Annotated in this window: 42 protein-coding genes (1 of these 42 only partly in view); 19 read left to right on the forward strand and 23 right to left on the reverse strand. The window is 43.0% G+C overall.

Going from position 1 to position 57,671, the window contains the following annotated elements; genetic code table 11:
* Positions 1–75: 75 nt before the first annotated feature.
* The 6 genes from EGN73_RS06235 to EGN73_RS06260 all read left to right on the forward strand — a co-directional run bounded on the left by EGN73_RS06235 (position 76) and on the right by EGN73_RS06260 (position 6,030).
* Positions 76–447 carry a four helix bundle protein gene (locus EGN73_RS06235; RefSeq protein WP_219287684.1) on the forward strand — a complete coding sequence of 124 codons (372 nt, stop codon included), beginning with the start codon at positions 76–78 and terminating at the stop codon, positions 445–447.
* Between the two features lie 117 nt (positions 448–564).
* Complete coding sequence (locus tag EGN73_RS06240; RefSeq protein WP_219287685.1) at positions 565–1,740, forward strand: acetyl-CoA C-acyltransferase; 1,176 nt, start codon at positions 565–567, stop codon at positions 1,738–1,740.
* Positions 1,741–1,876: 136 nt separating this feature from the next.
* A complete protein-coding gene (locus EGN73_RS06245; protein ID WP_219287686.1) occupies positions 1,877–2,233 on the forward strand; it encodes a four helix bundle protein in 357 nt (118 codons plus the stop codon).
* A 62-nt stretch (positions 2,234–2,295) separates the two neighbouring features.
* Positions 2,296–4,095 carry an acyl-CoA dehydrogenase family protein gene (locus EGN73_RS06250; protein WP_219287687.1) on the forward strand — a complete coding sequence of 600 codons (1,800 nt, stop codon included), beginning with the start codon at positions 2,296–2,298 and terminating at the stop codon, positions 4,093–4,095.
* 230 nt (positions 4,096–4,325) lie between these two features.
* Positions 4,326–4,928, forward strand: a complete 603-nt coding sequence (locus EGN73_RS06255; RefSeq protein WP_219287688.1) for a hypothetical protein — start codon at positions 4,326–4,328, stop codon at positions 4,926–4,928.
* 157 nt (positions 4,929–5,085) lie between these two features.
* Positions 5,086–6,030 (forward strand): histidine phosphatase family protein, encoded by a 945-nt coding sequence (locus EGN73_RS06260; protein ID WP_219287689.1) that lies wholly within the window; start codon positions 5,086–5,088, stop codon positions 6,028–6,030.
* Between the two features lie 60 nt (positions 6,031–6,090).
* On the opposite strand, the gene EGN73_RS06265 is transcribed toward EGN73_RS06260, so the two are convergent.
* A complete protein-coding gene (locus tag EGN73_RS06265) occupies positions 6,091–6,579 on the reverse strand; it encodes a DUF6702 family protein (RefSeq protein ID WP_219287690.1) in 489 nt (162 codons plus the stop codon).
* 87 nt (positions 6,580–6,666) lie between these two features.
* On the opposite strand from EGN73_RS06265, the gene EGN73_RS06270 reads away from it, so the two are divergent.
* Both EGN73_RS06270 and EGN73_RS06275 read left to right on the forward strand, forming a co-directional pair.
* Positions 6,667–7,248 carry a HupE/UreJ family protein gene (locus EGN73_RS06270; RefSeq protein ID WP_219287691.1) on the forward strand — a complete coding sequence of 194 codons (582 nt, stop codon included), beginning with the start codon at positions 6,667–6,669 and terminating at the stop codon, positions 7,246–7,248.
* 65 nt (positions 7,249–7,313) lie between these two features.
* A complete protein-coding gene (locus tag EGN73_RS06275) occupies positions 7,314–9,647 on the forward strand; it encodes a M1 family metallopeptidase (protein WP_219287692.1) in 2,334 nt (777 codons plus the stop codon).
* Positions 9,648–9,952: 305 nt separating this feature from the next.
* Here EGN73_RS06275 and EGN73_RS06280 read toward each other — a convergent pair whose 3' ends face one another.
* The 10 genes from EGN73_RS06280 to EGN73_RS06325 all read right to left on the reverse strand — a co-directional run bounded on the left by EGN73_RS06280 (position 9,953) and on the right by EGN73_RS06325 (position 26,017).
* Positions 9,953–11,017 carry a carboxypeptidase-like regulatory domain-containing protein gene (locus EGN73_RS06280; protein WP_219287693.1) on the reverse strand — a complete coding sequence of 355 codons (1,065 nt, stop codon included), beginning with the start codon at positions 11,015–11,017 and terminating at the stop codon, positions 9,953–9,955.
* Positions 11,014–13,485, reverse strand: coding sequence for a TonB-dependent receptor (locus tag EGN73_RS06285; protein WP_219287694.1), 2,472 nt, complete (start codon positions 13,483–13,485; stop codon positions 11,014–11,016). The genes EGN73_RS06280 and EGN73_RS06285 overlap by 4 nt, the downstream gene beginning before the upstream one ends.
* A gap of 279 nt (positions 13,486–13,764) precedes the next feature.
* A complete protein-coding gene (locus tag EGN73_RS06290; RefSeq protein WP_219287695.1) occupies positions 13,765–16,245 on the reverse strand; it encodes a Plug domain-containing protein in 2,481 nt (826 codons plus the stop codon).
* Positions 16,246–16,258: 13 nt separating this feature from the next.
* On the reverse strand, positions 16,259–17,506 hold the full coding sequence (locus tag EGN73_RS06295; RefSeq protein ID WP_219287696.1) for a carboxypeptidase-like regulatory domain-containing protein: 1,248 nt from the start codon (positions 17,504–17,506) through the stop codon (positions 16,259–16,261).
* A gap of 62 nt (positions 17,507–17,568) precedes the next feature.
* Complete coding sequence (locus tag EGN73_RS06300; protein ID WP_219287697.1) at positions 17,569–17,823, reverse strand: hypothetical protein; 255 nt, start codon at positions 17,821–17,823, stop codon at positions 17,569–17,571.
* A gap of 215 nt (positions 17,824–18,038) precedes the next feature.
* Positions 18,039–20,537 carry a Plug domain-containing protein gene (locus EGN73_RS06305; protein WP_219287698.1) on the reverse strand — a complete coding sequence of 833 codons (2,499 nt, stop codon included), beginning with the start codon at positions 20,535–20,537 and terminating at the stop codon, positions 18,039–18,041.
* A 394-nt stretch (positions 20,538–20,931) separates the two neighbouring features.
* Positions 20,932–22,410 carry an IMP dehydrogenase gene (gene guaB, locus EGN73_RS06310; RefSeq protein ID WP_219287699.1) on the reverse strand — a complete coding sequence of 493 codons (1,479 nt, stop codon included), beginning with the start codon at positions 22,408–22,410 and terminating at the stop codon, positions 20,932–20,934.
* 140 nt (positions 22,411–22,550) lie between these two features.
* Positions 22,551–23,291: a hypothetical protein gene (locus EGN73_RS06315; RefSeq protein WP_219287700.1), complete on the reverse strand. Its 741-nt coding sequence runs from the start codon at positions 23,289–23,291 to the stop codon at positions 22,551–22,553.
* Between the two features lie 2 nt (positions 23,292–23,293).
* A complete protein-coding gene (locus EGN73_RS06320) occupies positions 23,294–23,728 on the reverse strand; it encodes an ABA4-like family protein (RefSeq protein WP_219287701.1) in 435 nt (144 codons plus the stop codon).
* A 1,098-nt stretch (positions 23,729–24,826) separates the two neighbouring features.
* Entirely contained in the window at positions 24,827–26,017 is a 1,191-nt protein-coding gene (locus EGN73_RS06325) for an RsmB/NOP family class I SAM-dependent RNA methyltransferase (protein ID WP_219287702.1), read from the reverse strand.
* Between the two features lie 82 nt (positions 26,018–26,099).
* Between EGN73_RS06325 and EGN73_RS06330 the strand changes: the two genes are divergently transcribed.
* From EGN73_RS06330 to prmC, 3 genes are read left to right on the forward strand one after another with little or no spacing between them, the layout of a single operon-like run.
* Positions 26,100–26,384 carry a hypothetical protein gene (locus EGN73_RS06330; protein ID WP_219287703.1) on the forward strand — a complete coding sequence of 95 codons (285 nt, stop codon included), beginning with the start codon at positions 26,100–26,102 and terminating at the stop codon, positions 26,382–26,384.
* Entirely contained in the window at positions 26,384–26,740 is a 357-nt protein-coding gene (locus EGN73_RS06335) for a magnesium citrate secondary transporter (RefSeq protein ID WP_219287704.1), read from the forward strand. Before EGN73_RS06330 ends, EGN73_RS06335 begins: the two co-directional genes overlap by 1 nt.
* 21 nt (positions 26,741–26,761) lie before the next feature.
* On the forward strand, positions 26,762–27,595 hold the full coding sequence (prmC, locus tag EGN73_RS06340; RefSeq protein WP_219287705.1) for a peptide chain release factor N(5)-glutamine methyltransferase: 834 nt from the start codon (positions 26,762–26,764) through the stop codon (positions 27,593–27,595).
* A 26-nt stretch (positions 27,596–27,621) separates the two neighbouring features.
* Here the strand turns inward: prmC and EGN73_RS06345 are convergent, their stop codons facing one another.
* Both EGN73_RS06345 and EGN73_RS06350 read right to left on the reverse strand, forming a co-directional pair.
* Positions 27,622–28,239: a thiamine pyrophosphokinase gene (locus EGN73_RS06345; RefSeq protein WP_219287706.1), complete on the reverse strand. Its 618-nt coding sequence runs from the start codon at positions 28,237–28,239 to the stop codon at positions 27,622–27,624.
* 15 nt (positions 28,240–28,254) lie between these two features.
* Positions 28,255–29,244, reverse strand: coding sequence for a dipeptidase (locus EGN73_RS06350; RefSeq protein ID WP_219287707.1), 990 nt, complete (start codon positions 29,242–29,244; stop codon positions 28,255–28,257).
* Positions 29,245–29,339: 95 nt separating this feature from the next.
* On the opposite strand from EGN73_RS06350, the gene EGN73_RS06355 reads away from it, so the two are divergent.
* The gene (locus EGN73_RS06355) at positions 29,340–29,852 is read left to right on the forward strand and encodes a 3-hydroxyanthranilate 3,4-dioxygenase (RefSeq protein WP_219287708.1); all 513 of its coding nucleotides are present in this window, start codon (positions 29,340–29,342) and stop codon (positions 29,850–29,852) included.
* 567 nt (positions 29,853–30,419) lie between these two features.
* Here EGN73_RS06355 and EGN73_RS06360 read toward each other — a convergent pair.
* Positions 30,420–31,553: a metallophosphoesterase gene (locus tag EGN73_RS06360; protein ID WP_219287709.1), complete on the reverse strand. Its 1,134-nt coding sequence runs from the start codon at positions 31,551–31,553 to the stop codon at positions 30,420–30,422.
* 187 nt (positions 31,554–31,740) lie between these two features.
* On the opposite strand from EGN73_RS06360, the gene EGN73_RS06365 reads away from it, so the two are divergent.
* The 3 genes from EGN73_RS06365 to EGN73_RS06375 all read left to right on the forward strand — a co-directional run bounded on the left by EGN73_RS06365 (position 31,741) and on the right by EGN73_RS06375 (position 37,661).
* Positions 31,741–32,613 (forward strand): carbon-nitrogen hydrolase, encoded by an 873-nt coding sequence (locus tag EGN73_RS06365; protein ID WP_219287710.1) that lies wholly within the window; start codon positions 31,741–31,743, stop codon positions 32,611–32,613.
* Positions 32,603–33,652, forward strand: coding sequence for an agmatine deiminase family protein (locus EGN73_RS06370; protein ID WP_219287711.1), 1,050 nt, complete (start codon positions 32,603–32,605; stop codon positions 33,650–33,652). Before EGN73_RS06365 ends, EGN73_RS06370 begins: the two co-directional genes overlap by 11 nt.
* Positions 33,653–33,920: 268 nt before the next feature.
* On the forward strand, positions 33,921–37,661 hold the full coding sequence (locus tag EGN73_RS06375; protein ID WP_219287712.1) for a DEAD/DEAH box helicase: 3,741 nt from the start codon (positions 33,921–33,923) through the stop codon (positions 37,659–37,661).
* Positions 37,662–38,044: 383 nt separating this feature from the next.
* On the opposite strand, the gene EGN73_RS06380 is transcribed toward EGN73_RS06375, so the two are convergent.
* Complete coding sequence (locus EGN73_RS06380) at positions 38,045–42,886, reverse strand: RecQ family ATP-dependent DNA helicase (protein ID WP_219287713.1); 4,842 nt, start codon at positions 42,884–42,886, stop codon at positions 38,045–38,047.
* Positions 42,887–42,974: 88 nt separating this feature from the next.
* Between EGN73_RS06380 and EGN73_RS06385 the strand changes: the two genes are divergently transcribed.
* Positions 42,975–43,979: an SMP-30/gluconolactonase/LRE family protein gene (locus EGN73_RS06385; protein WP_219287714.1), complete on the forward strand. Its 1,005-nt coding sequence runs from the start codon at positions 42,975–42,977 to the stop codon at positions 43,977–43,979.
* On the opposite strand, the gene EGN73_RS06390 is transcribed toward EGN73_RS06385, so the two are convergent.
* Both EGN73_RS06390 and EGN73_RS06395 read right to left on the reverse strand, forming a co-directional pair.
* A complete protein-coding gene (locus EGN73_RS06390) occupies positions 43,974–45,677 on the reverse strand; it encodes a GMC family oxidoreductase (protein ID WP_219287715.1) in 1,704 nt (567 codons plus the stop codon). The genes EGN73_RS06385 and EGN73_RS06390 overlap by 6 nt on opposite strands.
* The gene (locus EGN73_RS06395) at positions 45,670–46,224 is read right to left on the reverse strand and encodes a gluconate 2-dehydrogenase subunit 3 family protein (RefSeq protein WP_219287716.1); all 555 of its coding nucleotides are present in this window, start codon (positions 46,222–46,224) and stop codon (positions 45,670–45,672) included. The genes EGN73_RS06390 and EGN73_RS06395 overlap by 8 nt, the downstream gene beginning before the upstream one ends.
* 414 nt (positions 46,225–46,638) lie before the next feature.
* Between EGN73_RS06395 and EGN73_RS06400 the strand changes: the two genes are divergently transcribed.
* Positions 46,639–48,039 carry a phage tail sheath family protein gene (locus EGN73_RS06400; RefSeq protein WP_219287717.1) on the forward strand — a complete coding sequence of 467 codons (1,401 nt, stop codon included), beginning with the start codon at positions 46,639–46,641 and terminating at the stop codon, positions 48,037–48,039.
* A gap of 788 nt (positions 48,040–48,827) precedes the next feature.
* Here the strand turns inward: EGN73_RS06400 and EGN73_RS06405 are convergent.
* From EGN73_RS06405 to EGN73_RS06430, 6 genes are all read right to left on the reverse strand, one after another.
* A complete protein-coding gene (locus EGN73_RS06405) occupies positions 48,828–49,250 on the reverse strand; it encodes an Ohr family peroxiredoxin (protein WP_219287718.1) in 423 nt (140 codons plus the stop codon).
* Positions 49,251–49,254: 4 nt separating this feature from the next.
* Positions 49,255–49,680, reverse strand: coding sequence for a MarR family winged helix-turn-helix transcriptional regulator (locus tag EGN73_RS06410; protein ID WP_219287719.1), 426 nt, complete (start codon positions 49,678–49,680; stop codon positions 49,255–49,257).
* Positions 49,681–50,136: 456 nt separating this feature from the next.
* Complete coding sequence (locus EGN73_RS06415) at positions 50,137–51,330, reverse strand: redoxin domain-containing protein (protein WP_219287720.1); 1,194 nt, start codon at positions 51,328–51,330, stop codon at positions 50,137–50,139.
* 13 nt (positions 51,331–51,343) lie between these two features.
* A complete protein-coding gene (locus tag EGN73_RS06420; RefSeq protein WP_219287721.1) occupies positions 51,344–53,713 on the reverse strand; it encodes an alpha-L-rhamnosidase-related protein in 2,370 nt (789 codons plus the stop codon).
* A 5-nt stretch (positions 53,714–53,718) separates the two neighbouring features.
* Positions 53,719–54,579 (reverse strand): sugar phosphate isomerase/epimerase family protein, encoded by an 861-nt coding sequence (locus EGN73_RS06425; RefSeq protein WP_219287722.1) that lies wholly within the window; start codon positions 54,577–54,579, stop codon positions 53,719–53,721.
* 11 nt (positions 54,580–54,590) lie between these two features.
* Positions 54,591–55,898 (reverse strand): Gfo/Idh/MocA family protein, encoded by a 1,308-nt coding sequence (locus EGN73_RS06430; RefSeq protein ID WP_219287723.1) that lies wholly within the window; start codon positions 55,896–55,898, stop codon positions 54,591–54,593.
* Positions 55,899–56,089: 191 nt separating this feature from the next.
* Between EGN73_RS06430 and rbsK the strand changes: the two genes are divergently transcribed.
* Positions 56,090–56,995, forward strand: a complete 906-nt coding sequence (rbsK, locus tag EGN73_RS06435) for a ribokinase (RefSeq protein ID WP_219287724.1) — start codon at positions 56,090–56,092, stop codon at positions 56,993–56,995.
* Between the two features lie 35 nt (positions 56,996–57,030).
* Positions 57,031–57,671: the 5' portion of a nucleoside hydrolase-like domain-containing protein gene (locus tag EGN73_RS06440; protein ID WP_219287725.1), read on the forward strand. 862 nt of this gene lie beyond the right edge of the window; 641 of the gene's 1,503 nt are visible here — the first part of the coding sequence; the start codon lies at positions 57,031–57,033; the stop codon falls past the right edge of the window.

Consider the following 57,671-nt stretch of genomic DNA (forward strand, 5'->3'; position numbering starts at 1 on the left):
GAACCAAGAATCAAGAATCAAGAATCAAGAAGAAAAGGGAGGAAGAATAGATTGAAAACCATAGTTTGAAAGAGTATGAAAAGTAAACATAACTTCAAAAATCTCAAAGTTTGGCAAAAGTCAGTTGATTTAGCAGTAAAGGTTTACCACTTGACAAATGAATTTCCTTCTGATGAAAAGTTTGGTATGACTTCGCAAATGAGGAGGGCAAGCGTTTCAATCCCTTCAAATATTGCAGAAGGTTCTGCCAAAAGTACTTCGAAAGCTTTCCTAAACTCTCTTGACATAAGCATTGGAGAAAGTTATGAACTGGAAACGCAAGCAATCATAGCAAATAAGGTAGGCTTGTTAGAAACTGAAAAATTTAGTCAGTTAAATTCAGATATTAGTGAAGTACAAAAAATGATAAATGGGTTCAAATCGAAATTGGATACCAATCCTTTTTGAATTTCAATGATGAAGTCTGAATTTCTGCTAGTCTTGTTTCTTGGCTCTTGTTTCTAGACTCATAAACTTAAATAATCATTAGTTAATCAATAAACCTCAATTTAGAAACAATCAAATATGGAAGCATACATAGTAAACGGATATAGATCGGCGGTAGGAAAGGCCAAAAAAGGTGGCTTTAGGTTTTACCGTCCCGATGACCTCGCATCTGATGTCATCAAGCACCTGGTGTCCAACACCCCTGGATTGGAAAATAAAATGGTCGATGACCTGATAGTCGGCAATGCTATTCCTGAAGCAGAGCAGGGAATGCAGATGGGTAGGATGATTTCCCTATTGGCTTTAGGGGTGGATAATCCAGGCTTTATCATCAATAGATATTGCGGATCTGGACTAGAAGCCATTGCATTGGCAGTAGGAAAGATTAAAGCTGGAATGGCCGATTGCATTATCGCAGGTGGTACAGAATCCATGTCTCTATTGCCTATGATGGGTTATAAGACTGCCCTTAATTGGAACATTGCATCCAAGACTCCTGATTACTATCTAAGTATGGGCCTCACAGCAGAAGAGCTCGCCAAGGAATACGATATCACTAGGGAAGATTCAGATGAATTTTCCGTTCGCTCCCATGACCGTGCTTTGGCAGCTTTGGAGCAGGGCAAATTCAAGGATGAAATCGTACCGGTAGAAGTAGAAGAAACCTATCTGGACGAAAAAGGAAAAAGAAAAACCAGAAAATATACTGTAGATACGGACGAAGGACCTAGAAAAGGGACTTCTATGGAAGGACTTTCCAACCTGAGAGCAGCATTTAAGCAAGGTGGACAAGTAACTGCAGGTAATTCTTCACAGACATCTGATGGGGCTGCATTCGTAGTGGTCATGTCAGAAAGGTTGGTAAAAGAACTCAACTTAGAGCCAGTAGCCAGAATGATGTCTTATTCAGTCGCCGGGGTAGAGCCAAGGATTATGGGAATTGGTCCTAAAGAAGCCGTTCCAAAAGCACTCAAGCAGGCAGGATTGACTTTGGATAAAATCGATTTGGTAGAACTCAATGAAGCTTTTGCTGCACAGGCACTTGCTGTTATCAAATCATTGGACATGGATATTGACAAAGTAAATGTCAATGGTGGAGCGGTGGCATTGGGTCACCCACTTGGATGTACAGGAGCCAAGCTATCCGTACAACTGTTCAATGAGCTTCGTCGACAGAACAAGAAATATGGCATGGTTACCGCCTGTGTAGGTGGTGGACAGGGAGTAGCGGGAGTTTTTGAGCTGCTTAAATAGACTTAAGACTTTAGACCCAAGACACAAGACTGGATTTATTTCTGAGCCTTCTTTTTGGGGAAATGTTACCAGTAAGATAATAGGTATATCAATAAGCAAACTTTGATTCTTTTTGTAAAATCTGAAATTTCACACTGTGCACAATTATAAAGAGCTAAATGTTTGGAAAAGGGGAATAAAGCTTACTACGGAAATTTATAAAGTTTCCGAGCTTTTTCCTTCTGAAGAGAGGTTTGGACTTACTTCACAAATTAGAAGGAGTGCAGTTTCCGTTCCATCAAATATTGCTGAAGGTGCTGGTCGAAGAACAGATGGTGAATTTATAAATTTCTTAGGAATTGCTCATGGATCAATTTGTGAATTGGAAACCCAATTGTATGTGGCATATGAATTAGGTTTTATTGATGACAAGAGATTCAATATTGTAACTTCAGAAGTAAGCGATATACAAAGGATGCTTTATTCATTGATTTTAAAATTCGAAAAAATATAGTGGCATAGGCGTAAGATGCTGCTTGTCTTATGTCTTACGTCTTATGTCTAACGTCTACTAATATGAAAACAATAACAAAACAATCAATCAACGGCGGAGAGTTTCTGATCAAAGAAACTGAAGCCCAGGATATCTTCATATTTGAAGAATTTTCCGAAGAACAGAAAATGATGGCGCAAGCCTGTCAGGATTTTATCGATACCGAAATCCATCCGAAAATAGAGGAAATCGATAGCATGAAAAACCCTGACTTGGTACCTTCTATCTTCAAGAAAGCAGGTGAATTGGGTCTTTTGGGTATTTCCGTACCTGAAAATTACGGAGGAATGGGCATGAGTTTCAACACTTCTATGCTTATTGCTGACATCATCGGTGGTGCAGGATCTTTTTCCACCACTTATGGAGCACATACAGGAATAGGTACTTTGCCGATCCTGTATTATGGCAATGAAGAACAAAAGGCCAAGTACTTACCAAAACTTGCTACCGGTGAATGGGCAGCTTGTTACTGCCTCACCGAACCGGATGCAGGTTCCGATGCCAACAGCGGAAAGACCAAAGCAGTGCTTACAGAGGATGGAAAACACTACGTTATCAATGGTCAGAAGATGTGGATTTCCAATGCTGGATTCGCTGATATTTTTATTGTTTTTGCCAAAATTGAGGATGATAAAAACCTGACAGCCTTTATCGTTGAAAAGGACTTTGGTGGAATCACCATGAATGAAGAGGAGAAAAAGATGGGTATCAAAGGATCTTCCACCCGTCAGGTTTTCTTCAATGACTGTAAAGTCCCTGTAGAAAACATGCTCTCTGAGCGTCAAAACGGATTTAAGATTGCTGTAAATATCCTCAATATCGGTAGAATCAAACTGGGTGCAGGAGTATTGGGAGGCTGTAGGACCGTGGCCTCTTATGCCATCAAGTATTCCAGCGAAAGAAAACAATTTGGTGTTTCGATAAGCACATTTGGAGCCATCAAGCAAAAATTGGCTGAGATGGCTGTGAGGACTTATGCTTGCGAATCCCTTTGCTATAGAGCAGGTCAGGATATCGAAGACAGAATGGCTGCATTGGCTGCCGAAGGATTGGAGGATACAGAAGCCAAGTTGAAAGCCCTAGAGCAATTTGCCATAGAAGCCGCAATAGCTAAAGTTCACGGATCTGAAGTGTTGGATTATGTAGTGGATCAAGGTGTGCAGGTATATGGTGGAATGGGATATTCGGCTGATGCACCTATGGAAAGAGCCTACCGAGACGCCAGGATATCCAGAATTTATGAAGGTACCAATGAGATCAACAGGATGCTTATGGTAGGTATGCTATTGAAAAGGGCCATGAAAGGTGAAATCAACCTTTTTGAACCTGCAATGGCAGTAGGTAACGAGCTTACCTCAGTACCAAGTTTTGACAGCATAGATACTTCAGAGCTTTTTGCTGCCGAAAAAGAAGTCATCAAAAAGCTGAAAAAGGTGTTTCTCATGGTCGGAGGCAAAGCTGCTATGGCACTGCAGGACAAAATCGAATCTGAGCAAGAAGTCATGATGAACCTTGCAGATGTGATGATTGAAATCTATGCGGCTGAATCTGCAGTTTTGAGGACAGAAAAGCTGGTTTCCATTCAAGGAGAAGAAGCTTGCAAGCAGCAGATCGCCATGACTCAAGTGTATTTGTTTGAGGCCGTGGAAAAAATCCAGACAGCAGCCAAAGAAGCCATCGCGGCTTTTGCTAAAGGTGACGAGCAAAAGGTGATGTTGATGGGTCTTAAAAGGTGGACCAAGGCAGACTTGGTCAATACTAAGGAGCTTAGAAGGCAGATTGCTGATTTTATGATTGAAAAAGGCAAATACCCTTTTTCCTGATACAATAATTTGAAAAAGGAAAACCTGTATTTCATTTGTATTGAAAAATAGGAAATCACTTAAAAAAGACCCTTGAATTATCAGGGGTCTTTTATTTTTTAGAGAGGGGAAAAAGGAAGAAAAAGCTCAAGCTTATGAATGCCAAATGATTGTAGATTTTTTATGAAAATTTCAATGTTAAGTTTTATTTTTCAAACAACTTTAAAGGCCGTTTTGGAGTACACTATAGTATGAAAAACACCCTATCTGCACTGTTAGTAATGGTTTTGGCCTCTTGTGCCTCTGTCAATTTCAATTCGCAAAAATTGATCAATCAGGAGAAAACTTACAATTCTCTGTTTGTTCTATTGACCCATTCGGATGATACATTTTATGAATGGGACGAAGACAATTATCAGTATTTATTTTTTGGTAAGTTCAATGACCTTGACCATGACAGTGACAGAAGGATGCTTTCCAACAGTCTCAAAAGATACCTGAATTCTGTTAACTTAACTTTTGCCAATCAACATTTTCCTATACACAAGCCTGTGCCTTATTCAGAGTTTATGGAAAAAATCGGAGAACTGGATTTTGATGGAATGTTGATCGTGCATACCAGAGAAAAATGGGTAGATGAAGAATATACGGATTCCGGAAGAGTAACCCGGCCTAATTCAGGCTACCACCTTTTTCTTCTGGACAAAGAAGACCTCGAAATAGCATGGTTGGCAAGAACAAACGTAGCAGGTACGGCAATGCATAACTTTCAGGAAATCTATAATTCATTTTCCCGAGAACTTGCCAAAGAAATGCACGAAAAGGGGCTGATTCGTAGACCTTATACTTATTGAAAAAATAAAAATCAATTGATATTCAAATAGGTTTAAAGTTTATTTTGATATTTTTTTCTATAAGATTTCATATTTTTAAAATGATTATTGAGACAGAATAATATTTTTATGCGTCAAGGTTGAGTTCATTTATTTTCATTAAAAAAACTAAACGCTCATGAAAAAATTGAAATTAAACTTTTGGATTTTCTCTGTATTGTTAAATGTTCTGTTTTTTACAGCATGTGACCCTAATGATAAGGAAGGTCCGGTGGATTTTAGGATTACCTCTCAGGAATTTGAAGATGGTATCATGATTGTCCGAATTTCTGAAGATGGCACAACAAGTTTTACTATTGAGACCAACCTTCCTGCTGAATTTTCCATACAGTTTCCGGCAGATGAATATGAAATTTCGCCATCCGGTGAGTTTAGCTTTTCCGGATCAAATACGCATATCAATGTTTTTTTTGTTGAAGTGAAAAGAGAAGGATCGGACATTGACAAAAAAATTCTTCCTGTGATACTGACAAACCGGCCCCAAGAGTACAGAAAAGTGGTCAATTCATTGGTCAATTTTCAGAATCAGAATAAAGAACTGGCATTGGTATTAAGACACATGGAAGCGGATGTGGGATCGGATAGGGAGGATTCAGGCCTTGATGAATGGTGGACATCCTGTGACCCTGATGTAGCAAGACAGCTAAGTCAAAGCGGGAAAAATATGTCTTTACTCATTGGAAATACCATTAAAAAATTAGATATTCCGGTAGGACAAGGTATCAGCAGCCAAATGTGTAGGGCTTCACAATCTTTGGAGTCCATGGAACTTGGACTTTCCATCTTGAGGCTGAAGGAGCTCAATCCACTGGCCGAATTTGATCCTGAAAATGCATTTTCAAGAGCATCTGACTTTTTACCTGACTACATGAGTCAAGAAGAAATGCTTCTGGTCGGCGGTCACTTTAATTTAATATTGGGAAACCCTTTCTATGAACAATTTGCTTTTTTCAGGATGGGTGATGGCTTTTTGCTGGAGAAAGGTTCACAGGGTCAATTGGAATTGGTGGGAGGAGTTCCCAACGAAATCTGGAGGGCCATGCTGTATTCTGATTTTTATTGATCAATCTTGCCAGGTTTTTTTTAAACCTGGCAAGATTTTTTCCCATCGGATCATTCAAGGCTAAAACTCCAAGATACCTTTTTCCTTACCCTTATACAAAATCAGGCTTTTGGGTTTTTTGTCCACATAAAAGTTGATGATGTTTTGCTGACCATCAAAATGTGCCAACAATACATCAATTCTGATATTGACCTTTTGGGGACGGGGAACATTTTTTATCTCTAAATAAAACCAAGCGGCTTCTTCCTCTATTTCATATCCTAAATATTCCGGTTGAATGACCTTTCCGTTGACAGTAATTTCATTTTTTGACAACAAGTAAGATTTGACCATCTCTTCAAGTTTATCCTTATCCTCTGGATTTAAGAAGTCAACTTTTGTATTGTGGATATCTCCCAAAGCTACTTCAAGGTCATCCCAGAATATTTTTTGGGCTATCTCCAGACTTTTCTCTTGTGGGTTGTACCTCACTTCCGTAAGGCTGATATAGAAGGGGTGAAAAAACACCTTCCATCCCAAAAAGAGCATCAATATGTAATTCAATTGCATTTGGATCGCCTAATTTTATTTTCTTTGCAAATTAGACAAATTAACGGTACTCCTGAAAATACTTCAGGGAAATAGGTTTAGCAATTTATGGGACAGTTTCAACTGTATTTTCAATTAGGTATTCAGCACATATTAGACCTGGCGGGGTTTGATCATATTTTGTTTGTGGTAGCGCTCTGCGCACTTTATGTGCTTAGAGATTGGAAAAAAATCATCATCTTGGTAACCGCCTTTACCATTGGCCATTCTATCACCCTTGCTTTGGCTACACTCAATGTACTAAAGGTGGATTCTGACCTGATAGAGTTCTTGATTCCAGTCACCATAGTCATTACCGCACTCAGTAATATATTCAAACCTAAGCCGAGTACCGGCAAAGGCATTCAGATCAATTACTTCTTTGCACTCTTCTTTGGTCTTATTCATGGCTTGGGATTTTCCAATTACCTAAGGTCTCTTTTGGGTAAAGAAGCCTCATTGTTTCAGCCTCTTTTGGCATTCAATCTAGGATTGGAAGTTGGACAGTTGGTAATTGTGGCTATATTTATGACTGCCTCAAGTATCTTGATTGGCATAGCAGGGATCAATAGGAAGGATTGGACCTTGGTGATTTCCTCCATTGTCCTGGGAATGGCCTTTATGATGATGCTAGAAGCTAAGTATTGGTAAAAAATAAACAGAGCCCAGCAACGGTTAAAAATAGCCGCAACTGGATAAACTTTGAATACATATCTATGAAACACTTATTTACCCTCACAGCAATTGTAATGGGATTGCTTTTTAGCTTTCCTGTGGCGGCACAGTGGACCGAACAAAATCATGCCGAAAGGTTTGAGCAGCTAGGGACCATGTTGCGCTCCCCGAATGTATACAGAACCGCATCGGGTGCACCGGGCCACATGTACTGGCAGCAGAAAGCGGACCATGAAATTGAAGTTGAACTCAACGACGAAAATCAGTCTATCAAAGGCTGGCAAAAAATCACCTACTACAATAACTCGCCGGACCCATTAAAGTACTTATGGATCCAATTGGACCAAAACGAGAGGGCGGCAGATTCCAATACCCCCAAAATCGCTGAAAGTAGCATCAACCCAAGGATGAACCTCAGACAACTTGAAAATATCCTTTGGCATGATCAGGATCTAGGCTTCAAGATCCTTTCCGTCAAAGACCTTTCAGGAACAGACATCCCCGTTACCATCGTCAAAACCATGATGAGAGTGGACCTTCCTCAAGCCCTTCAACCAGGTGAGCAGACAGAGTTCACCATCGACTGGACTTTCAACATCCACGACAGAATGAGTTTCATCGGAGGACGTCCGGGATATGAGTATTTTGAAAAGGATGGAAACTACCTGTACACCATGGCAGAGTGGTTTCCTAGAATGGCAGTTTATTCGGACTTTGAAGGTTGGCAGCACAAGGAATTTGTTGGCAGAGGAGAGTTTGCATTGACTTTTGGAGATTATAAAGTAAAAATTACCGTTCCAGCAGACCACATGGTAGGATCTACTGGTGTCTTGCAAAACCCTGAGGAAGTATTGAGCGCTACAGAATTGGATAGATGGAACCGTGCCAAAACCAGCTTTGACAACCCAGTTATCATCCGTACTCAAGCAGAGGCCGAAAGGTTGGAAAAGCAAAAGGCAAGAGACAAGAAAACCTGGGTTTTCCACGCTGAAAACGTAAGGGATTTTGCATGGACTTCTTCCAGAAAATTCATCTGGGATGCGATGGCAGTGAAGCAGGGAGGAAATGACGTAATGGCCATGTCCTATTATGCCAAAGAAGCCAACCCCCTTTGGGAGCAGTATTCTACAAGGGTGGTAGCACACACTTTAAAGTCATACGCAGCCAGAACATTTGATTATCCGTATCCTGTAGCCATTTCAGTTGAGGCTACCAACGGAATGGAATACCCAATGATCTGTTTCAACTACGGCAGACCTGATGCTGACGGTACCTATTCTGATGCCATCAAGTACGGGATGATTTCAGTGATTATCCATGAAGTAGGACACAACTTTTTCCCGATGATCGTCAATTCTGACGAAAGACAATGGTCTTGGATGGATGAAGGGTTGAATACCTTCCTCCAATACCTAGCTGAGCAGGAATGGGACAGAGATTATCCTTCCAGAAGAGGGCCTGCGCACAAAATCGCTCCCTATATGGCCAGTGAAAGACACTTGCTGGAGCCAATCATGACCAATTCCGAAAATATCATTCAATTTGGACCAAATGCTTACGCCAAACCGGCTACTGCATTGAATATTCTCAGGGAGACTGTTATGGGAAGAGAATTGTTTGACTTTGCCTTCAAAGAGTACTCTGAAAGATGGATGTTCAAACACCCAACACCAGAAGATTTCTTCAGGACTATGGAGGATGCATCAGGAGTGGATTTGGATTGGTTCTGGAGAGGTTGGTTCTTTGGAACAGACCCAGTGGATATTTCTTTGGAAAATGTAAACTGGTACAAATTGGATAACAGAACACCGGCACAGAAAAAAGCGGACCTGCAGAAGGAAGCCGAAAGAGAAGCAGCTCATATCGGGCAAGAGCGAAATATCAAGGATATTCCACAGTCTGTGGTAGAAGCAGATCCAGCTACCAGGGATTTTTACAATACCTACAATCCATTCTCTGTTACTCCTGAAGATGAAAAAGAATACAAAGAGTTTATGGACAGGCTGTCCCAAAAAGAGAGAGACCTCCTGAATGCAGGCCTTAACTTCTATGAACTGACTTTCCGTAACTTGGGGGGATTGGTCATGCCATTGATCATCCAATTCAATTATACAGATGGAACTTCTGAGGTAGAAAGGATACCTGCTGAAATCTGGAGACTAAATGAGTGGGAAGTAACCAAAGTATTTGCCAAGAAGAAAGAGGTAAAAAACATTGTCTTGGATCCTTACAGAGAAACAGCCGACATTGATGAATCCAATAACTACTGGCCACGTCAGTTTACCCCTAGCAGGTTTGAACTGTTTAAAAGTGCCGGAGGTGTAAGAGGTGCTTCCATGGGTGACAATCCTATGAAAAGAGCAAGAAGAAGGTGATTTCCTGATGTGAATTTATGGAAATGGACCAGTAGAATGTTTAATAGCTGCTGATTGGTAAACTTGATACTAATATATATTAGACAATGACCAATTAAACGAAGTAGGACATTTTATCAACCCCTATCTATCTGGAATAGATGGGGGTTTTTTTATTTGATCATTCCGCCCCAAATCATTTCAGGAAATGGGTCGAAAATGTACCTACTTACTATTTTTCCCTCATTTATTTGGTGTGTGGTGCAATTGCGGGTATGCATATATCCTGATTTCCCAAAACTCAAAACCATGGAGAAAAAGCTTTTTCAATAATCAATTGGCATCAGGTCAGCTACTTTTTCCCAAGCCATATATCCTTCGATATAAAGATCTCTTGGATTGTAAAAGCCACCATTGGGATAAAGCATTAGAGAACGACCTTTGAGATGAAGTCTTGAAAACTGATAGTCCCTTGCCCGCCTACCTGATACGGCCTGAAAGCCCGCTTCTTCCCTTTCATTATCATAGAATACAATAACCGGTTTTCGGTAAGTAAAGACTACCTGATTTAATCTTACCAATAGAGAGTCTGCCTCAAACTTTGAGGAGCCCAATTGTTCTTCAAAAGTATTGTCGGGGAGTTGTTTCCAAGCAGCTGGATAGATAACAAAACCACTTTCCTCAAGCTCATTCTGGTAAAGAGTTTTCATCAAATGGTTAATGCTACCATTAAATGCCCTTTCTCTGTTTCTGTTTATCCTTACCATTTGCCGGGCAGGAAGTTCCATTTCTTCAAAATAGGGATAACCAAAGTAGGACAGCGTGTTTTCTTTTTCCTGATACTCAAAATTCACTAAAACGAAGGTCAGGTTATAGCCAAGGTTGGGATTTACGATTTTTAGCGGTTCAATGGCTTTGGCAATCAAAGTACCTGGCTTGCTTATGTCATCCAATATCAGGACTTCAGGATTCAAGATGGAGGCTTTTCTGGCATTAATGCTGCTGCCTAGAAAAAATTTCTCGAAAATTTTGAGGTTTTTGTACCATTGAGGGTCTCTTTGTGCCTCGACCATCCTTTCTTCCAGCTCTAGATCAGAAGAATACAATTCGATGGATAAAAATTGCTCACCCTCCCCGGAATCTATTTTTACGACCTTGGAAGAATATCCCATAAAGCTGACCACCAAGTCAAACTGTCCTGCTGGAATGGACAGCTCAAATTGGCCTTCCATATCCGTTATGGTTCCTATTGAAGTGTTGCTTACAAAAACCGTCGCAAATTCCACAGGCTCATTGCTCGTACCATCAGTGACCTTTCCACGGATGGGAAACTGGGCAAAGACTGACGAACTAATACCCAACAAGACCATTATGATCAATGCTGACCTCATTCCTGACTGCTTACTTTAAAGCTACCGAAGATAGGCTCACCGGTTTTACTCATTCCTTCCACTATTACCAGAAAATCTGAACTGGCATCTGAAAGGGTAAAGTTCAGTTCTCCCCTTCCCTCTTCATCGGTCTCCAAATATGGATTCCAGTATATCGTGGATTTCAGGTTGTTTTTAAACGGATCCTTGACCGGCACTCCTTCCGAGATTTCCCTGAAATTGTTTGCTTGGTGAAAACCTTGGAGTTGAAAGGCCTCTTCCGGTTCAGGTGGGTTAAACCGGGCATATCCCAATTTGGTGATCACGTTGATGACACCGGATGCACCCCTGGCTCCATAGGCATTTGCACTTGCGACATTATTGAGTATATCCAATCTATGGACTTGACCCATCGGAATAGCAGCAATCAATGCCTTGTCTATGACTACCCCGTTCAATAAAAATAAAGCTCCTTGAGCATTTTGTATTCCACCCCCAAAACTGTAATTGTGAACTCCCATTCTAAAAAACACCCTTGGCGGATTTCCAAAATCATTTGGGTCTCCTAACATTATCATTCCAGGAACCCTTCCTCTCATGTACAAGAACACATTCATGTGGTCATATCCACGATCAGGTATCTCCATGGTTATATCTGCATTTACTCCATATAAATTGGCCTTGTCAGGAATATCTATTCTTTGACGATTGTTTTCTATCTCTACAGTGTCCAGCAGAATTTCCTTTGCGTTGGCTTCCACTAGCATTCTGTATCGCATTACATCATTGAGGTAGGGATTTTGGGTTTCTTTGGTGCTTTCAAACTGACTTTGCGCAAAGGTCGGAGGGAGCTGCTCATCCAATACCCTAATGTACCCGGGCTTGACAGGCATTTTTTCTTTTTTACCTTTTTTGTTTTCTATAACCTCCTGAATGACAAGGCTGGCAGTATTTTGAAAGTAGAGACCTTTAAGGGTGAAGATTCCTTTTGCATCAGTGCTCACATCCACTGCTTCGGGAACCCCATTTTGCGGATACACCAAAACTTCCAAGGTTTTGGGCTCAGTTATGGGTTTTCCACCTTCACCTAATATCTGCAATGTCTTTTGGAATCCTGTTGGCAACATCAGCGCTTCATCGGAAGCAGATTGCAATGCTAAAGTGTTGGCCAGAGAGTTTCTGAGGGGAAAAGCCATGAGCAACATGTCCAGTTTCTGGGCCAATTTCTCATCAGATTGGTCTAAAACCGGTAAAAAGGCGGTGGAGCCACCATCTAAATAGCTATGTAGCAAAAAGTGGCTGCTCAGGTTGCTCGAAGGAATAGTGCCGCTTTGCTTGAGGTCAATCACTGAAATAGATAAATCTGCCTCCAGTCCGGCATCAAACTCATCCAAAACTTCCAGGTCAATACTTACTTTTTGACGTGGGCTTGGTTGTAAGGTATTATTTTCAAAGGTCACTTTCGCCAATGCCTGAGGGTGAAGAAAAACATTCCTTTCTCCCAAAACCTGCCCTGACTCGTCTAGAATTGAAATGTTGAATACCCCGGGCAAAAACTTGTCCTTATCCAAAGCCATGGATTGCCGGGCTTCATTCATGTCAAATATCGCTTCATATACCGCTTGCCCTGCTGACATGGCAACCATTTGAAACTTTTGATCACGTATCTCCTCGGATTTGAAGAGAGATATCAGGAGTTTTTCAGGATGGGAACTCCAGTCGGTCTGAATCAGTACTCCTTTTTGAAAAAAGTCAGGAAGCTCGTGTTTTTTCCAATTGCCATCAGGTCCGCTGCCCAGAATAAAGAAAGTTTCCCCCGCAGTGGGCTCAAATTCCACCATGCACATACCTTTTTGGTCCATTTGCAGTGGGCAAATTGTATCTGACTTGTTGTTCATCAAATAACCCTTAAATGTATCCAATGGACTTCCGTTTTCATCTTTGACCAATGCCACGGCTTTATTTTTAATACCGGGAATCAGCAATCCGGATTCCGGATGGAGAGATACCAAAATCTGTTCAGGATTTTTTTGCTTCATGGCCAGGTTTCCAGGATCTTGGACCACCAGTGGCTTGGTGAAAATGTAATCCTCAGACCAAATTCGCATTAAGTCTGTATAGGCACTTAGGATATAATCCCCAGATTCCAGATCTGAAATCAGAAGGTTGGCCGTACCACTGCCATTCTCCATTCTTACAAGTGCCTTTTTCAGAATTTTATCCTCTCCGCTTTTTCTCAAAGAAACATAAAGCGCGTCGGAATGGAAGTTAGGAGCATCAAAATCAGAAGGAACTGTCCTCGCGTAACCCTTTAGCCAAATTGTGTCGTTGGGAAAATAATGGGATTTGTCTGTATGAAGATATACTTTTTCAAAAGGTATATTGATCTCTGCCTCTTCAATTTCTACCTCTATGTCCTTTTCAGGTATTTGCGCTAGCACAGATGAAGTCAAAAAATAGAGAAGGAGATATTGAATTACGGCTTTCATGGGCATTTCATTTATTTCAATATAAGAAAAACTACACTAATTCTGAAAATTGGACTCTTTCATACAGTTTATATCACGGAGTGAAGAAGATTTAGTTGGCCTAATCGCCTGATTTTTTGTGGGGTTTTTATAAAAAGGTTCGGAAGCTTCTTTCAGCGCTTGATTGTCAATAAGCAGAAACCCTATTAAGAGAAGTATTCAAGTATATTTACCCTATAGCTTTTCCGCTTAAGTGCAAAAAGAGAAGAACCTTTGAAACCGAGTTTGGATTGTGCTATATCACCTTTTGATAGAGAAAGTCCCATAGATAGGCTCCATTTCACTGGATAAGCCTTCCAAAATGACCTCAAAGGAATCACTTCCCTCGTTTAGCGGAAATGAAATATTAATTTTGCCATCTTCCTGCGTACTGAGGTTAGGGTTCCAGTACAAAGTAGACCTGAAGTCTTGGGCAAATGGAGTTCCTTCTTCAAACTTTCCTGAAGGAACATAAAACTCCCTCTTTGTTACATATCCTTTGGTAAATAGCAGATCATTTCCCTGTCCCAGCCTCGGGTCTTCCTGTAGTTCAGCTCCTGGATTGCCCGTTTTAGTAAGGATATTGATATATGCACTGCCGCTCATCATAGCCCTATTTCCTAAGTTTGTGATTACATCTATCCTTTCCACATCTATCATATTTAGACTCATAGCCATCAAAACATCGGTTGGTTGGCCATCTATCAAAATTGGATGACTTTGATTTTGAGGCCTTCCGCTGGCATTTCCTGTAATTATTCCCCCTCTTATAAGTACTCTAGGCGGATCTTGAAAACTAAACACATCTCCTACAACCTGTACTGAAGGTACCCTATTTCTAAGGAAATGAATGGCATTGGCATATACAAAATCTTCTCTGGTTACAGGGAGGCTAAAGTCTGGCTTGCCTTTGTATAGAATTGTGCGGGCATCATTTGGTTTTGTCAGGTTACTGGCTTCCACAGTAATTTCCTGTAGCAAAACCTCCTGTCCCAGAACAAACTGTTCCATCATATTTCTGGCTTCGCCGACCTTGACCACATATTCAAAGTCCAGATCTTCCAAATGCCCCACAGGAATCCCGGAAATCACTTTCTCCGGCCTTCCTTTCAAAACCTTATCATCCAATTTTATCAGGTTATTTTTCTTGGGGGATTTGTTGATGCCATCAGCTTGCAAATAGGCCTGTACAAACACGGATACTGAATCATAAAAATCTAACTCCGAAAATAAAAACCGGCCTTCCTTATCTGTTTCCCCCTCGATTACTTGAGGAAAATCATAAGAACTATTTACCATCATGGTTATCTGATGCGGCTCTTCAATCGGATTGCCTCCAAGTTGCTCGACCTGACCGCTGAGTTTAAGCCCTTTTTCAAACTCAAAGGGTTTTGCACTTTCATCTGCCAGCCTTTCCCAGCTGAATTTTCTCCAGCCTTGCGTCAGCAGCAGGTCGTCTAGGTGCGTTTCAGCCGCTTCATTTTCCACATCAAAATAATAGTATGGGTTTTCAACCAACCCTTTCAATTCGGCACCCAGTCTGAAGTGTGAAAAAATATTTGTGGCATGTGGATCTGAAGCAACCTGCTTGGCATCTGTAATGGAAACCGAGAAATCTCCGGCTATTGGTGCCCCAAATTCATCCATCACAGTTATGTCCATGTTCACCATGTCTTTTGGGCTATAGGAGACCTTATCGGTAGCGAATTCCAACAGTGCCTGTGCGTAAGGATGAAGGTAAACCAAGCGTTCTGCTACAGGAAGGCCAGTTTCTTCCATCAGGGTAATCTGTGTAATTCCTGGGGGGAAATCGTCTTTTTCGAAGCGGACTGTTGCCGATCCATCCTCAAGTTTGAAGCTTTCACTCCAGAAAAACTCCCCTCCGGAAATTCCCACCAGCAACATATTTTTGTCCGTTGATGAGTTACTTTTTACTTCAATAATGCCCTTCCCCTCATCTGAAAGTATATCCAGATGCAAAACCTCGCCTTTAGCCTTTGCCCTAGGTAGCAGCACAGGTTTCCATTTGCTTTGAAGCGATTTGACATAAGCGCTGTATTGAGCTTCCTTTTCAGGGATAAACTCGAACGAACCCATTCCCAGAGGGTTGGATGCAAACCTCAATAGCGTGTCTTTTTCATTTTGGAGCAGATAACCATAAAACTCTTCTCCGAGTCCTTTGTCCCCTGTTGCCTTGAACCCAACTTTACTTTTTATTCCTTCCACTAATTCGCCTCCTTCAGGGAAGAAACTTACATTCAGGGTTCCGTCCAACTCTGTCCTTGGAATAAAGGCATCTTTTAAGTCTCCTATCCAAATGTCTTTGGCAAAGAGATACTGTTCCCCTGCTGACTCACTTCTCGATGAAAATGCGATCAGGCTGTAATTTCCAGGGTTGAGTTCTCTTGGCAGGACAAGGTCTCCCCAACCCATTCCTTCCTCCAACTTGATCGTCTCTTGGACCACAGGCTCTTTATTCAAGTTGCTGTAAAGGTTTATGTACAAAGGAACAGTGGGGGTAGCTTGAGGAATTTCCATTCCCATTTCCACAGTCCCATAAGCCTTGATCCAGATGGTATCGTTGAGAAGGTAATGGGATTTATCCGTATGCAGGTAGACTTTCTCAAATGGATTGGACTGTATATGTTGGGTTAATTTTTCCTGTAGTCTTTCAGGAAAATCCTGTGACTTCAATGTGATTGACACTAGCAGAAAAGTGAATGAAAGCAGATAACGCAGCATATCAATTTATTTTTTACGGTTTCAAAGAATAATTAAAAGGCATCAGATCGCCTACCTTTTCCCAAGCCATGTACCCTTCGATCATAAGGTCATAGGGATGGAAGTAGCTTCCGTTCTCGAATAGCTGAACAGCATTTCCCAACATCCTGATGGAGGATCTTTGGGCGCTGGTGGATACATCGGTTTCCACTGCCACCCCACTGGTAAACATTTGAGCATCTTTGTCTATTGAGCTTTTTATGAAGGCCACTTCTTCCACCTCCTCTTTGTAAATCAAGTAAAAAGGCTTGTCATAAGTAAGAAATGTCAGGCCGTTCCTGGAAACTTCTACCAGATCCTTCCCATACAGCCTCGTTTCTGTGACCTGCTCGATTTCCCGGGTCAGATCTTTTCTGCGGATAATATTTTTCAGACTGTCCCTGACCAAAGGATTGGGGCTTTTTCTAAGTTCCTGCTGAGCCATGTCGGCCATTTCCTCACTTGTCAGCTCCGGATTTGGAATGCGCTCAATGGCATAAAGTTCATAACCTTCTTCTTCCACTTTTCCCAAGTATAATGACCTGATAAAATGGGCAATGCTACCGTTGAATGCCCTTTCCCGGTTTTTTTGTAAACTTCTCTGTCTCCTGCGGGGCACATCCTCTTCAATAAAATATGGGTATCCGGCAAACCGTGCTATTCCACTTTCCAAATCCAGCTCAAAGCCTTCGAGAACATATTGAATGGTATAGCCTAGGTTTGGATTTTCAATAAGTACCGTTTCCCGGGCCCTTGCCTTAAGCTTGCCTTTTTCTGATTCCGCATCCAAGACCAAAACCTCCGGATTGAGGATTTTACATCGCTCAGCATTGATACTCTGTCCCAGGAAATGCACTTTGAATACATCCAGATTTCTGTACCAGGTACGGTCTCTTTTGATGCTGACTTCAGTCTCTTCCAGATCAATGGGTTCGGGCAATATCCTGAACTCGTAGCTTTGCATGAGGTTTTGGGTACTGAAATCATACTTGAATGTCTGATAGCCCATAAAGCTAATTACCAGTTCATGATTTCCGGGGGGAATATTGATTGAAAAATGCCCCTCGCTGTCCGATACATCTCCAAATGTGGAGTTGTTGATAAAAACTGTTGCAAACTCCACAGGCTCCAAAGTTTCGGCATCAAGCACTTTTCCCTGAATCACATATTGAGAAAAGACCTTTGTAGGAGGCAATAAAAACACGAGCAGTAAAAAAAAATATATGGGTTTGAATTTTTGCATGAATTAAGGTTGAGAATTATTTTATTTTTAGTTATTTATTCCGAGTATTTACAATTTGGTATTTACAGAAAGGAAATGACAGTCGGGCCTCCGTCATTCTGACGAAGGAAGAATCTCCTACCTTTTTTATCAAGAGACTCCCCGCAATACTGCGGGACAGGCTTTCGCTTCACTACCATTGACATCGATCGGGGCGACACGTCACTCTGACGAAGGAAGAGTCTCCCAAAATAGAGGAGATCTCCCGCAATGCTGCGGGACAGGCTTTCATCTCCGCAAGCTCCGATTACCAATGACAGATATGGAGGGATCGTCATTCTGAACGCAGTGAAGAATCTCCTACCATGTGGGAGATGCTTCGACTCCGCAAGCTCCGCTCAGCATGACGCGTAATTTTGTCATTACCCTTTCTGAACATTCCCTAAATGTTAAAATCTCAGGATGACGTACACTAACTGTCATTTCCTTACCGTAAATGTCAATTTTAAAATCTCAGAGTGACGTGCCGCCCCGATTTATGTCAATGGTACTCTCAATCAACCTGAATGGTATACCTACCAAATACAGGCTCTTTATTTTCACTTAAACCTTCCAAAATGACCTCAAAGTTTTTGTTGCCCTCGGAAAGGGGGAAGCTGACCTTGATTTTTCCATCCAAACCGCTTTCCAGTAAAGGGTTCCAATAGACCGTCGGCCGGTAATCGGTGTAATAGGGCTCACCTTCTATATTTTCATCAGGGACATAGAAATCCCGGTGTAACATATAGCCCTTGGTAAATAAAAGCTCATTTCCCATACCTAGCCTGGGATCTTCATCCAATCTGGGGTTGGGATTTCCGGTTCTTGTCAGAATGTTCACTGTAGGTCCTCCCAATATAGTCGATCTTGCCAAAGACTTGATTATATCTACTCTTTCAATATCCACCATGTTCAGCAACATGGCTGTAACTCTATCAACAGGATGTCCATCTATCCAGATTTGGGCACCGCCCATCTGTTCTCTTCCACTGGCATTTCCGGTAACTGTACCCCCTCTTATTTGTACAGAAGGCGGTCTCGAGTAATCATTTACATCCCCAACCACATTCACCCCTGAAAAGCGCCCCCGAATCAACTGATAGACATTTTGGAACATATAGTGTTCTGGCGTGACCGTAACACTTTGTTCGGCAACATTGCCGTAGAGAATAGCTCTTTGATCCGGCTTTTCCATGAGCCTTCTTGTCTGGATTACCACTTCCGCTAACTCGACTTCCCGTCCCAAAACAAACTGCTCCATCATTTTTTGCGCTTCACCGACCCTGACCAGATAGGTATCATCAAGCTCCCCATTTCTAAGCCCATCAATACCTGTAATCAGTTTTTCAGGCCTGGGCATTTGAACTTTGTTTTCCAGACTGATTTCATTGGCTTTGTTTATTTTTGATTCAGCGGCCTTCCGTGTTTTTTCAGTATAGGCTTGCATAAAAACCGCTACAGAATCAAAATAATCAAGATTTTCAAATTTGAAATAGCCTTCATCATCCGTGGTTCCCTGCAATACCTCCGGCATAAAGTAAAGTGAGTTAATCATCATGGTGATTTCCCTTGGTTCTTTTACTTCCTTTCCCCCTATTATCTTGACATTTCCGGAAATGCTCAGTCCAGACTCAAACCTGGCTTCCGGCCTTGCCCCGTTTTCCAAAACTTCTTTCCAGGAAAACCTCCTCCAGCCCTGGGTAAGCATCAGGTTGTCCAAGGAACTGAAAGCATCTTCATTTTCGGGATCAAAGTAGTAGTACGGGTTTTCTATGGCTCCCTTGATTTCGGAACTCAATTTGTAATGTGAAAAAATATTTTCGGCATGTTTCGGGTGAATCACCTGTCCTGCATCGCTTACTGAAATGGAAAAGTCACCTTTGATGGGCACTCCAAACTCATCCTGAATCAGTAGGTCAAGTTCTACGATTTCCTTTGGCCTGAAGGATTCTTTTTGGGTGTTGAAGGCAACGGTCGACTGTGCAAAAGGATGCAAAAAAACGAGCCTTTCGGCAAGAGGAAGAAGTTGATTGTCAAAAAGTGAAAATTGTATGATTCCGGTAGGGAACTCATCTTTTTCCAGCACAAGGCGTGCTTTACCTTGTTCTACGCGGAGCTCAGTTTCATAGATGAGTTTCCCTTCAGACACTCCAAAAAGCCAAAACTGCTCCGCATCAATGCCTTGTTTTTCAATATTGATTTCAAATTCTTCTTTATCCTCCTCCAACAGTACAGAGAGTACGGCTCCGCTTTCCTTTGCAGGGGGAATGGGAAATGCTTTCCACTCCGTATCGGCAGTTTTGACAAAGGCCTGGTATTTCCGGTCTTTCTCTGGCAAGAACTTCAGTCTGCCCATGCCCATCATATCTGATTCAAACCTGTCTACAGTATCCCTGGCATCATTGACCAGAAACCCGTGAAAGGGAATTCCCAGGCCTTTATCTCCCAGGGCTTTTATACCCACTGTGGACAATAATCCTTCTACCAGGTCACCGCCTTCAGGAAAGAATTTCACCTCCAGGTTTCCTTCCAGGGCAACTCTTGGGACAAATGCATCACGGACATCTCCTATCCAAATATCCTTGGCAAACAAGTACTCCAGCCCTTTTTCAACACTGTAGGCTGTATGCGCGGTAAGTAGGTAATTACCGGGACTCAACTCTCTTGGAAGCACAATGTCACCTACTCCCTGGCCATTTTCCAGCCGTAAGACTTCTTCTACAATAGGTGCTGTTCGGGTATTTTGATAAAGGTTGATATAAAGGGGTACAGAAGCTGTTGGTTCCGGAGTTGCCCCACCCTTTTCCATTGTCCCATAAGCCTTGATCCAGATGGTGTCGTTAAGAAGGTAATGGGATTTATCCGTATGCAGGTAGACCTTTTCATAAGGCAATTGCTTTTGGAATTCCTGAAGCGAGGATTGAAGTTCTGATGGTGGGCTTTGCGCAAAGGAAGCTGGCAGAGACAAAAAAACCGATACAAGTGAAAATAGGGAAAGAAGGGTTTTCTTCATGTTTTACTTGGGTATATGAACAGATACGGAGTAAAATTTTTATAGTTGAACAAAATATAGAATAAAATTTTATTCAAAAAAAATCAGACTTTGCGCTGATAAAAAATATACCTGTATTTACAGAAGCAAACAGCATAAAAAAAAGAGTGCCTTTCGACACCCTTTTAATCCACTATTATTGATTCTTGACACTGACAAAGAGATTTACGAAGTACGAGGCCTTTTCCATACTCCAATCCATCTTGGTTCTTCGTATTTGGTACCTTTTTCATATCTCGTATCTCACGTCTCGTATCTTTTATTTACGAAGTACGATTTACGAATTACGAGGCCCATTACTCACTTCAACCCTTCTTTTGTCTAGCGTCTTTAGTCTCGTATCTCAAACCTCAAATCACATTTTTGCCGAATAATTAGGCGCTTCCCTTGTGATGCTGACATCGTGAGGATGTGATTCTTTGACACCTGCTGCGGTTATTTTTACAAATTTTCCGTCTTTTTGAAGATCTTCCACAGTTTTGGTGCCACAGTAACCCATACCTGCCTGAAGACCGCCGACCAATTGGTATAGTACTTCTGATACCAGACCCTTATAAGCTACACGTCCCACAATTCCTTCCGGTACCAATTTTTTGATGTTGTCTTCGGCATCTTGGAAATAGCGGTCTTTGGATCCTGATTCCATGGCTTCCAATGAGCCCATACCTCTATAGGTCTTGAATTTCCTTCCTTCGTAGATGATCATTTCGCCTGGTGCTTCTTCGGTACCGGCCAAAAGTGATCCGATCATGATCGAACTTCCCCCTGCTGCAATGGCTTTTACCAAATCGCCTGAATACCGGATGCCTCCATCTGCTATCACAGGCACATTTCTACCTTTGAGTGCATGGGCACATTCATATACCGCAGACAGCTGAGGTACCCCTACCCCTGCTATAACCCTTGTAGTACAGATTGATCCTGGACCTACACCTACTTTGACTGCATCCGCCCCTGCATCTGCCAAGGCCAAAGCTGCTTCAGGGGTAGCTATGTTGCCTACTATCACGTCAAGATCAGGAAAAGCTTCTTTGATTTTTTTACAGGCATCTATAACTCCTTTGGAGTGTCCATGCGCCGTATCAATGGATATCACATCTACTCCGGCATTTTTGAGCGCTTCAACCCGCTCTACAAGATCCGCCGTAACACCTACAGCTGCCCCTACCCTCAGTCTTCCATATTCGTCTTTACATGCATTTGGCTTATCCCTTCTCTTAAGGATATCCTTGTAAGTGATCAGACCTGTCAATTTATTGTCTTCGTCTACTATAGGAAGCTTTTCGATTTTATATTCCTGCAAAACTTCTTCGGCCTGCTCCAAGGTAATCCCCGCTTTGGCGGTGATCAAGTTGTCCTTGGTCATGATTTCTTTTATGTCCCTGTTAAGATCTTTTACAAATCTTAGGTCTCTATTGGTGATAATACCTTTAAGGGTCCTGTCCTCATCTACCACAGGTATACCACCGATATGGTATTCGCTCATGATTTTTTCGGCATCCTTTACTTTTGCATCTATATGCAAAGTGATGGGATCAAGGATCATCCCTGATTGGGAACGCTTTACTTTGCGGACTTGCGCAGCCTGCTTTTCTACAGGCATGTTTTTGTGGATAAAACCTAAGCCTCCCTCCAATGCCATAGCAATGGCGAGTTCTGCTTCTGTCACAGTATCCATAGCTGCCGAAACGAGCGGGATATTCAGGCGGATGTTTTTGGTAAGTTGGGAAGAAGTGTCGGTGTCGCGCGGAAGGACTTCTGAGTATCCTGGGACAAGAAGCACGTCATCATAAGTGAGCGCTTCAAAAAGAAATTTATCTGAGTTTCTGTTCATGGCAAATATTGGTTTGGTAACCCTATTTGCCCGTCAAAGATACTACTAAAATCGTATGCCAATCAACATGGATAAAAAATTATTTTAAGTTTTTGCCAAAAACCTGCTGAAAATTAGAATTTTATTCGGCTGAGAAGTAGCTATAGGTAGGCAAACCAATATGCCCCTACCGAAAACATAAAATAGACCATGGCAAATATCCAGACCAAAAGTTTTTTTTGTGGAGCAAAGTACCATGCAAAAAGCGGAATCAGCTGTAAAGCATGCAATCCAAGAAAATGGGCGATCCTCAGGTCGCCGTACTTTTTGGCCCAATTGAGAAAGAAGATTCCCTCCTGACCATCCGGAGCTCCTACCGTGTGGCTCATTTGGGCCACCATCACGAAGCCCTGAAAGCTGGCAATTACAAAAATCAACATGCCGAGTTGTATGCCCAACTTATATCCTTCTGTCAGTGTATTCACTTTTCTGAAAAGAAGGAATGCCCAAAAAACCATTAACGTATTGATGACTATTGCAGCCCCCATTGTATTGAACAGGGTAATGTTCAACGCGGAAGTAATATTGAAGTGGGAGGTTTCTCCTCTGAGAGATTGACCCGCAATGATGAGTATTTCAAGGGACATTGCCACCACAATTACCCATGAGATGGTTTTTACTTTTCTAAGCTGCGGCATATAGCCAGTAAACCAAGCCATAGTCCAAGAAAATATCCCTATTGATATGGCAAATTTCATTGGCTTGATCCAGAGGTTGATACCCAAAAGCTCCCGGCTATCTACCAGGGAAAAGAGCAGAAAAAGAAGCAAAAGAGCGAAGTTTACGAGCCCAAACCAAGCTAATAATCTGTTGCGCCGGAAAATCTTGTGTAATGCCGTCATGGCTAGATTGAAGTCTGTATGACCGTTTGGGTTTTGATTCCTCTGATGATAAAATAAGTCAGCAGACCTACAGGGCCAAGCATAAATGTCAAAAGCAAACAGGGAAGTAACATCCACCTATTTAGGTCTGTTTTCCAAGCATCCCGTGCAATCCACATCCCTACAAACAGGTCAAATGCCAAATAATGTATCCATCCTGCCAACAAGGCTTCATCGGACCCAAATAGAGACCTGACTTCTGCCAAACTTCCAAAGCCACCCTCCTCAGCACCGCTAATGCCTTGTATTATAAAATAAAGATAGGTAAGGGCAAGGATGACAAGTACACCTGAAAAAAGGAGGGTGTATACCCATTTTCCTGAATAAAAAATAAAGAGCAATATCCATGAAATCAAGGCCAAGCTGCTGACTATGCTAAAGACAGTTTCCAATTCCATAAGCTTCAGGTTGAGTTTATGAAATTTACTGAATTTATTTGAATAATAGAGAAAGTAATGATGCCACAGATGTTCTTTTCATGCAAAGAGGATAGGGGGAGTGGTACACAGACCACTGTCTCAACTGTACCGAGGCCTGTCTCAAATCTCACATCTCATATCTTTTATTTACGAAGTACGATTTACGATTGACGAGGCCTTTTCCATACTCCAACCTTATTTCTGGCGCCTTTGCGTCTTGGCGTGAACCCGTTTTTAATAGCCACGAAGGAACTAAGACACCAAGATGACTTATCCTTGTCATTTTGAGCGAAGTGAAAAATCTATGTTTGCCTATCATGAACAGACCCCTCCTTCGTCGGGGTGACAAGGTGAAGCCTTTTACATACTCCAACCCATCTTATGTCTTTTGTCTAGCGTCTTAAGTCTTAAAATGATTTACGAAGTACGATTTACGATTTACGAGGCCTAATTCATACTCCAGCCTTATTTCTAGCGCCTCTGCGCCTTGGCGTGAACCCATTATTAATAGCCATGAAGGAACTAAGACACCAAGATGACTTATCCTTGTCATTTTGAACGAAGTGAAAAATCTATGTTTTATTCTGATAGACAGACCCCTCCTTCGTAGCATTGACATAAATTTAGGGATCGTCACTCTGACGAAGGAAGAGTCTCCCAAAATAGGGGAGATCTCCTGCAATGCTGCGGGACAGGCTTTCATCTCCGCAAACTCCGGTTACCAATGACAGATATGGGGAGATCGTCATTCTGAACGCAGTGAAGAATCTCCTACCATGAGGGAGATGCTTCGACTCCGCAAGCTCCGCTACCATTGACAGAAACGTACGTCACTCTGACGAAGGAAGAGTCTCCCAAAAATATTGGAGATCCTTCATCTCCGCAAGCTCCGATTCAGGATGACGTACACCAACTGTCATTCCATTTCTGTAAATGCCAATTTTAAAATCTCGGGGTGACAAGGTGAAGCCTTTTACATACTCCAACCCTTCTTGGTACTTGGTACCTTTCTCAAATCTTATATCTTTTGTCCAGCATCTTTGCTTGAACCTTACCCCAGCCAAACACCTTTTATCCTTAGCCCTTTCTTTTGAGCTTGGCAATGTAAAACCCGTCAAACCCACTTTCTTGGGCCAACACTTTGTGATCTTCCATCAATTCAAAATCCTGACCTTTTTCCGAAGCAAGAAATCGCTCCACCTGATGCTGATTTTCTGTAGGCAGTATGCTACAGGTAGCGTAGACCAAAATTCCTCCGGGCTTTACCATATAACAATAATCCTGTATGATTTCCTGTTGCAAGACCTGTACTTTGGCGATGGTTTCCGGGCTAAGTTTCCATTTGGTGTCAGGGTTTCTTTTAAGTACCCCCAACCCTGAACAAGGCACGTCTAAGAGCACCCTGTCTGCAGAATCCTTAAGTCTCTTTATGGTCTTGTTCCCCTCGATCAAGCGGGTTTCGATGATACTCACCCCATTTCTCCTTGCCCGAAGTTTAGTATTGGTAAGTTTCCAGTCTTCCACATCCATTGACAGGATGCGCCCTTTGTTTTCCATAAGGGCTGCTAGATGAAGGGATTTTCCTCCAGCACCTGCGCAGGCATCTATCACCCGCATGCCCGGCTCCACGTCCAAGGAAGCTGCGACAAGTTGGGATGAAGCATCCTGAATCTCATACATTCCTTCCTTGAAGGCAGGATTTTTAAAAATATTTTGCCTTTTAGCCAGTACCAAGGCGTCTTTGTAGCCCTTTGGAGCATAGGTTTCTACACCATCCTCAGCCAGCCTGTTCATCAATTGCTCTCTGGTAGTTTTCAAAGTATTGACCCTCAATACTACCTGGGCCTGTTGGTTGAGGGTATCTATTTCCTGATCCCAGCTTTCCCCTAAAAGTTCTTCCCCCATTTGGTCCAGCCAATCGGGGATGGACTGCAACACAGCCCTTTGGGATATGCGGCTCATTTTGGCTTTTACCTCATCAGGTTTAAGGCTCTTGAATTCCCTCCAGTCAGGCAATTTGTGGCCCTGGAGTATCCAATACGTGCCAAATTTATGGTAAAGGTCTTTGCTGGGGCTCACCGCCTCTATCAGTCTCCACCACCTTACCATTTCATACACGGACTCAGCGACAAAACCCCTATCCCTTGCTCCCCATTTGGGATTGGACCTTAGGGTTTTTTCTATCACCTTATCGGCGTATTTGTTGTTGTTGAATATTTCATCTATGGCCGACACGACCCCTCTTACTGTATTTGGAAAAAGCTTCATGGCACAAAGATAGGGAATACTTTGGGCAACTTTTCCTTAGCGAAGCAGGTTCATACATATGTAAACTTTTATATTTTTGGATATGGGACAAAAGAAATGCCCCCACTGTGGGGAGTGGTCGAGTTGGACCACCGACATCAACGACAAATGTGATCATTGTGGCAAGCCGCTGGGTGGCAGGGATTTGGAGTATCACGAGAGAAGACAGGAAGACATCAAAGCCAACAAAGAACAATGGATTTTTCATATCAAGGAGACTGATGGGCCTTTTATGATAGGATTGAAAAAAGTGGGAAATGTTTTTTATACCATTTATATGGCCATCCTCACCTTTTTGGCCTGGCTGATTGCAGTGCTTCCGGGCTGATGACGGTCTTCAAAAACCCTTATTTTCTTCTCGCCTTCCTGATTTTCTGGATCAATCAGTTTGTGGAAAGGATCCTTGGCATTTTTATTCCTTGGGTACATGCATACCTCGATGACCTGATGGCCATGCCGGTGGTATTGGGCATTACCTTGCAGGTTTTCAGGTGGATTCACCCTCAGAAAGACAGGTTTGTTTTTACCAAAATGCAGATTGCGGTAGCCTGGGCATATTACGCGTTTCTTTTTGAGTACTTGCTTCCCAAATGGTCCGAATCCTATACCGCCGATATCTGGGATGTAGTCTGCTATGCCATTGGGGCCGTTGCATTTTACTTTTTGATCAATAAAAAGCAATAACTTTACGCAGAAAAAATGAACATGGGCGCAAGAGAGATCTTCAAGAATTTTGTAGAAAAGCTTTCTCCTCTTTATGGAAAAAATGAAGCGGAGTCACTTACTTTTTGGCTTTTGGAAGATTTTCTTCAGCTTGGTAGAAAAGAAATCCTGAACAATCAGGAGTTGGACTCCATTCCCGAAGCCCTTGAACTGGCCTTAAAGGAAATCTTATCGGGCAAACCCATCCAATATATCACGGGTAAGGCCCCTTTTTATGGTCGGGAATTTTGGGTCAGTCCGGCAGTGCTTATTCCGAGAAATGAAACAGAGGAGTTGGTGCATCTCATTATTAAGGAAAATAAAAAGCCCTCATTGCGCATCTTGGATATAGGTACCGGTTCTGGCTGCATTCCCATTACTTTAAGTCTTGAAATATTAGGGGCCAAGGTATATGCGGTTGACATTAGTGAGGAAGCTTTGCAAATAGCCGATAAAAATGCCCAGTCTCTAGAGGCAAATGTGACATTTTCGAAATTGGATATATTAAACGATGACATTCCCTATCCTGACTTGGACATTGTGGTAAGTAACCCGCCATATGTCAGACATTCAGAAAAAAAGCAGATGCATAAGAATGTCCTGGAACATGAACCCCATTTGGCATTATTTGTCTATGATGAGGATCCGCTTCTTTTTTATAGGCTGATCGCTGAAAAGTCAAAGAGGGTACTGAAGCCGGGAGGCAGGCTGTACTTTGAAATCAATGAAGCTTTTGGGAAAGAATTAAAGTCATTGGTTGAGAGCAAAGGGTATTTTGATGTGAATATTCACGCTGACCTTAATGGAAGAGACAGGATATTGTCTGCCCGATTGTGAGGAGGCTATCAAAAATAATCTTCATTTTATTTTTTATCCAAAATCTCTCCCACCCAAAAAACTCCTTTACCCTCTAAAGTGGCCAATCCTTCCGGTACATCGACCATAGTGGCATAGACCACCTGCAAGATGCTGTTGCCTTCCTGCGTTCCAAAAGAGATTAAAGTCCCTTCGGGCGCATGGATATGAACCGAGGTTTCTGGAAACCACTTTTTAATCTTACCGGATTTAACGGGAAAATACCGCATAGCACCATCAATTACAGTGATATCCAAAAAGGAAAGCTTTTCCTCGAGTGCAAAAACATTCTTGTGGTCAAAGCCTACAATATTAACAGCGGTATGCTTGGTCGCTATGAGGTATTGGAATGCTTCTTCCAGGAACTGACCATCACGGACTCCCAAAAACTTCACCGGATACTGTTCTTCCAACAGCCTGATATTGGATTTTTGAAAATTCAGGTCAGCCAGTATCAGGTCTATTTTGATTCCCCAAGAAATCACCCTATACACCTCTTCCTGCACCACTATCACAGTAGGTACCCACTCCAGCAAAGGAGCAATCTGATCATAGGAAATCCCCTCTGTACCGAGAATCAAAAGCGCTGGTTCCTGCTGTTCTTTGACAAAATGATGGGAAGACATGGACTTGACTTTTGGTTAGACAAATAAAGATGAGAAGAATCTCTGGGCATTTTTGAAGGCCAGTTTTTCAAGCTTTTCTTGAGGCAGGTCTTTGGATAACCTTTCCAAAATAGAAGGATATTTGCTGGCATTTTCCACCAAAGGAAAGTAAAAAGGGAATCGGGACTTGTCCGGGAAATTTTTGGTGTAAAAGAAATCCGCCCCAAAACACATCTGATCCTCTGCCCCAGCTCCAAAGCCATATAGGATATGTTCAAATACCCTTTCAGGCTCCTCATTGTCCAGAAAGGCCCTGAGAAAATTGATTCCTATAATTCCTTTTCTTCTGATGATTTCCTGGGCAAATTCATCCGGTAAGTTTCTTTTGTGATCCCAAACCGACCTGAAATTGCTATGGCTGGCAATGACAGGGATATCCAGGTTTTTTGAATCTATATGATGGAGTATACCTTCTGCCAAAAGGTCGGAAGTATGGGAAAGGTCAATGGCTATTTTTCTACCGGAAATGTAATCCAAAAGCCTTTTTCCGTCATCTTTAAGGCCAATTCCTTCGGTATAGTTTCCCCCGCCAAACCTGTTTTCCGTATGGTGGGTGAGAGAGATATAGGCCATCCTTCCGGTCAGTTTGAGCAAGTTTTCCAACTGACTGAATGCAGCTGCGATGGGTGCTTTTTCATCTGCCAGGCCAGCAGCATTTTCAATCGCTGTAACCAGGCCGATTTTTTTGCTTTTTTCAATTTCACTTACAAATCCGGCGTTCACTGAAGAAACTTTTTCACCAAACTTCATTAAGGTCTCCCGAAACATGTATGCCTGCTTGGTAGCAAGCTCCATGCTTCCCGGTCTCACATCGGTGTAAATGGCACAGACCTGCATTTTTACATTCCCGGCTTCGAGAAGTGGGAAGGCGCAGGCAATGTCTTCAGCCCTGTCAGCAGATGCTTGTGGGACTGTAGCCAGGTAGGAAAGAAGGTCACAGTGGGTATCTATAATGGGTAAATTCATGGGAATTGAAGCTTTAGCCTCCAAATTTGACGGTTTTTTTAATACTTTTAAAGCTTATTGCTGTTAACCTTTGTATCAACCAAATCAGTTTTCTTATGCCAGTGGCAAAACCTATTAATTTTCAGAAGTGGATTGAGGACAACCGACACCTGCTCAAACCGCCCATAGGCAATCAGGTCATGTATAAAGGGAATGACGATTTCATAGTAATGGTAGTCGGCGGGCCCAATTCCCGAAAGGACTTTCACTACAATGAAGGGGAAGAGTTTTTTTATCAGGTAGAAGGAGAGATCACCCTCAAAATAGTAGATGAGGGGGAAGTCAAAGACATTAAGATCGGTCCGGGTGAAATGTTTTTGTTACCGGCAGGAGTGCCGCACTCACCTAGAAGACCCGCCAACACCATTGGCCTGGTCATGGAAAGGTACAGAAAGCAGGGGGAAAAGGACGGATTTATCTGGCATTGTGAAAACTGTGGCAACAAGCTTTATGAAGAATTTCATGAGGTCACGGATATTGTCAATCAATTGCCCCCTATTATGGAGCGTTTTTGGAGCAATCCTGAGCATACCAAGTGTAAGCAATGTGGTACTGTGATGGAAAAATAGTCCACAGGCGACTGTCCTCTAACCACTGACCTCCGTTGCAGGACTTTCCAATTGTGATTTACGAAGTACGATTTACGAATTACGAGGCCTAATTCATACTCCAACCTTTTATTTCTAGCGCCTTTCCTTGTTGTCTGGAGGCTGTGCCTTCGGACTTCTGGTAAAGGAGTTTGCAACTCCGATCCTGCCTTTATTGTTTCTGCGCTACTTCGCGTGAACTTCTAATGCCACGAAGGTACTAAGACACCAAGAAGGCTTCGGCTTGTCATTTTGAACGAAGTGAAAAATCCATTTTTGCCCACAATGAACAGACCCCTCCTTCGTCGGGGTGACAAGGTAAATCCGTTTCCATACTCCAACCCATCTTGGTACTTTGTACTTGGTACTTGGTACCTTTCTCATATCTCGAATCTCATGTCTCTTCTCTTTTAATTACGAAGTACGATTTACGAGGGCTAATTCATACTCCAAACCTTCTTGGTTCATCGTACATTGTACTTGGTACCATTTTCTTCTCTGCGATCCTTGGCCCCTCTGCTACCTTTGCGTGAACCACCTTTTCTCCGCTCAAGCATAAAAAAACATCTTTTGAAGTTCTTCCAAAGGTAACTCTTCCAGGATTTCTCTTTCTGATTTTCCTTTTTCGGTATAATGCCACCTGACCAAGCGAAATATCCCGTCTTTGATTTCTATTCCCGTGATGCTGCCATCATCATAGCAACAGCATCCCGCATTGAAATAGGTAGGTTTGTACTTTGGTAAAGCAGCTTTCTCGTCCTCACATTGACTGGGATGCCTTTCTATCTGCTCCAATAGTGCCTTTTCCTTTTCCTTATCACCTGCTTCTTTTGCTTCTTCCAAGCTTGCCTTTAGGTATTGGATATGACTGTAAGAATGAAAAATAGGCTGATGGGTATGCCCGGTGATCAGGACCACATTTTCCTGTTGCTGACTCCATTCGTACATCAGGCGGTTGTGGAGGGTTTTTTCGGACTGTACCACCGCCGGAGTATTGATATTGATGCCCAAAAAACCCTGCAACGGGCCCCAGATGTAGGAAACAAACCACACGGAAAACTTATTGCCATCACTCCTCCGGTCACCTTGATGCCCATGAGTACAGAATACATCAATGTGCCTGCCTTCATCATAATGTACCCGTATGACTATTCCTCCATATATCCTGATGGTCTCACCATAGAGTTGCCAAAGGAACATATTGGCAAAAGGGTCGATCTTCCAAAAAAGGTCATGGTTGCCATAAACCTTGTAAAAAGCCTTTCTTGAGACGAATTTCTTTTCAGCTTCAAAATTCTTTTTATTGTGCTGCATGATCTGGAAAATATTGAACTTCCAGAACTCCTCAGAGTCGCCCAGGTTGATATAATTGGCCTGATGGGTGTTGTAGTATTCCAATGCTGCCAGGTAATTGCCTTCGGCATGCCTGAATTCATCCCTACGTCCTTTGTTGCCTTTGTGGAGGTCGGAAAATATGATAAAGTTATTGTCCCTGAAATCTTTGGTATAAAGGTTACCATACTTGGATTTGGGATTGGAAATGATATCCTCATATACCTCTGAGAGCCTTTCAAAGACCTTTTCCCTGTCCGGAGAGGAAGCCACTTTTTTGGCAAACCATAATACAGGTCTTCTCAATAAAAAAACAATTGGTCGCTTAAGCAATTTCAAAAAATTTCTCATACTAATTTTCTTTTCCTGAAAGTATTACTTTCCAAATACATTCACAAATAGATGTGAATGTGGATAAAGTGGATTTTAGTCTGTTTAGGCACCAAAAATTTTTTGCGAGAACTGGGATTTTTTCAATCCATTATCAGTTTTTTGGTTTATTTTTAAACCATATTTTCATCTTTTGACAAATTTTACCTTGAAGAGACTTGTAAAAGTAGGCTTAGTTCAGAATTCCTGCAGTGCTGATCTTGCTTCCAACTTCCAAAAATCAGTACAAGGCATCCGGGAAGCAGCTGCCAAAGGTGCCCAAATTGTATGCTTACAGGAACTTTTCGGTTCCCTTTATTTCTGCGATATAGAAGACCATGGCAATTTTGAACTGGCAGAAAAAATCCCGGGACCTGCAACAGAACAGTTTAGCCAGCTTGCCAAAGAACTCGGCATAGTAATCATCGCCTCCCTTTTTGAAAAACGGGCTGAAGGCTTGTACCACAATACCACTGCTGTATTGGATGCAGATGGAAGCTATTTAGGGAAATATAGAAAAATGCACATTCCGGACGATCCCGGCTATTATGAGAAGTTTTATTTTACCCCGGGAGACCTCGGTTATAAAGTTTTCAAAACTAAGTTTGCGACCATCGGAGTATTGATCTGTTGGGACCAATGGTACCCTGAGGCAGCCCGTATCACTGCCTTGATGGGAGCCGAACTCCTCTTTTATCCTACCGCCATCGGTTGGCACAAAGATCAGGATGAAGTCACCAACAAGGAACAATATCATGCTTGGCAAACCGTCCAAAAATCCCATGCAGTGGCCAATGGAGTTCCTGTAATTTCTGTCAATCGTGTAGGAATAGAAGGTGATATGAAATTTTGGGGAGGTTCTTTTGTTACCAATGCTTTTGGTTGGGTGACCTATCAGGCAGACCATGAAAATGAGCTGGTGCATGTGGAAACCATTGACATGTCCCAATCTGATAGATACCGGACGCATTGGCCATTCCTCAGAGACCGCCGTATCGAAACTTATACCCCCATCCTCAAACGATTTATCGATGAAGACTGAGGTTAAAACCCCAAAAGCATTTGGATATAGGTTCCCCGCAGAATTTGAACCGCATCTGGCTACCTGGTTGAGTTGGCCCCACAAAGAAGCATCTTGGCCTGGGAAAATTGATAGTATTTTTCCCGCTTATGCGGAATTTATCCAATTGCTAACGGAAGGAGAGGAGGTACATATCAATGTTGGCAATCAGACCATGGAAAACTTTGCACTAAAGCACTTAGAACAGGCAAAAGCGGATATGGATCAGGTTTTTTTCCATCAATTCTCCACCAACGATGCTTGGTGCAGGGACCATGGGCCAGCATTTTTGGTAAATGAACAAGCCGAGCACCGCAAAGCCTTGGTCAAATGGAATTACAACGCATGGGGAGGAAAATACCCGCCCTTCGACCTGGACAACGAAATCCCTTACCACATAGCACGGTATAGGAATATCCCAACTTTCAGTCCGGGCATCATTATGGAAGGTGGATCCATAGAGGTCAATGGAAAAGGTACCTTGATGACCACTGAAGCCTGTCTACTCAATCCCAACAGAAATCCACATCTCTCCAAATCCGAAATTGAATTTTATCTACAGGAATATTATGGAGTGGAAAATATTTTGTGGTTGAAGGATGGAATCGTTGGTGATGACACGGATGGTCATATTGATGACCTGACCCGTTTTGTAAATGCAGATACCGTGGTGACAGTAGTAGAGGACGATAGCTCCGATGAAAATTACGAGGAACTCAAAGAAAATGTGGAATTGCTTGAAAAGATGACCTTAGAAACAGGGAAATCTCTGAACATTGTGGAACTACCCATGCCAAAGGCCATTATCTTTGAAGATATGCGTCTGCCAGCTTCTTATGCAAACTTCTACATTGCCAACACATCTGTAATCGTCCCAACCTTCCGTGACAGAAATGATGACAAAGCACTTTCCATTCTCCAATCCTGCTTCCCCGACCGAAAAGTAGTTGGGGTAGACTCTTGGGACCTGATCTGGGGCTTGGGAAGCTTCCACTGCTTGAGTCAGCAAGAACCGGTGTAGGAAAGGAGGAAGCCTGTCCGACTGGTCGTCCAGTCGGAGAGGAAGGAGGAAGGAGGAAGGAGGAAGGAGGAGGGATGAAGGATGAATAAGTGATTGTAAGGTAGATGAGACGGGGGACAAATCTACCTGGACACTGAACAGTGTTTAGTCTTGATAGCTTTAATCCATTATATAAATGGGCAGAATTGAAAAATTTTTTTTGCTCGATGTTTTAAACTTTGCCCTTCCATTTCCACCTTCCTCTTCCTATTTTTGAAAAACCTCAATTATGCCTTTATCCAAAACAGAACTTAACCACGCAGACAATTTTTTATATTATATCAACAAGTCTATAAAGCAGAAAGGCTATATGCTGTACCAATCCGGAGGGGTCAGGTACAGGTACTTTGATCCGGATACTCAAAACCTTCATTTCCAGGTAAAGGGAAATGTTGAGGAGTCATATCAGGTGCAGATCAACCTTAGCCTTTCACCCGAACCTGATTTTTTTAGCGATTATGATGAGGAAGAGGATTCCAGTTGCGAATGCATCTACTTCGAACAGGAACTTGAATGCAAGCATGTAGCCGCTGCGCTTTATTTTATTCTGCACAACAAGAAAAGTGATTTCAAAAAAATCCTTTCTGATGAGCCCAAAGACCAAAAAAGCGATAAAATCACTGCTTTCCCCATTAGCATTCCTTGTTCTTTGGAGGAGATGGATAAGTTTCACGAGCTTATCCCGGATGATCCCAATAACAACTATTACGATGCGAACCTGAAGAGCGTCAAATTCCTGGAAAACGGCATCATCTATTATGTCTCGGGCTATTCCTACATGGATGAGCTGTCTGTCACCTACGACGAGGGACAGGTCACCATCAATGGCAGCATTAAAAGACCCCACCTGGTAAGGGCTGGCCTCAAGTGGCTTAAAATAAGATTTGAGGGAAAGGACAAGAGGGAATTGGGCCTACTTACCAGAGAACAAAGGGAAAAAATGATTTTGATGGAAGTGGAGGAAATGGGCCTGAAAGAGCAGCTGAAAGACCCGCTCAGTGCCATGGATTTTGTCCTGCATGACCAAAGGATTATTATGATCAGCTCGGGCGAGTTGAATGGCTTGGTCAACCTGGACCAATACAAAAGTAATTTTACACATTACCTAAACCAAGCAAAGATAAAAAGCCTTGGCATGGGATCCTTCCAAGACACCAAGGAAGTGGACATTGGTACTTACAATGTGGCTTTTGCCTTTTGCTATAACCAATGGGGTAGCTTTACTGAAATCATACCTTTTATGGCCAAAGGTTCCAAAAAGGACCCGGAGGCTTTCTCCGTAAAGTTTGAGCGGCTGGATGATCCTCATGATATCCGCTTAAAAAGAAATCAGGATCTTGAGCGCATTTTATTCCTTAGGGACAGGTTCCAAAAGTCATTGCTCAACAAATCCAGCATGAATCCTTTTGATCAGTTCAGGGAATTTTATATAGCAGCCAAAGAATATCCCCTTTTTGTGTTTAAGGGCTTTCAGTATGAAACCCATAAAATCCGAAAAGCGCACTTTGATAAGCCCTTGGAGGCATTCAAAGCCAATGCCCAGTTGTTGATAGATAAAGGAGGTGTTATATACAATATCAGGACCATCATTGAATTTGGAGATAATAAATATGATTTGGCTGAATTGCAGGATCAGATCATTTTTACCCAGGTTTTTGCCGTGTACAAAAATCAGGCTTTGTTGCTTTTTGATAGCGAGCGCCTATTAAAATTACTTGCCTTTCAAATGAAGAACAGCTTTATCCAAGTGTTGGATAAGGAATTTGACCAATACTTCAAACATATCCTATTGCCTATGGCCTCTTTTATAGAAATCTCGGATAAAACCGGTACCCTCAAAGAATCCGAAAACCCGGGACCGCTTCAAAAGCAATTGTACATTTCTGAACTGAATGGCCTTATCCTGCTGCGCCCGCAGGTGAAATATGCTGAATCTGCTTTTTCCAACCCATTGGAACAAAGTACCATTATCGATGCAGACAACAAAGCCATATACCTGCGGGATGAAGATTACGAAGATGAATACGTAGAATTTTTAAGGAAGCTCCATCCCAATTTCAAAAATGCCGGAAGTCAGGGACTTTTTTACCTGAATCAGGACAGTTTTATGAAGGATCTTTGGTTTTTCAAAGCTTTTGAAAAACTCAAATCAGAACAGGTGCGGGTCTTTGGGTTGGAAAAAATCAAAATCAAAAAGTACAACCCCTTCCCTCCAGCCATTTCCATGGAGTTTGGCTCCACACAGGACTGGTTTGAAGTCAGCGCCAAAGTGGCTTTTGGGGATCAAAAGGTCAAGTTGAAGGACATCAAAAAGGCCCTGGATCGAGATCAGGAATTTGTAGAATTGGCAGATGGAAGTATTGGGGTATTGCCACAGGAATGGGTCAAAAAATTCAGCAAGCTGTTCCGCTCCGGAGAAGCCGAGAAAGAAGGGCTGAAAGTACCCAAAACCCTTTTCCATGTGTTGGACGAATTTGAAGAGGCCCAAAGCTTCCCAGAGGTCATCCGTGAATTGGAGGAAAAAAAGGCCAAGCTCGCGGAATTTACCCAAATCAAAACTGCCAAAATACCTAAGAAACTGAAAGCCGAACTGAGAAAATACCAGCATACAGGCCTAAACTGGCTCAATTTCCTCCAGGAATATCAATGGGGAGGAATCCTCGCAGACGATATGGGCTTGGGCAAGACCCTTCAGATGATTGCCCTGATCTGTAAGCTGATCGAGCAGAACAAAAAGGCGAAGGTACTGGTAGTCGCCCCGACCACGCTCTTGTTCAACTGGAGAAATGAACTGGAAAAATTTGCACCCCACCTGGGTTATTTTGTCCATCATGGCAATAGGTCTGACTCTTTGGAAGAGCTCAGCCAACATCAGGTGATCCTGACAAGCTATGGCCTGGTCATCAATGACCTGCCACTCCTCCAGCAGATACATTTTGAAGCCATCATTGCGGACGAATCCCAAGCCATCAAAAACACCCAATCACAGCGGTACAAGGCCATTACCAAGTTAAAAGGAAAGGTCAAAATGGCCATGACAGGAACACCTATAGAAAACAGCCTGGCTGAGCTTTTCGCACAGATGAACTTTGTCAATCCCGGATTTTTCCTGTCTTTCAAAAGTTTCAAGGACAATTACCTCAAGCCGCTCAAAAACGGTGACAGGGAGATTCTCAGTGAATTGCAGCACAAAATCAAGCCTTTTGTACTGAGGAGAACGAAGGAAGAGGTACTGACCGAACTCCCAGACAAAACAGAGGAATACCTGTATTGTGTGATGAAGCCTGCCCAAAGGAAGATTTATGATGCCTATAGAAATGAATACCGGGACTACCTGCTCAAGAAATTTGAGGAGGAGGGAGCCGAAAACTCCAAAATGTATGTGCTGGAAGGCCTGACCAAACTCCGGCTGGCCTGTGATGCCACCAACTTAGTACAGCATACCGAAGCTGCCAATGAATCGGTGAAAATTGAAATGCTGCTGGAACATATCCTGGAGAAAACCGGTAAACACAAGATATTGGTATTCAGTCAGTTTGTAAAAATGCTGGCATTGGTGCAGGAAAAACTGGAGGACAACCTGATAGAATATGCCTATCTCGACGGGAAGACTTCCCTGAAAGAACGTGAAAATGTGGTGCAGCAATTTCAGCAGGATGAGAAGAAAAGGGTGTTTTTGATCAGCCTTAAAGCCGGGGGAACCGGCCTAAATCTTACTGCCGCAGACTATGTGTATGTATTGGATCCCTGGTGGAATCCTGCCGTAGAAAATCAGGCCATAGACCGCTGCTACCGCATGGGGCAGGAAAAACATGTCATCGCATACAGGATGATCTGTAAAGATACTGTGGAAGAAAAAATCATGCAGCTGCAGCAAGCCAAAAGTAAATTGGCCAAAGAAGTCATCTCTGAGGGTGACAGCTTCTTGGGGGCCTTGGATAGGGAGAGTATGTTGGCGTTGTTCGAGTGATGGGATTTATGCGGATGTGAAATTTGTTGGGTTAAATCTGCCTATCCATCCACCTTTGGAATAGTACATCATAGACGCCATAGTATTCTTTAACATCGTTTTAGCATGGATAGAACACTCCGGGTTTCCACTTCCCTGTCGCAGAAATATTCAGGACCAAAATAGCCAGTGGTAGGAAAAGGACTGATAGGTTGCATGGTAAAAGTGAGTTTGATTTACAAATTGTAATTTACAAAATGTAATTTACAATTTGTAAATTGATTTGGTATATTATTTAGTCCTGTTCTGTAAAAATATTGGATCAGGTCAAGCCTGCCTGTTTTTTGAACCAAAATGGATTTAATTTTTATCACTTCAGAATAAAAATTGGAGGATTTTTCTAATCACAAGTTTCTTTTATCTAAATCAGTGTCCCCACTCACTTCACTTTTGCCAAAAACCACCTCTGGCAACACCACCAAAGCTTCCTTTCCCGTATCGGAATCCGTCCAATACACCATCCAATTGACCTTGACGCTTTTCAGCAGGTAATTTCTCATTGCAAGCTGCTCAATGGTTTTTTGGAAAGCAAATGAAAAACGAAGTATAGGCTGTCCTTGGGCATTAAGGCAATCCTGCCCGTTAAACCTGAGCTTTTCCCCAGGTCTGAGTCGGGAAACCTCCCGCTGTCGGCTATGAAAAAAACTTAGAAAGATATCCTTATGCAACAGCTGCATGATCAGGGTATCGGTATCTTCGAATAGATTGGATTCCTCTTTGAATTTCATCTGATTAACTTTCAATGTGTCCAAATACTGACCTTGGTAATGAATGGAAAGCAGACTTTTTGCCCTCGTCATCCCCACATAAAGCAATCGCTTTTCTTTTTCTTCTCTGATCTGCTTCTGTTGAAGCATCAGAAATACCTGATCAAATTCTTTTCCCTTGGCCTTGTGAATAGTGGAAACCAATATGCTTTCAGAAGACAATCTGTAAAAATCCTCGATTCGGGACTCCAAGATGAATGTTTCCAGGTCACTTTTAAACCTGACCTTGGGATAGATCTTTTCAAAATCCTCCAACATGTTGCTGACCCAATCGAAGTGGGTACTGTGACCAAATTCCTTTATCAAAACCTCTTTGGCATAATTCCATTTCTCTTCCAGAATGGTGTATTCCCCAGGCTGAAGTTTAAGTGCTTTGAAAAATATCCGAACCTCATATAGGTTAAGCAGATTGAAAAGATCATTGCTTTGGACCAAGCTTGCAGGAAGGCCATTCTGAATTAGCAAACTTACTATTTTGTGGGCTTCTTCGTTGGTTTTGGTCAGTACGCCGACAGTACCGTTCAGGTCTGTGGATAAAACCTCATCCACCAAAGGCCTGACCATAAAATCCCCAATATGCTTTGTGAGCCTGAGCTCACCGGGACTTTGGTCCTTGGCCATGATGGGAGTATGCTTTAGTCTTTGGGCAATGGTTTCCACCCATTGGTTGCTGAAGTCCACGAGATTGCTCTTGCTTCTGAAATTTTCCACCAACTCATACTTGACGGCTTTCTTTTCTGTGATAAACCTTTCCAAATACTGGGAGCTTGATCCCCGGAATTCGTAGATGTTCTGGTCATCATCGCCTACGGCAATGACCCTCATTTCTTCATTTTGATCCATCAGGGCTTCTACCAAAGCATATTCTTCTGCACTCATGTCCTGGGCTTCATCGATGACCAACACCGTCTTGGTGATTTCTTTGATCTCTGCTTTGTTTTCCCTGATGAGTTTGGTGGCCTGTGCGATAATCTCATCTGATTTTTCCAAAGTCCCCATTTTTCCCAAGAGGTCAAAGCAATAGGAATGAAAGGTCTTGATGTCCAAATACAAGGCAGCATTTCCGATCAGGTCCATCAGCCGCTTCTTAAATTCAGTCGCCGCCGCCCGGGAAAAAGTAAGCATCAGCAACTGTTCCTGCTTGACATCTTCCATCAAGAGAAGGGCTGCCAGTTTGTGGACAAGTATGCGGGTTTTGCCGCTGCCAGGACCCGCCGCCACCACGATATACTTGGAGTCTTTGTCCTTAATGATTTTCAATTGGGCAGGTGACAGTTCACCGAAAAGTTGCTTGAATTTGGCCGGGGTGATGTTCTGGCTGATCTCTTTTTGTCTCTCGCCTTTAAAATATTTGTTGAGAAATGCGGAATAATTCATCTGAAAGTAATCTTCGACAAAGCGCAGGGCATCCTGATAATCGGCGATCATCTTTTTGGCATATTCTCCTACGATATGGATCTGCTGCACCTTGTTTTCGTAAAATTTCTCCAATTTCTGATAGTCCTCCTGCTTATAACGGGAACGAGTGTCTTCTATGGTTCTTTCTACTGTCAGCCTGTTATAAAGAACGAGAAATCCACCTTCTATTTTTAGAGATTCTATTCGGGAGAGGTAAAAAAGGGCATCCTCCACCTCTGCTGAGGTACAATTTTTTACAAAAAGACTTGAAGAGGCTCCGAAACCTTCTTTGAGTTCCTGAACAGAAAAATCCACTGACATCTCCCCGGAGAATAGCGGCAGATCATTGTCCGGAGAATCGGCATGTTCAAAAAGGTAATGGATGATAAATTTAGCAATTTCATGTCTTTGGTGAAACTTCTCCTTCAACTCTTCCAAGGGCAGGTTCAATTTGAGTTCCACGTGGTTTTTGGAGGTTTTGGAAAACCTTTTGTCCACCCAATTTTTGATGCTCCAATAATTGAATACTGAGCGTATAAGGGCCGGAGTGACCCCTTGCAAGCCTTCTAACTCAGCAGCATCATTCAGGGCTTTGAGGTTATACACTTCTGCCTTTTGGGATAAAAGCGGAAGTAAAAAATTTTCCAAACGTCCAAAGGAATCCACAATTTCCAAGGAGCGGTTGATATTTTCGGATTTACGGACAAAGGCTTTTAGGTCTTTGGCATCCGCAAGGATTTTCTCTTCCCTGAGCAATTGAATGATTTCGATTACATCCTCCCTGACCATGCCCAGATGATCTGCGATGTAGTCGACCCTTGCCTCTGCTTCTTCGTCTTTGGCTTTTTTTCGACTTTTGGAGGAGAAAAGTTTTTTGATGATCCGGACTGCTTTTTCTTTTTGCTTTTCCGAAAACATTGTGGACAATTCAATTTTGGAAATGGCTTCTTGCGCAGTTTTGGTCTGAATGCTGCTGGCAAAAATTTTGGGCATGTTCTGACCTCTTTTTAAATACCCAGCATCTTCCAAAGCAGCTATAGCCGTGGTCACCCGGGTTTCCAGATCCATGATAGAATCGTCCCAACCCGCCTTTCTTGCAATTTCCAAAGCAGAATTGGATACCTGCTTACGGTAGCGTGTAAGTTCCTTTATGGCCTTCCACACCTGCTGAATTTCCTTGATAGTAAGTTTGGTCTGATTGAGCAGGATAAAATGCTTGCTGAGGTCTTCTTCATCAAACAGTACAAAGCAGTCCGCTTCAATGTTTTCATCCCGGCCTGCACGGCCTGCTTCCTGTACATAGTTTTCCAGTGAATCTGAAATCTCATAATGAACCACAAGCCCCACATCCTTTTTGTCCACACCCATACCAAATGCCGAAGTGGCGACCATGATGTTCACCTCTCCTGAAATGAAGGCATTCTGGTTTTCGGTCTTTTCCGCTTTATCCATTTTACCATGGTAGGCCCTTGCCTGAAAACCGTCTTTATTCAGCCTTTCTGCCAGTAAAAAAGCCCTACGCGTCCTGGAAACATAGATGATGCTGGGGCATTGTTTGGCCTCCAATAGGTCACGGAGAGCGGCATACTTCTCATCCTCTCTATTTCTTTCCACCACCTCAAATTTCAGATTTGTCCGGGATACCGTAGAGCGGAAAATTTCTAGGTTCAAGCCTAGCTTTTCCTGGAAATATTTTCGGATATCTTCAATTACTTTTTGTTTGGCAGTGGCCGTAAAGCAGGAAATGGGAATTGGATCTTGCAATCTTTTCTTTTGCTCAAGTGAACGGATAAAATCTGCGATATACAGGTAATCAATCCTGAAGTCCTGTCCCCATGAAGAAAAACAATGTGCTTCATCGATGACAAAGCGGTTAATTTTCCTGCCCAGCAATAAGCGTTCAATAGTATTGGAACGAAGTGACTCCGGAGAAATATAAAGCAGGGAAGCGGAACCATCTTCTACTCTTTCAAAGGATTTAGCCCTTTCAATAGGGTCGAGGAGACCATTGATCGTGACTACTTCGGTGATGCCCATAGTTTCAAGATTATCCACTTGATCTTTCATAAGGGATTGTAAGGGGGAAATTACCACTGTAAGCGCCATTTCATTTCTTCCGGCCATCAGTGCGGGCAATTGGAAAGTGATGGATTTACCTCCACCTGTAGGGAAAATGGCCAATAAAGATTTACCGTCCATCGCAGCCTGTACAGCCTTTTCCTGCAAAGGCTCCCCACCGTATGACCGGAACCTATCAAAGCCAAAAATCTGCTGCAAACCCAAGTGGATATCATGCTTTTCATTACAATAAGTACAGCCTTGCAAACAAGGTCTGCCTCTCAAAAGGGTCAAAAGCCTGTCTGTGTCAGGGAATTGACGAAGAACCCAGGGCGGAGTAATGCTATTGCGGTCCCCACTGTGGATAAGTGATAAGGCATAGGCCAAAGAAAGAGGCTTTTCACCGACCATTTTCTCCAGTTCCGAGTGAGAGCAGAGCAAACCTTTAAATTTTTCACGGACCAATTTCGCAGGCTTATCCACATTTTTTTTGAAATTCAGAAATTCAAAAAACCCCTTAAAAGCGTCGGTTTGATTCAATAGGGCATAAAAAATCTCCTGAATACCTTCATCCAAGGACCTGAAAGCACTTAGCTCATCAAAAAACAGTGCTTTAGCTTTTAGGGCATCATTGAAAGGGTTATTGAGACTGTCAGATTGTAGTTTATCATCCTTGACCAAATGGTGATAGGGCTGTTTGGGAAAAAGCAGTGGTGATAGGTAAAGGGTATCGATGATATGGGGAAAAACAATTCCAATCTTTTCGAAATAAACGTTATCATGACCGAGTATATTATGGCCGCAGAAAAATGAGGAGTCTTTTATGAAATCCAGAAAATCACCCGTATTTCGGGAATGAAAGGTGTTTCCATCGGAATTGACTGCTCCAATATCCAATATCTTTCCACTATTGGGTTCTACTTCAATATCGATGAAAGTGATCTTTTTATTCGACTCCTTCATTTTTGGTGATTTAAAACAGCATTAAAATGCAGGCATTCCACACAATAATATTTAATTTAGTTGATACTTTAACCTTATCCATTCAGGTATGCATAAATTTTCATTTTGTATCACCATCATACTGATCTTTCTTATGTCTTGTACTTTTACTCCCACCAAAGAAAATGCCTTTATAGAAATCTTTGATGACAGGGCCTTGGAACTGATTGATCCTGAAACGCCTTTGATCATTCTGGCTGAGGGGCATGACTGGACCGAAGGGCCACTGTGGTGGGAAGCCGAACAGGCATTGCTATACACAGACATTCCCCAAAACTCCATTTTCAAAGTGGACATGCAAGGAAATAAAAGCCTGTACCTCAAACCATCCGGATATACCGGGGATACCGATCGGGGAGGCGAAGTGGGTGCAAATGGGTTGGTATTCTCACCCGAAGGACGCTTGGTCATGTGCCAACATGGGGACCGTAGGATGGCCTATATGGACAGCCCCTTGGATGAGCCCAAAGCTTCATTTGTGACATTGGCAGACCGCTATGAGGGAAAACGGCTCAATAGCCCCAATGATGTGGTTTATGATGCTATGGGTAGAATGTATTTCAGTGACCCTCCATATGGATTGGAAAAAAACATGGACGATCCTGCCAAGGAGCTGGATTTTCAGGGATTGTATGTACTGAGAAATTCGGGTGAACTGCAGCTTCTTGACCGGCTTACAAGACCCAATGGACTGGCCTTCAGCCCGGATCAGAGCTTGTTGTACGTGGCAAATTCCGATCCCGATCTGGCCGTGTGGTATGTGTATGAGGTGGATATGGATGGAAATCTCAACAGTAGAAACCTGTTTTTTGATGCCACTGACAAAGTAGGTCGGGATGGGTACAAGGGCTTGCCTGATGGCATGAAAGTGCATACCTCCGGTGTGATCTTTGCCACAGGTCCCGGAGGAGTCTGGGTTTTTAGCCCAGAAGGAGAGGCCTTAGCCAGAATTCATACCGGGGAGGCCACCTCCAATTGTGCTTTTTCTACTGACGAAAAGACCTTGTTTATGACAGCGGACAGTTACGTGCTGAAGATGGATCTAAAGTTATAAGTTCTTCATGGCATGGTGCGCCGCCCTGGCAGCGAAGGCCATGTACGTCAATGATGGGTTCTGTGTAGCTGTGGAAGTCATGCTAGCCCCGTCTGTAACATATACGTTTGGCACGCTATGTAGCTGATTATCTCCATTCAGCAAGGAAGTCGCTGGGTCTTTACCCATTCTCACGCCTCCCATTTCGTGAATATCAAGCCCAGGTGCACGGTGGTCATCCCTGGTTCTGATATTGACAAATCCTGCTTTTTCAAACATTTCAGAAGTCTGCTCCAAATAATCTTTGATCATCTTTTCGTCATTGTCATCATAGTCCACGTTGATTTTGAGCTGAGGTATGCCCCATTCATCCTTAAGACTGTTGTCCAAAGCCACATAATTGGACTCTTTTGGGATGGTTTCGCCCATCATGTGTGAGCCTATTCTCCACGGCCCCCATTTGTCGGGGTTGAGTATATTTTCCTTTAATTCCATCCCAATACCATTTTGATCGGCATAAGGTCCTCTATTGGCACTGAAGCCTGCTGCGTAACCTCTGAGAAAGTCGGTTTCCTGCTTTTCAAGATTCCTGAACCTTGGGAAATATCCCGAAGTCGGTCGGCCTCCCTCAGTGGTGTATTCCAAATGTCCTTCATAATCCGCCGATACTCCGGCCCTATAGTTGTGGAAAGCCACATATTTGCCCAACAAGCCATTGTCATTGCCAAGTCCGTTTGGAAACCTGTTGGAAGTGGAATTCAACAGGATCAGGTTGGTATTCAGGGCTGCGGCATTGACAAAAATCACATCTGCATAAAACTCCTCCATCTCTTTGCTCAATCGGTCTATGACCCTTACACCTGTGGCTTTTCCTTTTTCTTCATCATAAATGATAGAATGGACTAAAGAATCCGGTCTGAGGGTAAGGTTACCGGTCTTTTCGGCCCAAGGAAGTGTGGAGGCATTGGCAGAAAAATACCCTCCAAATGGACATCCCCTCTGGCATAAGTTCCTGCTTTGGCACTTTGCCCGTCCCTGCTGGGCGTAGTAATCAAAATTACCGTTGATATGGGCACAGCGGGCCAAAATCATGTGTCTGCTGTCACCATAGTGTTTTTTGAGCTGATGCTGAAAGTGCTTTTCCACTACATTGAGCGGATAGCCGGGCAGAAACTCCCCGTCAGGCAATTGCGGAAGTCCATCTTTGTTGCCCGATACCCCGGCAAATTTTTCCACATGGCTGTACCAAGGGGCCAGGTCTTTGTACCGAATAGGCCAATCCACCGCAAAACCATCTCTGGCAGGTCCATCAAAGTCAAAATCAGACCATCGCTGCACCTGTCTTGCCCAAAGCAAGGACTTGCCTCCCACCTGATAGCCACGTATCCAGTCAAAGGGCTTTTCCTGAACGTATGGATGCTCTTTGTCTTTCACAAAAAAATGCTGGGCATCTTCCCGGAAAGCATAACACCTGCTCACTACGGGATTTTCTTTCCTGACTTCTTCTGTGATCTGCCCTCTGTGCTCAAATTCATAAGGCAGCATATTCGTGGTAGGGTAATCTTTGATATGCTTGACATCCTTTCCTCTTTCCAGTACGAGGGTCTTCACCCCGTGTTCGCACAGTTCTTTCGCTGCCCAACTGCCACTGATTCCCGAACCGATCACTATGGCCTGATAAGTACGGTCCTGCTTTGCGTCTATATTGAAATTAGCCATTGATTTTTTCTGAGTTTAATGATGAGATCAACACTTCTCCCTGATAGTCTCCAGGAATGAGTGAGTAGGGTTTGATTTCTGTCTGAATGTATTCAGATAATAGGAAGCCCTGAACGGTGAATCTTTTGGTGGTACCTAAAAAAGCCCTTAGCTCATTTTTGTCTTCCGACTCTTCCTGAAGCCCTGTCAGGACCACTTCCTCCCTTTGCTTGTTGTCCAATTCTCCGAAGGCTGATCCGGATTTGCTTTTTGCATAATCTTCAAATCCATTGAAGCCATTCATAAATGACTTTTGGGCATTTTCATCCAGGCAGTCATTGACCATGACCAGAATAAAGTCCGGCACCTCAAGGTCTGCTGCTCCTTTGATTTCTCCGGGAGGGATGATGGTATCGGCAATTTTTGCCAATAGAGACTTCATGGAAGGGGTGACCTTGAGCCTGTCATATGCCTCGAGAATATCCTCTTGGGAAAAATCACATGAAGGTACCAATACAAGTCCGCCTGTCACCAAAGCCAGACTTCGTAGTGCGTCTCTTCTATTCATGGGTGTATTGTTAATGGTTTGAGTAATATTGGTTTTCCGGTATACTTATCCAGAAAACTTTACAGCGGAAAAAGGTACTAGGTTAATTTCAAAATTCATAAAACAATTATTTGCTTGGTGAAAAAATAGGGTTCGAATAGGGAGGAAGAAAGGGTTCACGCTAAGGCGCCAAGTATCGCAGAGGAGAAAAAGGTACCAAGTACAAAGTACGAAGAACCAAGAAGGGTTTGAGTGTGGTCAAGGCCTCGTAAATCGTCAATCGTACTTCGTAAATCAATGATATGAAATAGGACAGATGGCGATGGACCCTCGACTTTTCACCCAATAACCCCCTCAATACCTGGCAAAGCAACTCTTTTTTATCCCTTCTATAAAATCCTTAACTTTATTCAACCCTAACAAACCTTTGCTGCTATGACCAAACCGAATCCCTTTTTTAAAAATTTCAGAAGCCCTGGGGTCTATGTAGAAGAGGTTTCCTTGGCCCCTACCCATATTGCAGAAGTAGAAACAGCCATACCTGCATTTATTGGATACACACAGTGCTCCGGGGAAAATTCAGGAATTGACCTGACTGGGGTTCCAAAAATGATCTCCTCTCTTCAAGAATACAGCACATTTTTCGGATCAGCCGGACAGGAACAAGGTATTTCCCTTGAAATCAATTTGAATACTACCCCTACTTTTCATGCACTGGTGAACAAGCCCAATGCATGCCTGCTATATTACGGAATCCAGTCCTTTTTTGAAAATGGAGGAAAAAATTGCTTTATAGTTTCTATAGGGAAAACCGGGGGCAATGCGAAGTTAGGAGACTACCTGAGTGGACTGGAAGAAAGTCGCAAGGAAAAAAGGATATCACTTCTATCCTTTCCGGATGCTGCCGGCCTTTTGGGAAAAAGTGCTAATTACCAACTTTTGGCAAAGGCAACAGCGCAATGTGCCGAATTGCGTACTCGCTTTTTGTTGGTAGATGTTCCCAGAGAAGACACGACCTGCCTGGATATGTTGACAGATTTCAGAAATGGGATATTGCAAAGCAATGGGTTGAGCTTTTCTGCTGCGTATTTCCCTCATATCATTAGTAAGTTGAATTATGCTTTTCAACCATCTGAAGTTGCTGTTTCACTAATTGATGAAAGCGGTAAAAAACAAAATTTGACTTTAGCTGAGCTTCTTAGGCAAAATCCAAGACATTTTAGAACTGCGATAGTAGAAATTGGGAAATTGAGACCCATACTTCCTCCCTCTACTTTTGTAGCAGGGGTATTTGCTGATATGGATGCCCGTCAGGGAGTTTGGAAAGCTCCAGCCAACGTTTCCCTTCAGGGAATTAAAAGCTTGACTTCAGCCATTTCACAGAGTGAACAGCAACATTTCAATGTGGACATTTTAAATGGGAAATCAGTAAATGTGATCAGAGAGTTTCCAGGAAGAGGTTTCTTGCTTTGGGGCGCCAGGACATTGGCGGGCAATGACAACGAGTGGAGGTTTGTTCCTGTACGTCGCTTGGCAATTATGGTAGAAAGCTCCGTGAAGGAGGCCTTGGAAAAAGTGGTTTTCGAGCCAAACAACCCCAATACATGGACCAAGGTCAGGGTAATGACAGAAAATTTTTTGCAGATGTTATGGAGAAAAGGTGCGCTTCAGGGGAGTACTATAGAAAATGCTTTTTACGTAAGGTGCGGCTTAGGCCATACCATGAATCAGCAGGATGTATCTGAGGGAAGGCTAGTGCTAGAATTTGGAATCTCCATGATGAGGCCTTCTGAATTTACAGTTTTTAGGCTTATTCAGAATTTGCAAAGTAGCTAAGCTTGCCCAGATTTTTTATGGGAGGATGAAAGAGAGGAAAAAGGTACCAAGTACAAAGGACGAAGAACCAAGAGGGGTTGGAGTATGGAAAAGGCTTTTCCTTGTCACCCCGACGAAGGAGGGGTCTGTTCATGATAGGCAAAATGGATTTTTCACTTCGTTCAAAATGACAAGGATAAGTCATCTTGGTGTCTTAGTGCCTTCGTGGTATTAAAGGTTCGCGCCTAACCTGTCCCGAAAATCGGGAGGCGCAAAGGCGCCAGAAATAAGGTTATAGTATGGGAAAGGCCTCGTAATTCGTCAATCGTACTTCGTAAATAAAAGACGTGAGATACGAGATATGAGAAAGGTACCAAGTACGAAGAACCGAGAGAGGCTGGAATATAAATTAGGCCTCGTAAATCGTACTTCGTAAATCACAAATGGAAACAGGCCTGTAACATTGGACTGAGGTCTGTGGACCTAAGTAGGGCTTGCTGAAAAAGTCTCAGGTATGCCAGATTCAAAGCGGGCGAATGAAGATGTATGCTTATACTTCGAGTGAGCCCAATGAAGAAGATGGTATGCCTGAGGCTAGCCTTAAAATTTCGAATTTTAAAATTTTATGGAGCACGGAAATCAAGCTATAACATTTAAATAAGCGTGCACCTGCTTAAAAAGAAAATACCTGACAATCGGGGTATTCATCAAAATTTAAAGCATTTATTCTCCAGTTGGCGTTTTTCAGCACGCCCTAAGTAAGCATAATCTTCAATAACCCTTACATCATTGCGACTTCCTAAGAAACCTCACTCCACTGCTTTCACATTTATCTCAATATTGCCTTTTACGGCTTTAGAATACATGCAGTGCTTGTTGGCAAGATCGGCCAATTTCTGTGCCTCTTCCACCGAAGTAGCTTGGGGAATCTTGACCAAAATATCCGCAGCCAATCCATAACCTCCGTTTTCTGCCTCTCCCGAGTGTACCTGCACGCTGATTTTGGCATCATCCGTATTTACTCTTTTGGAAACGGCTCCCAAAGCTCCTGCAAAACAAGATGACCAGGCTGCTGCAAATAGCTGTTCCGGGTTGGTCTTGCCGCCTGCCCCGCCAATCTCTTTAGGCATGGCCAATTGAATATCAAGCATGCCATCATCGGTTTTGACTTGTCCGTTTCTACCACCGGTATTGGTGGCTGTAGCCGTGTAGCTTTTCGTTATTTTCTCCATAGAATCAAGATGCGTTAAAAGTAGAAATAAGTTTTTCAGTCAATGACCTCAACTGTTTCAACTCTTTTTCTTCCCAGTTGTTGAAAATCTCCATGGCTTTTGTGTGGATTTCTTGTGCTTTTCTCTGCAGGTTGCTTCCAGGATAAGTCAATTCGATTTCTACCCTTCGCTCATCGGACTCCGACCTGACCCTTTTGATCAGGTTGGCTGATTCCAGCCTTTTAAGCAAGGGTGTCAAGGTACCTGAGTCCAACTGAAGGGCTTGACCAATCTGGGAAACCATCTGACCATCCTTTTCCCAAAGTACCATCATGACCAAAAACTGTGGATAAGTGAGTCCAATTTCCGCTAAAGGCTCCCTATAAGCTTGGGAAAATAGCCTTGAGGCCACATAAAAAGGAAAACTCGGATCTTCTGATAATTTGGCCATAAGCATATATATATTTGTGAACAATTAAATTTATAAATAAAGATACGAGACATTAGGCGTAAGACAAGAGATTTGAGAAAGGTACCAAGTACCAAGTACGATGAACCAAGAAGGGTTGGAGTATGGAAACGGCTTCTTCAATCATTTTAAGACAAAAGACGCTAGACATAAGATATAAGAAGGGTTGGAGTGAGTAATAGGCCTCGTAAATCTTATTTCGTAAATAACAAACATGAGGCGTGAGATACGAGATATGAGAAAGGTACCAAGTACCAAGTACGATGAACCAAGAAGGGTTGGAGTATAGTCAAGGCCTCGTAAATCGTAATTCGTACTTCGTAAATCATTTTAAAACTAAAGACGCTAGACAAAAGACACAAGATGAGTTGGAGTATGGTCAAAGCCTCGTAAATCGTACTTCGTAAATCTCAATTAACTTATTCACCAATCGCTCACTCAATAATACCTCCCAATCATAGGATGATCTACAATTGCCCTTTTCAATTCCAGAGGCTTTATTTCTCCCATTACTTTATGGGCAATATTTCCTCCAGGCTCAATAAGAAGGGTAATGGGCAAGCTTCCGTCCCAATCTTTTCCTACTACATCTATGACAGCATATTTGTCTTCCGTGTCTATTAGGTAATTAGGTACAGCAGAGTATTTGCTTTTCAGGAATTTCAACACTTTATCCTCTTGGTTGGGATTGTCCATGCTTAGGCTGACAAACTGAAAATCCCTGCCCCCATACATGCGCTGTATTTCTATAAATTCAGGATATTCCACCACACATGGTCCACACCAGGTTGCCCAGAAATTGATCAACAGGAGCTCATCGGTCTCGTTTTTGAGCAATTGTGCCAAGCCTTCCGGAGAGATTTTCTCTACTTCTACAGGCTTTTGCTTCCATTCTTCATTTACTTTCTTGGTGTATTCATTTTTCCAGGCCCATTTGGTGGAGCATCCAAATGCAGGTGTAATGGCCTTATCTTCCGCCAATGCTTCTCCTGCCAAAGTTTTGTCAATGGCATTCCGAAGGTCCTCCGCATTGGCTGTCCCGGGCTTTTCCGAAGCATCCAGCCTCCCTGAATAGCTCAGCTTTCTTTCCTTGTCAAATACAAAAACATGTGGAGTGGCCGTAGGCCCATAGGCCAAAGAATATTCGTGCACATCACCGTCATAGAGATAAGGGAAATTGTAGTCCATATCCCTGTACCGGATCTGCATGGCTTCGAAATCATCGCTCAGATCGGTATAGCCCAATTCCTCTGGCAGCAATCCTATGGGGCTATTGGGAGAAATGGCCACAAAAGCAACTCCTTTGTTTTTGTAATCATCTACCAAATCGATAAAGCGCTCCTCATAAGCTTGGGCTGTGGGGCAATGGTTGCAGGTAAAATTGATGACCAAAACATCTGAATCCTCAAAATCATCTATGGACACATAACTTCCATCTACATTGGGAAGCCGGAAAAAAGGAGCTTTATCTCCAATTGCCAGTTTGGGAACTTCCTTTTCAGGGAGTTCTTGGGGATTAGGTACAAATGTCTCTTGGCCTTCTGATTCTTGTTGCTTTTCCTCCTGACTGCCGCATGCTAGGAGTAGCAGAATGGTCAAAGAAAGAAGTGTGGATAAGTGTAGCTTTTTCATAATGAAATAGGTTTTACCATTTTATGGTTTGGTTTCCGGGATTCAAGGCATGGGATTTTCCCTGCCAGATAAATTCACCTGTTAGGTTTTCGGGAAGGCTGATTTCCGCATATTGCTCAGAGAAATCATACTTCACCTCTATAGGGCCATTGGGATGTGGCATCACACCCTCAAATGTGGATAAGTGCCCTGGATTGGGAGCGATCAATACTTCCTTAAAGTGCTTGGATTTGGGTTGTATGCCACATACAGTGTGGATAAACTCAAAATTGGGACTAGCACTCCAAGCATGGCAGTCCGACCTGGTTTTGTTTTCATGCTCTGCAAAAGTGCTCAGTCCTTCCATCAACATGTTTTCCCATGTATCCAGGTTGTTGATAAAGTAATCTCCATTGCCGGATTTTTGAGCTGTCCGGGTAAGGTAAAAGCGGAAATAGATATTGGCCTTGGAAATGTCCTCCTCCGCAATGATCCGCTGGAATAAGGATTTATGCTCTGCCTCGGGAACTGTATTGGTCAAAATACCGAAAATATTGGCATGTTGGCTGAAACTGCTTTTATCCACCCTATCTGCCAACATTTGCCTGCTTTCATCCCAGGCATTTTGGTAGACGGAAGCTTTGATTTTTGTGGATAAGTCTGAGAAATACTGCACAAATAAGTCTTTGCCAAATGCTTCCAAAATCGGCAGTGCCTCTTCTATGGCATAGACGAATTGCAAAGTCATCACCACCGAACCGCCCTCTTTAAAGCCCGGTGGTGAGGCCATTTCCCATCCGGTAACGTCTGTGTAAGACCACCATGGCATAGGACCAAGAAGGTGGTTACTTTCCATCTTATTTTCAAACCAAAACAAAATGGACAAAATCTTTGGAATGTAGTCCTCGACAAATTGTGGATCATCCCTGTGCATAAAGTAATCATGCAGCATATTGATCCAAAACAGGGAATATGGAGGGATCATCTGCCGAAGGTTGGATGGGTATCTGCTCTGTGCAATGCCTTCATCTGTGATCGAATGGGCAAATTGCCGCAGGGAGTTTTTCATCAAGCGGTCATCCCCCGCTGCATATAGAGAAATCAAAGCCTGTACCCTTGTATCTCCTATGTATTGCAATTGCTCATAATAGGGACAGTCCATGTAGGTCTCATCTGCACAAAGCAAAGCCGTTCGCCATCCTGTTTCCCATATTTGCTCATGTATTTCAAAGGGTGTTTCGAACTTACCAGCCTGTTGAAAAGGATAAATAAATTTGTGCGCAATATAATTGTCCCATTTTAATGATGTACCTCCCGTTTTGATTTTGACCTGTATGTACCGCCAAGTTCGGGGAAGCAACTGGGTAAACACCCTGCCATCACCTCCATCGAGAAGGTAGCGGTCCATCTGTCCAATAAACCGTTTGCCTTCTATTTCATCTCTGTGCCCTTGGCTATTGTCTTCATAAAACAGGGTTTCGGCATAGCCTACTTCCACTATAGCATTTTCTCCCCCGGAAAAAGTAAATTGCGTATGCCCTTTGGTAAGGTAAGATTGATCCAAAAGCAGGGTGGTTTCGGTATTGGCAGGAAACTCCATTGATTCACCTTTGCTCCATCTTTCCAAATTCTGATCATCCCAAAACCCCTCGGTTTTCCGGATTTTGGGTTTGCTTTCTTCTCCCTCATCCATCATGGGAATCTCCCTTCGGCTTAGGCTGATTTCAGCATGTCCATAGCTATGTGTGTGGCCATAAGGAATGCCCCTGTCTCCTGCCCTTGCCTGCTTCCAGTCACTATCTGAAAAAGAAGCCTCCATCCAACCCCAGGGATATGCAGCCCCATTAATCTGCTCGCCACCACCCATGGCGAAATAGCCCAGCACATCGAAATCCTTGCCTCTAAAAGTAGCTTCATATGAATTGTCCACCCAGACTTTCCAGTCGGCAGTCCCAGTGTTCAATTGCTGTTCGAAGGCTTTTTCCTGACTCCTTAGAATAAACCTCAAACCAAGGTCATGGTACCTGACCGGGTTCATTTCTCCAAGAGAAAAGACCGTTAGCCCGATCACATTTTTTCCTTTCTGAAGGTAGGTAGCCAGGTTGTAGCTGTCATAGGAATAATGCTCCAGGTCATTATTGGCTGGGCCCTGACCTACATAGGTCCCATTGACATACAATTTGTACCTTATCACAGCAGAAAGGTCCACATTAAGTTCTTCAGGCACTTCATCGAGCGTCATGACATTTCTGGCATGTACCACCGCATAATCCGGCAATTCCGAGGCAGGCAAGGAAAGCCATCGGGCTTCCCAAAATTGCTGTGCATTGGAGGGAGCGTAAAAAAAGCAAACCAACCCCAAAAGCATCAGGGTTGGTTTGAGGTATTTTTTTGAGGACATCATGCAGCTTATTTTACGAATGAAGCACTTTTGAGGTATTCAAAGCTCTTTTGAACACTTTCTATGGGTTCGTAATTGTAACGTTCTACTTCTACAAAAAAGTCTTTCATTCCATGCTTGTAAGCGGTTTCGAAGATTTCCTTAAAATCCATTTCTCCACTTGCTCCGATTTCTTCCTCGTCCTTAATGTGCAACACAGGGAACCTTTTCGGATATTTATTCAGGTAATCAACAGGATCCTGACCTCCTTTTTGTGCCCAATACACATCCAGCTCATAGAAAACCAGTTTTTCATCCGTATTTTCTATCATGTGATCCATCATGATTTTACCCTCGATCTGTTCAAATTCCCTGGCATGATTATGAAACCCAAACATCATCCCGCCCTTTTTGGCTACTTCTCCTATGGCATTGTAGTAATCGCACCATTCATTGAGTTCGCTGATACTGGTAGGAATGGGCATAGAAGGCTTGATGATGTACTTGGCACCAGTGGCTTTGTGGTCAGAAACTGCTTTTTTCCACCAATCCAGAATTTCGTCTTTTTTGGATTTCTCATATCTGGGACCACCCACATGGGCACTTCGCATTTTCAGCCCTAGGTCTTCTATGTATTTCCTGAAGAATACCGGCTCCATTCCATAAATCTGCCCCTCATTGTAATTGGCAGTCTCCAGGTTTTTGTAGCCAATAGACGCCACGAGACGAAGGGTATTCTGGGGGTCTTCCCGCATATCCGCTCTAAGTGAGTACAATTGCAACCCTATGGCTTTTTTGGCCAAAGGCATGGCCAATATCCCTGATGGCTTCAGCATGGCACCCAAGGCCAAAGCACCTGTTGTTTTTAAAAATAATCTTCTGTTTTTCATGGTTTTAGGGTTTAAAGTGAATAGCCGTTTTCGTAGTTGTAATGCAACCGCGATTGAGCTTCCCAATCATGGGGAAAATTCTGTTTTTCAGGATCCCAGTCCAGTGGCCTGCCCAGCTCATTGGCAATATTTCCTATGGTACAAATGACACAGGTGCTGTGCCCCACCTCTACAGGGACAATAGGGTCTTTTCTTTTCAAAACAGAATCGATAAAATCAAAATAATGGGGAGAGTATTCCGGTCTTGACCTATCCATGTCAGGGATCAGGCTTTTGTCAGACGAATCAAACTGGCCTCTGGACACTTTGATCCAGCCTTTTTCACCAATGAATTTTACCCCCTGTCTTCCATCATCAAAGGGTCCGACCACCATTTCCGCACCATTGGCATACTTATAGGTCAAAGGAGAACTGTCTGTTCCTGGCATGACCTTTACAGGTCCACTTCTGTCCATGCCCAAACCCCATTGGGCAATATCAAACATGTGTGCTCCCCAGTCGGTCATGTAACCGCCTCCGGTCTCTTTAAACCAACGCCATGCTCCCCAAAGTTTTTCGTCCTGTGCGGGATCCAGAGTAATGGGCGGATTGAGATTTTCGTTGAAATGCATGTATGGCAGAGGACCCAGCCAGGCTTGCCAGTCCAGGCCTTGAGGAACAGCTTGTTCTTCCAGGTCATAGGGCTTAGGGTGTTCCGGCTGGCCTACATGCACCAATACCTGATTGATCTTACCGATTTTTCCACGCAAAGCCATCCTGGCAGCATGCTGGAAGTTATGCTCAGACCGCTGCTGACTGCCTACGGCCAATACTGTCCCGTTTTTCCTTACCACCCTGACCAATTCCTGCCCTTCTTTGATGGTAAGGGTAAGCGGCTTTTCGAGGTAGACATCTTTTCCTGCATTACAGGCATCTATAGCCATCAGGGCATGCCAATGGTCCGGAGAGGCAATTACTACCGCATCAATGTCCTCTCTTTTGAGGAGTTCTTTGTAGTCGGCATAAGCTTCCGCCTTTGGGTCGTTTTTGCCCAATTCCTGGCTGATGCGGGTAACGCGCTGCTTGAACCGCTCCCTTTTGATCTCATATACATCGGCACAAGCCAAGACAGTGACTCCGGGAATCCTCATCATGCCATTTAGAATGCCCATGGCTTGTCTTCCTACTCCGATAAATCCTAGCCGGATTTCGTGGTGGTCTTCGAAAAATTGTGGAGATGCAGCCAGTCCGGTTTTAGGTAAAAAAGATAAGCCTGCTGCACTCAGCAGGGACGTCCCGAGAAATTTCCTTCGGGAAAAAGTGCTTTTGTTGTTTTTCATCTGACAATGGGTTTAAGGTTAATATAGTCTATCAGGTAAATTTTCCTTTGGTCATAGGATAATTTGTTACTTTTCAGATAGTACAGTATAATATTACTTTAATTTGAGCTTTATTGAAAGTTAAGAAAGTTAAAATCAGCCAGTCCCGAGATTTAGTTTGATAAAAGGCGCAAAAATTTATTTGTAAGGTAATGATCAAAAAACCCAAAATTCTGGTGGTCGGCAGTTCCAATATGGACATGGTCATTCAGACAGGACACTTTCCCAAACCCGGAGAAACTATCATAGGGGGCGAGTTTTCTCTAATACCGGGAGGAAAAGGAGCCAATCAGGCCGTTGCAGCTGCAAGACTTGGCGGGGACGTTAGTTTTGTTTCACAAATAGGAAAAGACGTATTCGGCGACAGCAGTCTCGAAAATTTTATCAAGGAAGGAATTGATATCAGCTATGTAAGACAAAACCCAGAGCAATCCACCGGAGTGGCCCTGATCACAGTGGATGAAAGTGGGGAAAATACCATTATAGTTGCTCCGGGTGCCAACCACCATATCAGCAAGGAGGACATCGGCAGGGCAGAGAAGGTATTTGCCGAAGCTAAGGTAATATTGGTGCAGCTGGAAATACCCATGGAGATAGTAAAGGCATGCTTGTCTTTGGCCAAGAAGCTGGGCAAAAATGCCATTCTGAACCCAGCACCGGCTGCAGATTTGGGAGGAGAAATTTTGGAAGGGCTGTTTTTGATCACACCCAATGAAACAGAAGCGGAGCAACTTACAGGCATCAGCATATTGGACGAGGCCTCTGCAAGAACTGCTGCAACTGCACTGATTTCCAAAGGTGTGGAAAATGTGATCATTACCTTGGGAGCTTCAGGTGCTTACTGCCACAGTAAGGATTTTCAGGGAATACTTCCCACCCAAAAGGTAAAAGCAGTAGACAGTACTGCTGCCGGAGATACTTTCAATGGGGCACTGGCTGTAGCTCTAGGTAATAAACATAGTATGGAAGAAGCAGTCCGTTTTGCTTTGAAAGCGGCCACCCTTTCGGTACAGAAAATGGGGGCGCAGTCTTCTATACCCTATTTGAAGGATCTCTAAGCTCCTTTTCCTAAAAGCATTAAAAACCCAAACCTATGAAAACCAACTTGCTTCTTATTCTTTGTTTGATTTTGGGGGCCAATTTTCATTGCCAGCCAAAAATCGAGCAGCCCCAGCATGAACTAAGTGAAAAATACAGGACGGTAATCCTCACAGACATGACCCATGATGATGGAAATTCCCTGATCCGCTACCTTTATTATGCCTCTCACTTTGACCTGGAAGCCATGATCATTACCAATCAGCTTCCCGATTTCAACCATGATGATACAGGTCCCTGGGACAAGGCCATGTCCATTTTGAATGCTTATCAGGAAGAACTGCCACAATTAAGGAAGCATGATCCTGCCTTACCCGCTTATGAAGAATTGCTGGCGATCACCAAAAGAGGAAGAGGCGCACTGCCTATTATTTGGCTGACCAATACCCTGGAATTTTCGGACAATATTGCGGATAGATATGTGACAAGCTCTTGGGATTCGGTATATTACCATCATTGGATCGGAGAAGGCCTGACTCCAAAAGGAGAACCCAAAGACTCCGAGGGCAGTGATTTTTTGGTGGAGGTTTTTGAAAAGGAGGACGACAGGCCCATCTTCATTCAGGCCTGGGGAGGTACCATTACTTTTGTACAGGCTTTGCATCGCTATAGGGAAAAACACGGTCAGGAAAAGTT

Origin of the sequence: Arthrospiribacter ruber (assembly GCF_019343195.1) — a bacterium.
Lineage (GTDB): Bacteria > Bacteroidota > Bacteroidia > Cytophagales > Cyclobacteriaceae > Arthrospiribacter > Arthrospiribacter ruber.

Excerpts from the sequence above, each read along its gene's own strand:
- EGN73_RS06235 (WP_219287684.1), top strand. The coding sequence starts at position 76 with ATGAAAAGTAAACATAACTTCAAAAATCTCAAAGTTTGGCAAAAGTCA.
- EGN73_RS06240 (WP_219287685.1), top strand. The coding sequence starts at position 565 with ATGGAAGCATACATAGTAAACGGATATAGATCGGCGGTAGGAAAGGCC.
- EGN73_RS06250 (WP_219287687.1), top strand. The coding sequence starts at position 2,296 with ATGAAAACAATAACAAAACAATCAATCAACGGCGGAGAGTTTCTGATC.
- EGN73_RS06255 (WP_219287688.1), top strand. The coding sequence starts at position 4,326 with ATGAAAAACACCCTATCTGCACTGTTAGTAATGGTTTTGGCCTCTTGT.
- EGN73_RS06260 (WP_219287689.1), top strand. The coding sequence starts at position 5,086 with ATGAAAAAATTGAAATTAAACTTTTGGATTTTCTCTGTATTGTTAAAT.
- EGN73_RS06265 (WP_219287690.1), bottom strand. The coding sequence starts at position 6,579 with ATGCAATTGAATTACATATTGATGCTCTTTTTGGGATGGAAGGTGTTT.
- EGN73_RS06270 (WP_219287691.1), top strand. The coding sequence starts at position 6,667 with ATGGGACAGTTTCAACTGTATTTTCAATTAGGTATTCAGCACATATTA.
- EGN73_RS06275 (WP_219287692.1), top strand. The coding sequence starts at position 7,314 with ATGAAACACTTATTTACCCTCACAGCAATTGTAATGGGATTGCTTTTT.
- EGN73_RS06280 (WP_219287693.1), bottom strand. The coding sequence starts at position 11,017 with ATGAGGTCAGCATTGATCATAATGGTCTTGTTGGGTATTAGTTCGTCA.
- EGN73_RS06285 (WP_219287694.1), bottom strand. The coding sequence starts at position 13,485 with ATGAAAGCCGTAATTCAATATCTCCTTCTCTATTTTTTGACTTCATCT.
- EGN73_RS06290 (WP_219287695.1), bottom strand. The coding sequence starts at position 16,245 with ATGCTGCGTTATCTGCTTTCATTCACTTTTCTGCTAGTGTCAATCACA.
- EGN73_RS06295 (WP_219287696.1), bottom strand. The coding sequence starts at position 17,506 with ATGCAAAAATTCAAACCCATATATTTTTTTTTACTGCTCGTGTTTTTA.
- EGN73_RS06300 (WP_219287697.1), bottom strand. The coding sequence starts at position 17,823 with ATGACGATCCCTCCATATCTGTCATTGGTAATCGGAGCTTGCGGAGAT.
- EGN73_RS06305 (WP_219287698.1), bottom strand. The coding sequence starts at position 20,537 with ATGAAGAAAACCCTTCTTTCCCTATTTTCACTTGTATCGGTTTTTTTG.
- guaB (WP_219287699.1), bottom strand. The coding sequence starts at position 22,410 with ATGAACAGAAACTCAGATAAATTTCTTTTTGAAGCGCTCACTTATGAT.
- EGN73_RS06315 (WP_219287700.1), bottom strand. The coding sequence starts at position 23,291 with ATGACGGCATTACACAAGATTTTCCGGCGCAACAGATTATTAGCTTGG.
- EGN73_RS06320 (WP_219287701.1), bottom strand. The coding sequence starts at position 23,728 with ATGGAATTGGAAACTGTCTTTAGCATAGTCAGCAGCTTGGCCTTGATT.
- EGN73_RS06325 (WP_219287702.1), bottom strand. The coding sequence starts at position 26,017 with ATGAAGCTTTTTCCAAATACAGTAAGAGGGGTCGTGTCGGCCATAGAT.
- EGN73_RS06330 (WP_219287703.1), top strand. The coding sequence starts at position 26,100 with ATGGGACAAAAGAAATGCCCCCACTGTGGGGAGTGGTCGAGTTGGACC.
- EGN73_RS06335 (WP_219287704.1), top strand. The coding sequence starts at position 26,384 with ATGACGGTCTTCAAAAACCCTTATTTTCTTCTCGCCTTCCTGATTTTC.
- prmC (WP_219287705.1), top strand. The coding sequence starts at position 26,762 with ATGGGCGCAAGAGAGATCTTCAAGAATTTTGTAGAAAAGCTTTCTCCT.
- EGN73_RS06345 (WP_219287706.1), bottom strand. The coding sequence starts at position 28,239 with ATGTCTTCCCATCATTTTGTCAAAGAACAGCAGGAACCAGCGCTTTTG.
- EGN73_RS06350 (WP_219287707.1), bottom strand. The coding sequence starts at position 29,244 with ATGAATTTACCCATTATAGATACCCACTGTGACCTTCTTTCCTACCTG.
- EGN73_RS06355 (WP_219287708.1), top strand. The coding sequence starts at position 29,340 with ATGCCAGTGGCAAAACCTATTAATTTTCAGAAGTGGATTGAGGACAAC.
- EGN73_RS06360 (WP_219287709.1), bottom strand. The coding sequence starts at position 31,553 with ATGAGAAATTTTTTGAAATTGCTTAAGCGACCAATTGTTTTTTTATTG.
- EGN73_RS06370 (WP_219287711.1), top strand. The coding sequence starts at position 32,603 with ATGAAGACTGAGGTTAAAACCCCAAAAGCATTTGGATATAGGTTCCCC.
- EGN73_RS06375 (WP_219287712.1), top strand. The coding sequence starts at position 33,921 with ATGCCTTTATCCAAAACAGAACTTAACCACGCAGACAATTTTTTATAT.
- EGN73_RS06380 (WP_219287713.1), bottom strand. The coding sequence starts at position 42,886 with ATGAAGGAGTCGAATAAAAAGATCACTTTCATCGATATTGAAGTAGAA.
- EGN73_RS06385 (WP_219287714.1), top strand. The coding sequence starts at position 42,975 with ATGCATAAATTTTCATTTTGTATCACCATCATACTGATCTTTCTTATG.
- EGN73_RS06390 (WP_219287715.1), bottom strand. The coding sequence starts at position 45,677 with ATGGCTAATTTCAATATAGACGCAAAGCAGGACCGTACTTATCAGGCC.
- EGN73_RS06395 (WP_219287716.1), bottom strand. The coding sequence starts at position 46,224 with ATGAATAGAAGAGACGCACTACGAAGTCTGGCTTTGGTGACAGGCGGA.
- EGN73_RS06400 (WP_219287717.1), top strand. The coding sequence starts at position 46,639 with ATGACCAAACCGAATCCCTTTTTTAAAAATTTCAGAAGCCCTGGGGTC.
- EGN73_RS06405 (WP_219287718.1), bottom strand. The coding sequence starts at position 49,250 with ATGGAGAAAATAACGAAAAGCTACACGGCTACAGCCACCAATACCGGT.
- EGN73_RS06410 (WP_219287719.1), bottom strand. The coding sequence starts at position 49,680 with ATGGCCAAATTATCAGAAGATCCGAGTTTTCCTTTTTATGTGGCCTCA.
- EGN73_RS06415 (WP_219287720.1), bottom strand. The coding sequence starts at position 51,330 with ATGAAAAAGCTACACTTATCCACACTTCTTTCTTTGACCATTCTGCTA.
- EGN73_RS06420 (WP_219287721.1), bottom strand. The coding sequence starts at position 53,713 with ATGATGTCCTCAAAAAAATACCTCAAACCAACCCTGATGCTTTTGGGG.
- EGN73_RS06425 (WP_219287722.1), bottom strand. The coding sequence starts at position 54,579 with ATGAAAAACAGAAGATTATTTTTAAAAACAACAGGTGCTTTGGCCTTG.
- EGN73_RS06430 (WP_219287723.1), bottom strand. The coding sequence starts at position 55,898 with ATGAAAAACAACAAAAGCACTTTTTCCCGAAGGAAATTTCTCGGGACG.
- rbsK (WP_219287724.1), top strand. The coding sequence starts at position 56,090 with ATGATCAAAAAACCCAAAATTCTGGTGGTCGGCAGTTCCAATATGGAC.